This is a genomic window from Polynucleobacter tropicus (assembly GCF_013307225.1).
Lineage (GTDB): Bacteria > Pseudomonadota > Gammaproteobacteria > Burkholderiales > Burkholderiaceae > Polynucleobacter > Polynucleobacter tropicus.
In genome coordinates this window covers 1,640,965-1,698,635 of the sequence record NZ_CP028942.1, presented here as the reverse complement: position 1 = coordinate 1,698,635, position 57,671 = coordinate 1,640,965, and the positions used below count along the sequence as shown (strand labels likewise).

Here is a 57,671-nt window from a genome sequence, read left to right as displayed (position 1 = left end):
ACCATTTTGGAAAATTTACAAATGGGCGCATTCTTAAAGAGTGATGCCAAAGCAATTGATCGTAAGCTTGAAGAAGTCTTTTATTACTTCTCAAGATTAAAGGAAAGACTTTCTCAATTGGCCGGAACGCTTTCTGGTGGTGAGCAACAAATGGTTGCAATGGGTAGGGCAATGATGGCTGAGCCCAAATTACTTTTGCTGGATGAGCCTTCAATGGGCTTGTCTCCCATCATGGTTGAAACTATCTTTGATGTGGTGCGCAACCTCTCCAAAAATGGGATGACCATTCTGTTGGTAGAGCAAAATGCGCGTCTAGCCTTGCAAATGGCAGATCGTGCTTATGTGATGGAAAGCGGGCTTATTACCCTTACTGGACCTGGGTCTGAATTGCTTCAAGACCCAAGAGTGCGTACCGCCTATTTGGGTGAATGAGCTTATTAAGCAGTTGCCTTAAGTAATTCGCGCAAGATATTGCACATTTGCAATATCTCATCATTGCTGACATTTAGTGCTGGCATAAAGCGTAATAAGTTTGGTCTTGGTGAATTAATCAACAAACCTTCAGGACTGCGATCGCGAGCTAACTCTACTAATTTTCCGCCGATATCTTTGCCAAGCATGAGGGCGCGCAATAATCCTTCGCCACGCTCGCCTTCTAGGCTGAACTCTGCTGATAGTTTTAGTAGCTCAGATTTCAAGAGTTCGCCTTTTGCTTTGACGTTATCCAAAAATCCTGGAGCCAGTAGTTGTTCGATCACGCTGATGCCAACCGCAGTCATGAGTGGGTTGCCGTTGTAGGTGCCCCCTTGATCGCCCGGAACAAAGCAGGCTACTGCATCAGTTGCCATCAGTGCCGCAAGAGGAACGCCACCACCAATGCCTTTACCTAAGGTCATGATATCTGGCTCGATACCAAACTGTTGGTAAGCAAATAATGTGCCTGTACGGCCACAGCCAGCTTGTACTTCATCCACTATTAAAAGAATATTGTTGTCTTTGGTGAACTTGCGCAAAGCTTGCATAAATTCTTTAGTGGCAGGAATCACGCCACCTTCGCCTTGCACGGGCTCGAGCATGATTGCGACTGTTTTATCAGTTACTAATTTTTTAACAGAATCCAGATCATTGAGGTCCGCTTTTGGAAAGCCTGGTACTTGAGGGGAAAACATCGTATCCCAGCCTGGTTTTCCTGAAGCGCTCATAGTCGCTAGGGTGCGACCATGAAAGCTGTGATCAAAAGTGATAATCTCAAAGGCGCCATTTTTATTGAGCTGACCCCATTTGCGAGCCAACTTGATTGCGCCTTCATTTGCTTCTGCACCGCTGTTTGCAAAAAATACTTTATTGAAACAGCTGTTAGCTGTGAGCAAATTAGATAAACCAATCATCGGCTCGTTGTAAAACGCGGGGCTTGGATTAATCAGTTTTTTTGCTTGAGTATTTAACGCAGCAATCATTCCTGGGTTGCCGTGTCCTAGACAGTTCACTGCCCAGCCTTGCAAGAAATCCAAATAGCGCTTGCCGTTGTTATCGGTTAACCATGAACCATCACCTTCAACCATGATCACGTCTGGACGTTGGGTGATAAACATCACTGAATGGGTGTCGATAGGAGCGGGTGTGTTCATGCTAATTTGGTAATGAAATGGGATTGCAGGGGCTAATAGGTTTCTATTATCTAACTTTATTAAGGCTACTCAGTGACTAAATCAGCAGCGCTCGTGAAGGAGTCGGCAAAAAACTCCTCCTCGGGTAGCTGACATTTTGAGGAGAAGTCAGTTCTGGCAGCATTCACCATCACCGGGGCTCCGCAGGCGTAAACCTGAAAGTCCTTAAGGCTTGGGTGGTCTTGCATCACGGCTTGATGGACGAACCCAGTGCGGCCCTGCCAAGCATCCTCAGGGAGGCCATCCGAAATCACGGGGATATATTGGAAATTGGGGATCTCTTTTTCCCAAGTTTTGCAAAGGTTGCTTAGATAGAGATCGTTTGGACGACGTCCACCCCAATAGAGGTAAGAAGGCCTTTCGATCTTCTTGGCTTGCATCTGCTCGATGATGGATTTGATGGGTGCAAAACCAGTTCCTGCTGCCAAAAATATAATGGGTTTTTTGGAATCTTCTCTCAAGAAGAAGCTGCCCAAAGGCCCCTCAAAGCGCAGAATATCTTTTTCTTTTAAGGCTGGGTTAGTCACTCCAAATACAAAGTCGGTGAATACGCCACCCGGTAAGTGGCGAATATGAAGCTCTAGTGGACCTTCTTGGTCTGGAGATGTGGCGATTGAATACGCACGACGCTGACCATCTTTTAATAAAAATTCAATGTATTGCCCCGCCAAGAACTGGAAGCGCTCTGCTGCGGGTAATTGCAACTTAAGAATAGCGACATCACTGCTAGGCTTGCTTATGGTATTGACCCTGCAAGGTACTTTACGAATGGCGATGTCCCCAGCGCCTTGCACTTCGCGAGCCTCGATTAGTAAATCCGATTGGGGGTGTGAGCAACAAAATAAGATGCCACCAGCGGTTTCATCAGCCTTACTTAAGGCACTCTCGCTGTGCTGGCCATGAGTTACCTTACCCTCTATAACCTTTCCTTTGCAGGAACCGCAGGCCCCATTTTTGCAACCATAGGGTAAGTTGATGCCTTGACGCAATGCGGCCTCCAAGAGAGTCTCATCTTGGGTAACAGTAAATTGTTTGCCGCTCGTTTTGAGCGTGACTTGGTAAGACACTCTCATTCCTTTCAATAAATCGTTACGATGTTACTTATGCGTACTTTTGGTAAACCTTCAATCCTGATTATTGGCTGTGGCGATATTGGCCTCCGAGTGGCAAAACAGCTATCGCCTAGTCATCGGGTTTTTGCGCTTACTTCTTCACAACATCGTTTTCAGGAGTTGCGGGAGGCTGGCGCGACACCAATTTTGGGAAATCTGGATCATCCAGACTCTTTATGGCGGCTTGCGGGTTTAGCGCAAACTGTCATTCATTTAGCTCCACCCCAAAATCAAGGAAATCGTGATTACCGAACCCGTAACCTGCTTAGAATTTTAGCCCAAGGGTCTTCCGTCGTCAGGCGGCTGATCTATATCAGCACTACCGGTGTCTACGGCGATCATCGGGGTGCCAGAGTGAGCGAAGTGACTCCAGTCAATCCGCAAAGTGAGCGAGCCCAACGCAGGGTGGATGCGGAGGGGATGCTACGTCTATGGGGACCCGCACATGGAATTGCCGTGACGATTTTGCGTGTGCCAGGGATCTATGCTGCCAATCGTTTGCCGCTAGAGCGCTTGCAATCTCAAACCCCTGCTTTATTGCCAGAAGAGGATGCGTACTCCAATCACATTCATAGCGATGATTTAGCGCGTCTGGTTTGCGCAGCCGTCTTTCATGGCAAACCTCAAAGAGTCATTAATGCATGCGATGGTAATGAAACCAAGATGGGTGATTATTTTGATGAAGTAGCGGATGCTTTTGGTTTAGCAAGAGCACCAAGAATGCCAGCGGCCCAATTGCGGGAAATAGTGAGTCCGATGCTGTGGTCTTTTATGCGGGAGTCTAGACGTGTGACAAACACGCGCTTATCAGAACTAAAAACACCGCTACGTTATCCAAGCGTAGCGGATTTCCTGAAGACTATTTCCAAGAATCCTTGAGGCCAACCGTACGGTTGAATACCAGCTCGCCTGGTTTGGAGTCTGCTTTATCGGCAATAAAGTAACCATGACGTTCGAACTGGAAGCGATCTTCAGCTTGAGCATCTTGCATGCAAGGCTCTAAGTAAGCCGAAATAGTTTCTTTAGATTTTGGATTAATCGCATCTAAGAAGTTCTTATCGCCGCTATCTGGATGTGGATCTGTAAAGAGGTGATCATAGAGGCGAACCTCAGCGGGAATGGCTTCCGCAGTGCTGATCCAGTGAATATTGCCCTTCACCTTGTAGTTATTGGATCCCGGGGTGCCACTCTTACTATCGGGAAAATGCGTCACGTTGACTTGCGCAACGTTTCCTTGCGCATCAGTTTCAAATCCAGTGCACTCCACTACAAAGCCATGACGTAAACGGACGCGACTACCTGGCTGATCGCCAATAGGTGGATACAGCCTGAAGAATCCTTTAATGGGTTCCTTCATAAAGTCATCAGCCTCAATCCATAGCTCGCGTGTGAAATGGAATTCGCGATTACCCCATTCTGGATATTGAGGGTGGCGTGGAGCAGAGCAACGCTCTTTTGCATTCGCATCGAAATTTTCTACAACCAGCTTCAAGGGCTTAAGTACTGCCGTGGCTCTTGGAGCTCTTACTTCAAGATCATCACGCAAGGCTTGATCAAGAGTGCTCATATCAATCCAGCTATCTGCCTTGGATACGCCAATGCGTTCGCAGAACAGACGAATACTCTCAGGGGTATAGCCACGTCGACGAATACCAACGATCGTAGGCATACGAGGATCGTCCCAGCCATCAACATGCTTTTCTTCAACAAGTTGCAATAACTTGCGCTTACTTGTAATGGTGTAAGTGAGATTAAGGCGAGCAAATTCGTACTGATGTGGAACGGGATCTTTAAATACACCCAATTCTTTTAGGGAATTTACAATCCAGTCATACAGTGGGCGATTGTTCTCAAACTCCAAGGTGCAAATGGAGTGGGAAACATTTTCTAATGCGTCTGAGATGCAATGCGTAAAGTCATATAAGGGGTAGATGCACCACTTACTGCCAGTGCGGTGGTGATCCGTATGGCGGATACGGTAAACCACAGGGTCACGCATCACAATATTGGGATGCGCCATATCAATCTTCAGGCGCAGAACATGTTCACCATCTTTAAATTTGCCGTCGCGCATTTCGCGAAAGAGGGTAAGATTTTCTTCTGGGCTACGATCACGATAAGGACTGTTTTTACCTGCTTGACCAAAGTTCCCGCGATTCGTATGAATGTCATCAGCGCTTTGACTATCAACATAGGCTTTGCCGTGCTGAATCAAAATTTCCGCAAACTCATAGAGGCGATCAAAGTAATCGCTTGCGTGATAAAGGTGAGTTCCCCAATCAAAACCCAGCCACTTCACCGCATCCAAAATGCTGTCGGCGTATTCAACATCTTCTTTAACAGGATTAGTGTCGTCCAAACGCATGTTGCAACGTGCGCCACCTGCTTGTTGGTTGTAATCCGCCGCTAAACCAAAATTGAGGCAAATACTTTTTGCATGGCCAATATGTAAGTAGCCATTTGGTTCTGGTGGAAAGCGGGTAATGATGGAGGGAATGGGCTCGCCGGCTAAATTGGTGCGCTGTGAGAATGCGCCACTTGCCAAATCTTGATCGATGATTTGGCGTAAGAAGTTAGATGGCTCGGTAACTGCGCCAGTACCTGCCGTGCTTACCGCGCCTACTTTAGGGGATTTGCTATCTTGGGACATAGCCACATTGTAGAGAAAACCCTGGACCCATAAAGAAAAAGCCCGCAAACTGCAGCGGGCTCGTTTCCGTGAGGTCTAAGACAATCAGTCTTCGACGAATGCCTCTTCGCGAGTCTTTTTCACTGCTGGCAAGGCTACGATTACAACCAGCAAAGCTGCCGCAATCAATAATCCGAGTGACAGTGGACGGGTAACGAAGGTTGTGAAGTCGCCGCGAGAGAGTAACAATGCGCGACGGAAGTTCTCTTCCATCATAGGTCCAAGAACGAATCCCAAGAGTAGCGGAGGAGGTTCGCAACCCAATTTGAAGAATAGGTAACCAATTAAGCCGAAGCCAGCGGTTACATAAACGTCAAACACGGTGTTGTTCACGGTGTACACACCAATACAGCAGAACACCAAAATTGCTGGGTAGAGGAAGCGATATGGGATCTTCAAGAGCTTCACCCAAATACCGATGAGTGGCAAATTCAAGAGAATCAACATCACGTTACCGATCCACATAGAGGCGATCAGACCCCAGAACAACGCAGGGTTACTGGTCATCACTTGTGGGCCAGGTTGAATGTTGTGAATGGTCATCGCGCCAACCATCAATGCCATTACCGCATTAGGTGGGATACCTAAAGTAAGCAATGGAATAAATGAAGTTTGAGCAGCAGCATTGTTTGCTGATTCAGGACCTGCAACACCTTCAATCGCACCCTTACCAAATTCATGGGTGTACTTGGAGGACTTTTTCTCGACAGAGTAAGCGCCGAACGCTGCTAAAGCTGCGCCGCCGCCAGGGAGGATGCCCAAGATGGAGCCGATTGTTGTGCCACGCAAAATTGAAGGAATCATGCGCTTCACATCGCTCTTAGTTGGGATCATGCTGGTGAGCTTATTGAGGAAGCCCTCATCTTCACCTTGCTTTTCAAGGTTACCCATGATTTCAGCAAAACCGAATACACCCATCGCAACAGCTACGAAGCCAATACCGTCACTCAACTCAGGAATGTCAAACGCATAGCGAGATACACCAGAGTTCACGTCGGTACCAATCAAGCCCATGAGCAAGCCGAGGATGATCATGCCAATCGCTTTAATTAAAGAGCCGGACGCCAACACTACCGCGCCGATCAAGCCAAGCACCATCAATGAGAAATACTCTGCAGGACCAAACTTAAATGCGAGTTGTGAGAGTGGTGCAGCGAAAGCAGCCAATACTAAGGTTGCAACGCAGCCAGCGAAGAATGAACCCATGCCGGCAGTAAACAAAGCAACACCTGCTCGACCATTGCGGGCCATTTGGTAGCCGTCAATCGCCGTCACCACCGAGGACGTTTCTCCTGGGATATTGAGCAAAATCGCTGTTGTAGATCCGCCGTATTGTGAGCCGTAATAAATACCAGCCAACATGATCAATGCGGCAATAGGAGGCAGGGCATAGGTTGCTGGCAAGAGCATCGCGATAGTGGCGATGGGGCCAAGACCAGGCAAAACGCCAATGAGGGTTCCCAAGATACAACCGATGAGGCAGTACAGGAGGTTTTGTAGAGTGAACGCGGTATCGAAACCGAGAGCTAAGTTAGCAAATAAATCCATTTTTCAGAGTCCTGGTTCGTTATTGTTGTAGGAATACAGGCAGCAATGGGAACTGAAGCTTCAAGCCCACCACAAATACTGAGTATGTGAATATCACGAGGAAAGCCGCATTAATTAGCGAACCCTTCCATGTGAACTCTTTGCTGGCACTTGCAGATACGAGAACTAATACGACCACTGCGATCAAGAAACCCATTCTTGGCAATAGCAATCCGTACAGCACTACTGAGCCAGTAATTTGTGCAATCACTCTCCAGTTGAATTTAGGAATCGATTCGATTGCTGCTGTGGCTCCCAGAGCCTTGACTGCAACGATCAGACCCAAAAGGGTCATCAAAATGCCTAAGAAGAATGGGAAGTAGCCTGGACCCATTTTGGCCGCAGTACCCATTGGGTATTGAGTAGCCACGATGGTGAAGAAGAGGCCGATCACGATGTACATGACACCAGCCCCAAAATCCCGTTGATTGCGAATTTTCAAGTTGCGCTCCTTTTTATATCGGACTTAGAAGCCGATTATTTATTGATATTGAGCGATTGTAAGCCACGAGGGGGGGATCTTGTCTAGGGTTTGCCCTAGACGGGTGCGAATGCCATAATTACGGCTATGAAAGTCTCCCAAATTCGCCAGGCTTACCTGGATTTCTTTGCTCAAAAAGGTCACCAAATCGTCCCTTCAAGCCCAGTAGTTCCTGGCGATGACCCAACCCTGCTCTTTACCAATGCGGGGATGAACCAATTTAAGGACGTATTTTTAGGCTTTGACAAGCGCCCCTATAGCCGTGCGACGACAGCCCAAAAATGTATACGAGCTGGCGGTAAGCACAACGACTTGGATAACGTGGGCTACACCGCACGTCACCATACCTTTTTTGAGATGTTAGGCAATTTTTCCTTCGGAGACTATTTCAAGAAAGATGCGATTCAATTTGCCTGGGATTTATTGACCCAAGTATTTAAGCTACCAAAAGATAAGTTATTGGTCACGGTGTATGCCGAAGATGATGAGGCTTATGCCATTTGGAAAGATCAAATTGGCGTGCCTGCAGATCGCATTATTCGAATTGGCGATAACAAGGGTGCGCGTTACGCTTCTGATAATTTCTGGATGATGGGTGACACAGGTCCATGCGGACCATGCACGGAAATTTTCTACGATCATGGTGAACATATTCCTGGTGGCCCTCCAGGTAGTCCTGAAGAAGATGGTGATCGTTTCATTGAAATTTGGAATAACGTCTTCATGCAGTTCAATCGCGATGAAGCGGGTGTGATGCATCCGCTGCCTAAGCCTAGCGTTGATACTGGTATGGGTTTAGAGCGTATCGCAGCAGTGTTGCAGCACGTTCATTCCAATTATGAAATCGACCTCTTCGTCAATTTACTTAAGGCCTCCAAGGATGCTGTTGATGCGGCGGGTGGCGGTAATTGCGATGCGGCCAGCCCATCTTTGAAGGTGATTGCAGATCATATTCGCGCATGTAGTTTTATTGTGGTTGACGGCGTTATTCCAGGCAACGCAGGGCGCGGTTATGTATTGCGTCGTATTGCGCGTCGCGCGATTCGCCATGGTTACAAGCTAGGTGCACGTAAACCATTTTTCTATCAACTTGTACCTGCGCTGGTTCAAGAAATGGGTGATGCCTATCCTGAATTGCGCGCGGCGCAAGATAAAGTGAGCGAAGTATTAAAGCAAGAGGAAGAGCGTTTCTTCCAAACGATTGCCAACGGTATGGAAATCTTGGATGGTGCGTTAGCAGGCGGCGCCAAAGTGGTTGATGGTGAAACCGCATTCCGCTTGCATGACACTTTTGGCTTCCCATTGGATTTAACAGCAGACGTTTGTCGTGAGCGTGGCGTCACAGTTGATGCTGAAGGTTTTGAGTTCGCGATGCAAAAGCAACGTGATCAAGCTAGAGCGGCAGGTAAGTTTAAGGTCGCTCAGGGTTTGGAATACAAGGGCCAGCCAACGCAATTCCATGGATACGACACACTCAAGCATGAAGGCGCCAAGGTAACCGCTTTGTATGTTGATGGATCTGAGGTTGCTTCAGTTAAAGCGGGAGATGCCGCGGTAGTGGTTCTGGACAACACACCGTTCTATGCAGAGTCTGGCGGTCAGGTTGGTGATCGCGGTGAATTGCGCAATGAGTCAATTCGTTTTGCCGTCGAAGATACCTTCAAGATCCAGGCTGATGTATTTGGCCATCAAGGCGTATTGCTGGAAGGTGAGATTAAGGTAGGCGACACATTAAATGCTTTGGTGGATGTTCAGCAAAGAACAGACACCATGCGTAACCACAGCGCTACTCATATCTTGCACAAAGCTTTGCGAGAAGTTTTGGGTGATCACGTTCAACAAAAAGGCTCTTTAGTTGATGCTACCAAGACCCGATTTGACTTTACGCATAATGCTCCAATTACAGCAGAACAAATTCGCCGCGTTGAAGATATTGTGAATGCCGAGATTTTGGCCAATACCGCCACCTCTGGAAAAGTGATGTCTTTGGAGGATGCGCAAAAGACTGGTGCCATGATGCTCTTTGGCGAGAAGTATGGCGATGAAGTGCGTGTTCTTGAGATCGGTAGCTCAAAAGAATTATGTGGGGGTACTCACGTATCTCGCACGGGTGATATTGGAAGCCTCAAGATTGTTTCTGAGGGTGGTGTTGCCGCAGGTATACGCCGTGTTGAAGCGGTTACTGGTAATCACGCTCTGCAGTTCTTGCAAGGCCTAGAAGATAAGGTTAATGAAGTAGCGGCTATCTTGAAGACGCATCCTGGCGATTTGATAAATCGTGTAGCGCAACTACAAGAGAGTTTGCGTCAAGCTGAGCGTGAACTAGAAAAGGTTAATTCGAAGTTGGCTGCAAGCCAAGGTGACGAGTTGGCCGGGCAAGCGATTGATATTAATGGCATCAAAGTTCTCGCTGCACGTTTAGATGGTGCAGATGCTGGGGTATTGCGTGAGACTATGGATGCCTTGAAAGCAAAACTCAAATCAGCAGCAATCGTTTTGGCTTCAGTTCAGGGTGATAAAGTGAGTTTGGTTGCTGGAGTAACAGCAGATTCAATTGCCAAAGTGAAAGCTGGCGATCTCGTGAATTTTGTTGCTCAGCAAGTGGGTGGTAAAGGCGGCGGCAAACCAGAAATGGCGATGGCGGGCGGTAATGATCCTAGCAAGCTCAATGCAGCTCTTGCTGGCGTCAAAGATTGGGTAGCAAGCAAATGAGTGACCTGAGCAATATTGCTTTTAATGCTGAAGTAGATGCCATTGGTATGAATTGCCCATTGCCCATTTTGCGCACCAAGAAAGCTTTAGCCACTATGCAGTCTGGTGAAGTGCTCAAGATTAAAGCAACAGATTCTGGGGCGTCTAGAGATTTCCCTGCGTTTGCCAAGCAAACTGGCAATGAACTAATCGGCAGCACTACCGAAGGCGATGTATTGGTTTTCTTTCTGAAAAGAAGATAAACAAACCAAAGAAAAAGGCAGGTAATACCTGCCTTTTTTATTTCATCGCTTCATCAATCGTAGTAATTAAATTAGCGAGCGACTCTTTAGATAAGCCTCAAAATCTTTTGACACTTCTGGGTGGCGCAAAGCAAATTCCACGGAAGCTTTGAGATATCCTAATTTGCTGCCGCAGTCATAACGAACGCCATCGTATTCGTAAGCGAATACAGGATCTTCTTTTAAGAGTGAAGCAATCGCATCAGTTAGTTGAATTTCTCCGCCAGCACCAGGCTTGAGATTGCGAATATGCTGAAAAATATCGGAAGACAGAACATATCGGCCTACAACCGCTAAGTTCGATGGAGCATCTTTAGGTTGAGGCTTCTCCACAATGCCATTTAAGCGATGGATGCCTTTGGCTACTTCAGTGCCAGCAACGATGCCATAGGAACTGCTCTTGGCTGGATCAATCTTTTCAACTGCTAAGACTGAACCATTTTGCTCTTCATAAACTTTGAGCATTTGCTTGAGAACGGGTGGATTGCCGTCTAATAAATCATCTGCCAGGATTACCGCAAACGGTTCGTCACGAACCAGCTTCTCTGCGCACAGCACTGCATGACCGAGACCAAGCGCCTCTGGTTGACGGACATATACGCAATCAACATGACTGGGTTTAACGCTACGCACGATCTCTAGTAAGGCTTGCTTATTTTTTGCCTCAAGCTCAGCTTCAAGCTCATAAGCTTTATCAAAGTGATCTTCAATTGCGCGCTTGCTACGGCCAGTCACAAAAATCATTTCAGTGATGCCTGCTGCAATAGCTTCTTCAACCGCATACTGAATAAGTGGCTTATCAACCACATTGAGCATTTCTTTTGGGCTGGCTTTAGTCGCTGGTAAAAAACGAGTGCCAAGACCCGCAACTGGGAAAACTGCTTTAGTGACCGCTTTGGTAGACAAGGGCATTGCTAATCCGATCTTTATTGAAGACGTTCTAATTGTGCAACAAGCTTCTCATGATTTTGCTCAAAGCCAGCAAGACGTTGTTTTTCCTGGGCAACTACTTCAGCTGGGGCACGAGCAACGAAGCTTTCGTTGCCTAGCTTGCTGCGGGCTTTAGTGATTTCATTGGCAAGGCGTTCAATTTCTTTACCAAGACGGGCGCGCTCAGCCGCCACATCCACTTCAATCTTGAGGAGTAACTTGATATCGCCCACGAGAGCAATTGGCGCCCCTGGGGCATCTTTTTCCAGGGCGGATTCATCGCTGTAGATTTTGACTTCTGTCAGCTTGGCTAAAGCGAGCAAATAAGGAGTCGCTTTTTGCAAGAAAGCTTCTGGACCGTAAATCCACAGAGGCACTTTTTGACCTGGGGGTACTTGCATTTCACCGCGCAGGTTTCTGCAGGCATCCACAATCGCTTTAACTTGCGCCACCCAATCTTCGCTTTGCTCATCAATTTTTTCTGGTTGAGAAACAGGGTAGGGTTGTAATGCAATTGTTTGCTTAGCCTGCTTAGCTAATTCTTTTCCAGACTTTGGTCCAACGGTTTGCCAAAGTGTTTCGGTAATGAATGGAATAAGTGGGTGCGCCATACGCAAGATAGTCTCAAGTACGCGCAATAGGGTACGACGTGTTGCGCGTTGTTGTGCTGGCGTGCCGGTCTGTAGTTGAACTTTTGCAAGCTCTAAATACCAATCGCAGTATTCATCCCAAACGAATTGGTAGATGCTATTAGCAATATTGTCAAAGCGATAGTTTTGGAATCCTTTGGCAACCTCGGACTCGGTTCTTTGTAGTTGCGACACAATCCAGCGATCCGCAGGCGAGAAGTCCAGGTAACCATCAGGGCCACATTGGTTATCGCATGGAGCGAGGCCATTATCTTCATCGCCGCCTGGGCAATTCATCAATACAAAGCGAGTTGCATTCCAGAGCTTGTTGCAGAAATTACGATAACCCTCGCAACGCTTCTGATCGAAATTAATATTGCGCCCAAGTGATGCCAAAGAAGCGAAGGTAAAGCGCAAGGCATCTGTACCAAATGCGGGAATACCATCCGGAAATTCTTTTTTGGTTTTCTTGCTAATGCTCTCGGCTTGCTTTGGATTCATGAGTCCGGTAGTGCGCTTGCCTACAAGCTCATCCAGTTTGATGCCATCAATTAAGTCGATTGGATCCAAAGTATTACCTTTGGACTTGCTCATCTTTTGACCCTCAGCATCGCGCACCAAGCCATGCACATAAACCGTATGGAATGGCACTTTTCCTGTGAAGTGGCAGGTCATCATGACCATGCGCGCTACCCAGAAGAAAATGATGTCAAAGCCCGTAACCAATACTGAAGAAGGTAGGAAATGATTTAGTGCTGGCGTTTCTTCTGGCCAGCCTAATGAGCTAAATGGAACCAGCGCAGAGCTAAACCAGGTATCAAGTACATCGGGGTCGCGATTGAGTTTGCCGGTGTAGCCAGCTGCCACAGCCTTAGCCTTAGCCTCTTCTTCGGAGCGTGCCACAAAAATTTGACCATCATCGCCATACCAAGCAGGAATCTGATGACCCCACCAAAGTTGTCGAGAGATGCACCAGTCTTGGATGTTTTCCAGCCATTGGGTGTAGGTATTAATCCAATTCTCAGGAACCAATTTGATGTCACCTTTGGTGACGGCATCTAGAGCTGCGCCTGCAATCGATGATCCTGGTTGATATTGGTTATCAGGACTTGGTTTTGACATTGCCACAAACCATTGATCAGTGAGCATAGGCTCAATGATGGTCTGTGTGCGATCACCGCGCGGCACCATTAATTTGTGTGGCTGAACTTTTTCAAGCAAGCCCGCTGCCTCTAAATCAGCAACTACTTGTTTGCGAGCAGCAAAACGTTCCATGCCTTGATAAGTTGCAGGAGCATTTTCATTAATCTTTGCGTCTAGCGTGAGAATGTTAATGAGCGGCAACTGATGACGCTGCCCAACTGCATAGTCATTGAAGTCATGCGCTGGAGTCACTTTCACAACGCCAGTGCCAAAATTTAAATCAACATATTCATCAGCGATGATGGGGATTTGACGGTCACACAAAGGAAGATTGACCGACTTGCCAATTAGATGTTTATAGCGCTCATCTTCAGGATTGACCATAACAGCAACGTCACCCAGCAAGGTTTCTGGACGGGTTGTTGCGACTGTGAGGTGACCTGAGCCATCGGTCAATGGATAGCGAATGTGCCACATTGAGCCATCTTCTTCTTCGCTCATCACTTCAAGATCGGAGACTGCCGTGCCTAAAACAGGATCCCAGTTCACCAAACGTTTGCCACGATAAATTAAGCCTTGTTCATGTAGACGGACAAATACTTCCACCACGGCCTTGGACATTTTGCTATCCATCGTGAAATATTCTTTACCCCAATCAATTGAGGCGCCCAAGCGACGAATTTGGCGTGTAATGGTGTTGCCTGAAGTTTCTTTCCACTCCCAGACTTTTTCTAGGAACTTTTCACGGCCGAGATCGTGGCGAGAAACTTTCTGCGCATCAAGTTGGCGTTCAACTACGATTTGGGTGGCAATACCAGCGTGATCTGTGCCAGGTACCCACAAGGTATTTTTGCCGGACATACGTGCATGGCGCACTAAACCATCCATGATGGTTTGATTGAAAGCGTGCCCCATATGAAGGGTGCCGGTCACATTAGGTGGTGGCAACTGAATCGAAAAGTCACCCTTGCTTTCATCCATGCTGGCATCAGCAATTCCTCTGCGCTCCCATTCTGGGCCCCAATAGGCTTCAATCGGTGCGGGTTCGTAGGATTTGGCAAGCTCTTCAGCTGAGCTGGCTACTGATGAATTGGGGGTATTTGAGGCGTTTGGCATAAGAGGCAAATTATAATTGGGCTGATGTATTCAGACATGCTCGCGAACCTTAATCCAGAACAGCGCGAGGCCGTAACCCTCCCGCCCGTAAACCCAAATGGCCAAGCCCAATCTGCCTTGATTTTGGCAGGCGCTGGTAGCGGCAAGACGCGTGTATTGACCACCAGGATTGCTTGGTTGATCCAAACAGGTCAAGTTTCGCCAATTGGGGTCCTAGCGGTGACATTTACCAATAAGGCGGCAAAAGAGATGATGGTGCGCTTGAGTGCCATGTTGCCAATTAATACCCGCGGAATGTGGATTGGCACTTTCCATGGTTTATGCAACCGCTTATTGAGGGCCCACCATAAAGAGGCTGGTTTGCCATCGACCTTCCAGATCTTGGATACCCAAGATCAGCTATCGGCAATTAAGCGTCTCTTAAAAGGCTTAAAGGTGGATGACGAAAAGTATCCACCTAAACAATTGCAGTATTTCATTGCGCATGCAAAAGAGCGTGGACAGCGTGCTAAAGACTTAGCTCTTGGAGATGATTTTCAGGCGAAGATGGCGCAACTGTATGCCGCCTATGATGAGCAATGCCAGCGTGAGGGAGTTGTAGACTTCGCTGAATTATTGTTACGCAGCTATGAGCTACTAAAACATAGCGAGCCTATTCGCACGCATTACCAAGAACGCTTCCGTCATATTTTGATTGACGAGTTTCAGGATACTAATGCCTTGCAATATGCGTGGCTCAAATTACTCTCTGGTCATGATCCAAGCCGCGTGAATGTCAGTAGCATGGGAAGTAGTTCGGTATTCGCAGTTGGCGACGATGACCAAAGTATTTATGCTTTTCGTGGTGCTGACGTAGAAAACATGCGTCTTTATGAAAAACAGTTTCATCCCTTGCTGGTGAAGCTTGAGCAGAACTATCGCTCACATGGACATATTCTCGATACCGCCAATCATTTGATAGCAAACAACTCTGAGCGTCTTGGTAAAAACTTGCGAACCGATGCGGGGCATGGAGAACCAGTCCGCATCTATGAAGCGCCAAGTGATCATGCTGAGGCGGCTTGGCTAGTAGATGAAATTAAAGCCTTGGTGAATAGCGGCATCAAACGAACTGAAATTGCTTTGCTCTATAGAAGCAATGCGCAGTCACGCATTATTGAGCACGCACTTTTTTCTGCGGGCATTCCATATCGTGTGTATGGTGGCTTGCGATTCTTCGAGCGCGCTGAAATTAAGCACGCACTTGCTTACTTGCGTTTACTTGAAAATCCCAATGACGACACATCTTTTTCGCGGGTTGTGAATTTCCCAACGCGTGGCATTGGTGCAAGATCGATTGAGGCCTTGCAAGATGCGGCAAGAGCCCAGCAATGCTCTTTGTATACGGCGGCTTCATCTCTTGAGGGCAAAGCGGGTGCCGCATTGGGTGGCTTCATTCGCTTAGTGGATCACATGCGTGAAGCTACACGTCACAATACCTTGCCTGAAACTGTTGAGTTTGTAATTCAACACAGCGGCTTGATTCAGCACTACTTATCTGAGCGAGAAGGGCAAGACCGAGTAGAAAACTTACAGGAATTGATTAACGCCGCCACTGCATTCATTGCGGAAGAGGGTTATGGGCAAGATGCGATTGCCGCACTTTTACCTGGTGAGAATGATCCTGCCGCTGTTGAAATGTCACCGCTTGCGGCCTTCTTGGCGCATGCTTCCTTGGAGGCTGGCGATAACCAGGCTCAAGCAGGTCAAGATGCCGTGCAATTGATGACAGTGCACTCTGCAAAGGGCCTAGAGTTCACCTCAGTATTTATTACCGGTCTTGAAGAGGGCTTATTCCCGCATGAGAACAGTGTGAATGAGCAAAATGGCTTGGAAGAAGAACGTCGCTTAATGTACGTTGCTATTACTCGCGCTAAAGAGCGCTTGTATTTATCTCACACCCAGTCACGCATGTTACATGGTCAAGTTCGCTACAACATGCCTTCCCGTTTCTTGGAAGAGTTGCCAAGTGAATCATTAAAGTGGTTGACGCCAAAAGCAAAAGATGCGCGTTGGGGTGGCAGCTCAAGATCAGGTTCTACCTGGCAAGATGGTTACACCCGCCAGCGTGAATACGAATCCAATGACTTTTTTGATTCTGGTAGCGAACGACCAAGACCGGCAAAGCGAGTTGGCTCTGCGTCTATGGAAGTAAAGCGTTTGGCGTCGCCGCCCCGTGGCAATTATCCGTTCACCATTGGTCAGAATGTGTTCCATACCAAGTTTGGTGAAGGGCGTGTTACAGGCTTAGAAGGTGTTGATGCCGATGCTAGAGCCCAAGTGAACTTTAAGCGTCACGGTGTTAAATGGTTGCAGCTTAGTATTGCCAAACTTGCTGCGATTGATTAAGCAAATAAAGCTTGCTTAATCTTCGGTAAAGCAAGCCTTCCAAGTGGCATAGAAAGAGCAGTGCATGATGGTTAAGCCGGCCATCGAAATAGGTGCCACGATGAATGATGCGGCTTGACCGAAATTGAGAGCGTCAAAGATCATGCCGATCGTCAGAGGAATGGCGATTAAGATCGCGCTCCATATTGCTAGATAAAAAAAGAACGCGGCCTTGTTTGTCCAGCATGCGAGCCAGCTAGAAAACAAAGCTTGCGGAACGGACATATCAGCCCATGCAATCAGGATGGGTGAGAACCACATCAGCATTGCAATCGGAATATACAAAACAGCGCCAAACACTAATACTAGATAAACCTGTCTGAGTGCCTCGGGGGTAATTGGTTTATCAGTTGTCATGAGGGGTAATAGCATTTCAAAATCTACCAAGAGACTCAAGACAAAACTCATTAGCAAAATTAGTGCCGCATACACCAAGCCTAATTGCAGAATTCGGTTACAAATGAACTGACCAGATTGCAGTCCAATTAAATAGACGCTTGGTCGAATACGTTCTTTTTGAATTGCTTGTCGGCAAGCAGTCATAAATCCAACGGAAAGGGTTGGCGTTAATAGTAGAACTGCAAAGACGCCAATCACTGGAACGATGACCGCAAGTTGCGCCACAAAAACATACATAAAGACCAACATTAAAAATCCCAAAGGATTTTGTTTGAATAACCAAATGCCCTGTCTTATCCAGGTGTAGCCTTCTTTGGGTGCAGCGGAATTGAGTCTCATAGGGTACGGCGACTTAGGAGGATGCGTTCGAAGTGCGTTGGGTCATGAGGAGTGAGCATTTGAGCATCACGGGGTAAATAAAAGTCCCACAAGCGTGATACCCAGAAACGCAGAGCCGCGGCCCTCACCATTAGCGGCCAGCTGGCCTGCTCTTCCTTGGTCAGTGGTCGTACGGTTTGATAAGCCTGCATCAAAGCATCAAAACGAGCTGGATCCAAATCCTGTTTGTTCTCAGCCAAGCACCAATCATTCACGGTGACCGCAAGATCGAATAACCATTTGTCAGTGCCTGCGAAGTAGAAATCAAAAAAACCACCTAATTGATCATTGCTGGTATCGGAAGATCCTTTTGGATCAAATAAGACGTTGTCTCTGAAGAGATCGCAATGGCTAGCACCTTGCGGAAGCATGTCGTAATCTCTAGATGAGAAAAAAGCTTCTTGTGCACTCAGTTCGTGAGTAAGTAAATCTTTTTGTGCGGTATTTAAATGCGGCAAAACAAGCGGAATTGTTTGTTGCCACCAACCAAGACTGCGAAGATTTTCTTGTGACTTGGGAAAGTCTTTTCCAGCAAGATGCATTTTGGCTAGCATCTCGCCAACCAAAGCGCAATGCTTCACTTCGGGTTGCATTCGGGAGAGACCAGGTAACTTACTAACGATCGCCGCTGGTTTGCCTTTAATAGAGAAAAGGATCTCTCCATGCTTGTTCTCAATTGGCTTAGGCACTGGTATGCCTTTATTCGCCAAGTGGCGCATCAGCTCTAGGTAGTAGGGTAGTTGCTCTGCGGATAAGCGTTCAAAGATGGTCAGAACATATTCTTGCTTCTTGCCATCTTTGATGGTGTCTAAGAAGAAATTAGAGTTCTCGATTCCACCATGAATACCGCGGATGTCCGCAGCTTCACCGATAGTAAATTCTTGGGAGATCCATGGGGCGATCTCGCCAAGTTCAATCGGAGTAAATACAGCCATTGATAAATGCGCAGTTCTTTATTGAATCGGAATGCTAATACTAGGCACGCTAATAAGTGCGCCCTCACCTGAAGGTGGTCCTGGCATTACAGAGTCTGGTGGTGACATCTCGTAAGTGGTGTACTTTGTTTTAACTTGTACTTGTGTAGGGCTATTTGCATCCTTGTACTCAGTAATTTCGGTGCCGGTAGCTTCTTTGTGCTGAAAGCTTGGTTTGCGGGTTTCTGGGTTGCTGACAACACCCGCTGGGCTCATGGTTGGAGAAAGCGGTTGGTTGTTAATTCGGTTGAGCTCGGATTGGCTAAGAGCTTGGCTGGTATTCTGAGCCTGTGCAGATCCTGCTCCGAAGACAGCAAAAATCACCAAAAAACTCGTCAGAGCGAGACTTTGGCTAAAAATATGGTTGATTACGTTTGTTAGAGCATGCATCATTTTTCACCTTTTTTGGCCTACTTTTGGGCGGTTCATTAATCCGTCCTGTAGGTAATTGTTAACTAGATTGTACGATTGCGGTATGACGAAACATAGACTCTTGTTGGTAGACGGTTCTAGCTACCTCTATCGCGCCTTCCACGCCATGCCTGACCTGAGAAATGGGGCTGGGGAGCCCACGGGAGCTATCTATGGGATGGTCAATATGATGCGCCGTGCCCGGTCAGAGCTAAAAGCCGACCATATTGCTTGTGTATTTGATGCCAAGGGAAAAACCTTCCGGGACGAGATGTACTCCGAATACAAGGCTCATCGCTCACCTATGCCTGAAGATTTGGTTAAACAGATTGAGCCGATTCATTTGATGGTTAAGGCATTGGGTTGGCCAGTTTTGATGGTTTCTGGAGTGGAGGCTGATGATGTGATCGGAACTCTAGCTTGTCAGGCGACACAAGCGGGTTGGGAAACCATCATTTCAACAGGCGATAAAGATTTAGCGCAATTAGTAAATCCATCAGTCACACTCATTAATACGATGACTAACGAGAAATTAGATATTGATGGCGTGATTGAAAAGTTTGGTGTGCCACCAGAATTGATTGTGGATTATTTATCGATTATTGGCGATGCGGTTGACAATGTTCCTGGTGTTCCTAAGGCGGGACCTAAAACGGCAAATAAATGGTTGGCAGAGTTTGGCAATTTAGATAATTTGATTGCAAATGCAGATCAAGTAAAAGGTGTCGTTGGAGAAAATTTACGTGCGACATTAGATTGGTTGCCACAAGCGCGACAACTCATTACCGTTAAAACGGATTGCGATTTATCACCACATCTACCAGGTTTAGATGACTTACACGCCAAGCCAGAAGATGCTGCGCTTTTGCGTGAGCTATTTGAACGTTACGCATTTAAAACCTGGTTGCGTGATGTAGAAAAGCAGCTAGAAAGCCCATCCAACCAGGCTTCAGAGGGAGCTGTAGATTTGGCTGGCACGCCCATAAGCAATAAAACAGAAGAAGTTGAATCTAAAAAATCTAATGTAGCTGCTAGCGCATTACCAAAAACAGTAGCACCAGATTTGCTCGAACGTCATTATGAGTGCGTTACAGATGAGGCTGCTCTAGATAAGTGGTTGAAAAAAATTGAAGCAGCCGAGTTAACGGCTGTTGATACAGAAACAACCAGTCTTGATGCATTGGCTGCGGAATTAGTTGGCATCTCACTTTCCGTGAAACCAGGTGAAGCTTGCTATATTCCTGTGGCACATCGGAACGGTGATTCACAACTCGGTCGTGATTATGTGTTGTCACGTATGAAGTCTTGGTTGGAAAGTAAAACGCATTTAAAGGTTGGACAAAACTTAAAGTACGACATTCATATATTTGCAAACTATGGAATTGTATTAGGCGGTGTTGCATTTGATACCTTGCTAGAGTCTTATGTATTGGAATCTCATCTTCCGCACAATATGGACAGCATGGCTGAGCGTCATCTGGGTGTGAAAACGATTCGTTATGAAGAGGTTTGTGGCAAAGGCGCACATCAAATTGGATTTGATCAAGTAGACCTGCAAGTCGCTACTGACTATGCTGCTGAGGATGCCGATATCACCTTGCGGCTTCACCACGAGCTTTGGCCCCAAATTCAGGCAAACCCTGGTCTCTTGTATGTTTATCAACAGATTGAAATGCCTGCAATGCATGTGCTTGGGGTTATGGAGCGCAACGGGATTCGCATTGACTCAGCTCTTTTGGGTAAGCAAGGACAGCAAGTTGGCAAACGCCTTTTGGAGCTAGAGGGAGAGATTCATCAACTGGCTGGTCAGCCATTTAACATTCAGTCGCCTAAGCAAATTGCTGAAATCCTATTCGGGCAATTGGAGTTGCCCGTCATTAAAAAGACGCCATCGGGCGCGCCATCTACGGATGAAGAAGTCTTGCAAAAGCTAGCTGAAGACTATCCTTTGCCGGCGCGTATTCTTGACTATCGTAGTTTGGCGAAATTGATGTCAACCTATATTGAGAAATTGCCACGCATGGCTGATCCTAAGACGGGTCGAGTGCATACCAATTTTTCTCAAGCCACTGCGGTGACAGGTCGTCTTGCTTCAAGTGACCCCAATTTGCAAAACATTCCTGTGCGCACTGAAGAGGGGCGTCGTATTCGTGAGGCCTTTGTGCCTGCAGACGGCTGCAAACTATTGTCTGCTGACTACTCCCAAATTGAACTGCGCATCATGGCGCATATCGCTGAAGATGAAAACTTATTAGCAGCCTTCAGAGAAGGTAAGGACGTGCACCAAGCCACAGCAGCAGAAATCTTTGGCATTCCATTGGAAGAAGTAAATTCTGAGCAGCGACGTTATGCCAAGGTAATTAACTTTGGCCTTATATATGGCATGAGTGCATTTGGCTTGGCTGGTAATTTGGGTATTGAGCGCGCAGCTGCGCAAAACTATATTGCGAAATACTTTGATCGTTACCCTGGTGTGGCGCAGTACATGGAGCGTACTCGTCTTGAGGCTAGGGAAAATGGTTACGTTGAAACGGTCTTTGGTAGGCGCTTATGGCTTCCTGAAATCAAAGGTTCCAATGGACCCCGTCGCCAAGGTGCTGAACGCGCTGCAATTAATGCACCAATGCAAGGTACGGCCGCTGACCTCATTAAGCTTGCCATGATTGCAGTGGAAGATTGGCTAGAAAAAGAGCAGCTTAAAACGAAGCTCTTGCTGCAGGTGCACGATGAGTTGGTATTGGATGTGCCTTTTGATGAAATCGACCGCTTGCAAGCAAAGTTGCCGGATTTGATGTGCAATGTAGCTAAGTTAAAGGTGCCTTTAGTAGTTAGCATCGGTATTGGCGATAATTGGGAAGAAGCGCATTAGGCAAGCACTCGGAGATAAATATCATGAGCGAAAAAACACAAGATCACAGCCGAAGAAAATTTATGAAGACCTCAGTGGCAGGTGCTGCGGCAACCACGCTAGGAGTAGGTTTTGTGGCGGCGGCTGATCCAGTTATGGCGACTGCTATTGAGACTGATTTCAAAGGCCTGACTGCAGGCGAGCAAATGATTCCAGTGGGCAGCTTTCAGATGCCAGCCTACGTATCTCGTCCCGAGAAAGCCAAGGGAAATTTACCTATCGTGATTGTGGTGAGTGAAATTTTTGGTGTGCATGAATACATTGCCGATGTCACAAGACGATTTGCCAAATTAGGATATTTAGCAATAGCCCCAGAATTTTTTGTCCGCGCTGGTGATCCCAACGCTTACGGAACTGTTGCTGACATCTTGACAAACATTGTGGCCAAAACGCCTGATGCGCAGGTGTTAAATGACCTGCAAGCGGCTTTGGTGTGGGCAGGTAAAAATGGCGGTGATCTAAAGCGCGTGGGCGTTACTGGTTTTTGTTGGGGTGGCCGCATCACTTGGCTCTCTGCAACTTTGCCGCAAGTGAAGGCTGGCGTAGCTTGGTATGGTCGTTTGATTGGTGAAAAGACTGAAGGTAACCCTCGTCATCCTGTTGAATTGGCTACAGAACTAAAAGCCCCTGTGCTCGGCCTTTACGGTGGCGCTGATGCTGGCATTTCGTTAGAGAGTGTTGAGCAAATGCGTGCCGCATTGGCGCAAGCCGCTCCTACAAATCCTGCTGCTAAAGCTTCTGTAATTGAGGTCTATCCTGATGCGCCTCATGCATTCCATGCAGACTATCGCGCCACCTATCGTGAAGGACCGGCAAAAGATGGTTGGGAAAAGTGTATCGCCTGGTTTAAGAAAACGGGTGTTGCTTAATAACTCATGACTGTCTTACAAAGCATTCTTCTGGTAACGGCTATCGCGGGTACTGCGAGTGCGCTAGTTGCGGCTAGTTGTTCCTTAGCTTTGCTTGCGAAGATGGTCAACAATATGGTGAGTCTATCGGTTGGTATCTTGTTGGCTACCGCATTGCTTCACTCATTGCCTGAGGCATTCAGCATGCCAGGTGCAAAACCACAACTTTTGTTTGCGACTTTGTTGGCGGGATTGCTAGGATTTTTCTTGTTAGAAAAGATTGCACTACTTCGTCATGATCATCACCACGAAGGCGATGGTCACCATCACCATCACGGACATGATGCGGAAAACGCAGGCCGTAGCGGCTGGATGATTTTGGTTGGCGATGGATTGCACAATTTTGTGGACGGTATTTTGATTGCCGCTGCATTTATGGCTGACTACCAGGTCGGCATCTTTACTGCGATTGCCATCATTGCGCATGAGATTCCACAAGAGATCGGTGATTTCATTGTGTTGCTAAATGCGGGCTTCTCACGCACTCGCGCTTTGCTCTACAACTGTATTTGCGGCTTATCAGCAGTGGTTGGTGGTGTGCTGGCGTATTTCTTCTTAGAAAAAGCCCATGCAGCAATGCCGTACCTACTTGTGATTGCTTCGAGTAGTTTTATTTATATCGCCGTCAGTGATCTTATTCCGCAGATGCACCGTCGCCCACACTGGGCTGAGTCATTGCGTCAAACGGTTTTGATAGCCTGCGGCGTTGGATTTGTAGTGCTGTTATCGCTTGCACACTAAGCAAGCCAAGCGCCAGCAATCTCAATTACGTTTCAATCGGTCTGCTGCTATCAGTGCACCACTCGCTCCAGCTGCCAGCATAAAGACGTGAACCTTTGAGGCCAGCAACCTCCATCGCCAAAAGATTGTGACAAGCTGTTACGCCTGATCCACATTGATGAATGACTTGCGCTGGTTTGTACGATCCTAGAAGTTCTACAAAGTCTTTAAAGAGATGTTCGGCTGACTTAAAGGCAGTAGCTGATAAATTGTTTTTAAAGAAATGATTGAGAGCACCAGGAATGTGGCCGCCCACTGGATCTAAAGTTTCGTTTTGTCCATGAAAGCGATCGTTTGCACGAGCGTCGATCACAATATATTTTTTGGATTGCAAATTGCCAACTACTTCGTCTACTAATACGAGTCCTTCGTATGGTCTTGCTGCAATTGGAGCGCTCGATGGTGTGGGCTTGCGTGCTACGGTTCCCATGGGACCATTCCAGGTATCTAAGCCGCCATCCAATACCTGGACATTAGCGTGACCAGTGGCTTTGAGCATCCACCAAAGGCGACTGGCGTAAACCGAGCCTTGCTTGTCGTAAGCAACTACCAAGGTGTTTGGGCTAATGCCTAAGCGAGTCTTGGTTTGCGCCCATGCTTCGGGAGTGGGCAATGGATGTCTACCATTTTTGCCAGTCTTGGTGCCCGATAAGTCTTGATCGAGGTCGACATAAATCGCGCCAGGAATGTGACTCTCTTCGTAAGCTTTTCTGCCTGCTTGGGTGTCTACTAAATCAAAGCGGCAATCACAGAGCAATACGTTTTCACCACTATTAATGATTTCTTCTAACTGGTTTGCGGTAATTAGAGGAGTCATGATGCTTCCTTGTTTGTGGTGGCAAAAGTACTTACTTAGATTATGCGCCCTGAAAGTTCATGACGCGTCGATACCATTCATGGAAATGTTGCATGCCATCTTCCATTGGGCTTTGATAAGGACCAACTTCATTTACCTCGCGTGCAAGTAGTGCCGCTCTACCTTGATCCATGCGTTCAGCGATCTCATCATCTTCTATGCAGGTTTCCATATAGGCAGCGCGTTCTGCTTCCACAAATTCACGTTCGAACAGAGCGATTTCTTCTGGATAGTAGAACTCGACAATATTGCGTGTTTTGTTGATACCCATCGGATGTAAGGTGGAAACGCAGAGCACGCCTGGATACCACTCGACCATCACATTAGGATAGTAAGTGAGCCAAATTGCCCCATGGCGCGGTGCTTTGCCATTGAATTGGCGCAATACAGCTTCATGCCAGTTGCGATAGGTTTGTGAGCCTGGCTTCTGTAGGTCTTTATGAATGCCAACGGTTTGCACGCTATGCCATTCACCGAATTCCCATTGCAAATCTTCACAGGAAACAAATTTACCTAAACCCGGATGAAAAGGAACAACATGGTAGTCCTCGAGATAAACCTCGATAAATGTTTTCCAGTTGTAGTTACAGTCGTGAACTTCAACATGGTCAAGCATGTAGCCATCAAATTTGAGATCATCAGCAACACCAAGTTTCGCAAGATCAGCGCGCACATCGCGTGGACCTTCAAATAAGAGGCCTTGCCAATTTTGCAATGGCGATTTGCCAAGATTTAAACAGGGCTTATCTTCAAAGTGGGGTGCGCCCAATAGATTGCCGCCTAAGTCATAGGTCCAGCGATGCAGTGGGCAAACGATATTTTCAGTTTTACCTTTGCCGTTCAGCATCAACGCTTGGCGATGGCGACAAACGTTAGAGAGAAGTTCAATACCCTCTTGATTGCGGACGAGAATGCGACCCTCGTTTTCAGCGCCCAAAGTTTGATAGGAGCCAACTTCAGGCACCATGAGTTCGTGGCCTACATAGCCAGGACCCTGCTTAAAAAGCAGTTCAATTTCCCGCTGATACAAATCAGCGTCAAAATATGCCGAAACCGGCAGTTGTAGATTGGACGGCGCAAGCTGCTGCGCGGTAGCCAGATTAGTCATTCTCCCCACCCCCGAAAACGTCAGCCGAAGCTAAGCGGAATAACCAATCCAACCATCGACGGATCGATATTGGAAAGGAAGGGGGGAATTATACCCATCTGGGGGCCTTCTCGCTTTAATATGTAGGGCTATCCGCATCGGGAATATGAAGGAAACCGCTTATGGCAAGCAAAAAGTCAGAGAGTTCAAAACCAGGCCTTGAAGTCCAAATCGACCCAGATCTGCGTTACGAGCAGGCAGTCAAGGAGCTGGAGAAGCTCATTTCCGACATGGAGTCCGGCAAATTTTCCCTTGAAGAGACCTTATTAGCCTATCAACGCGGCGCAGCCCTGCTTAAACATTGCCAAGGCGTTCTTGCTCAAGTAGAGCAACAAGTGCGCGTGTTCGAGGCTTAATTGACGGCAATTGCATCTCAAGGGTGGCTCAAGCTTCACTCTGAACGAGTGGAGTCTGCTTTAGATCGTTTACTCGATTCACCGCAAACTATTCCACATCGTTTGCATGAAGCAATGCGTTATGCCGCACGGGGTGGCGGCAAACGAATTCGTCCTTTGTTAGTTTATGCGGCCGGTCAATTAGGAAAGTCATCTTCTGCTGATCAAGAGCAAATGCTCGATGCAGCAGCGGTAGCGGTGGAGTGTATTCATGCCTATTCATTAGTGCATGACGATATGCCCTGTATGGACGATGATGATTTACGTCGAGGTAGGCCTACTGTTCATAAAGCATTTGATGAGGCGACTGCATTATTGGTGGGCGATGCATTGCAGACTCGTGCTTTTGAGGTTCTGGCCACTGCGCCGGGAGATGCAAATCAACGTTTAAAAATGATTGCTTGTTTGGCCGCAGCATCAGGCTCCCGTGGCATGGCTGGTGGTCAAGCCATTGACCTTGAGAGCGTTGGCAAGAAATTGGATTTACCAGGCTTAAAGCAAATGCATGCCATGAAGACTGGCGCATTACTATCTTGTGCCGTTGAATTAGGTGGCATCGCTGCTAATCTCAATGCAGAGCAATTGGCCAAATTAGATCAGTACTCAAAGGCGCTTGGTTTGGCGTTTCAAATTGTTGATGATGTTCTGGATGCGACAGCAGACAGTCAAACACTTGGAAAGACCGCCGGGAAAGACGCTGCCGCAAACAAGCCGACCTATGTGACCTTGATGGGTTTAGACTATGCACAGCAGCAGGCTAAAGAATTGCAAGAAATCGCCATGAGTAGTTTGGATGGTTTTGGCATTCAAGCCCAAGCTCTAAAAGATTTAGCTCTATTGGTAGTCAATAGAGGTAAATAAAGGATTAATGCAATAACGCAATGACTTTACTTTCGATTAACTCTCCTGATGATCTAAAAAAACTGTCGCGCGAAGAGCTGCCCGCTCTTGCTGATGAGTTGCGTCAATTTGTTTTGGATTCTGTTTCGAAAACGGGCGGTCACTTATCTTCCAATTTGGGAACTGTAGAGTTATCCATTGCTTTGCACTATGTGTTTGACACACCACGCGATCGAATTGTTTGGGATGTGGGTCACCAAAGTTACCCGCACAAAATACTGACGGGTCGTCGTGATCGCATGAATACCTTGCGTCAGTACAAAGGTCTTTCGGGTTTTCCGCATCGCGCAGAGAGTGAGTTTGATGCCTTTGGTACAGGGCATTCTTCAACCAGCATTTCCGCGGCGATGGGAATGGCGCGCGCTTTTCAAACAAAGGGCGAACGACAAGTAGCTGTTGCGGTGATTGGCGATAGCGCCATGACGGGTGGCATGGCTTTTGAAGCGATGAACAATGCTGGCGTCTATGACGATTTGCCTTTAGTGGTGATATTGAATGACAACGATATGTCGATTTCGCCAGCAGTGGGCGCGCTCAATCGTCACCTTGCTCGATTGCTGAGCGGCAGTATTTATTCCACCACCAAAAAAGGAATCGATAGCGTTCTCTCGATTGCGCCTCCGTTGCGTGAGTTTGCGAAACGCTTAGAGGACCATGCTAAAGGCATGGTGTCACCAGCAACGATCTTCCAAGAATTTGGCTTCAACTATTTCGGCCCAATTGATGGCCATGATTTGGATGCGCTCGTTCCGATGTTACAAAACGTTCGACGCTTAGCATTGGAAGGGCGCGGACCACAGTTCCTCCATGTCGTGACTAAAAAAGGCCAAGGATATGAGTTGGCTGAAGCGGATCCAGTTTTGTATCACGGCCCTAGTAAATTCAATCCGCAAGAGGGTGTTAAAAAAGTAGCTGCTAGCAAGAAAACCTTTACTCAAGTTTTTGGTGAATGGCTTTGCGATATGGCCCATGCTGATCCGATGTTGATTGGCATTACTCCAGCGATGCGTGAGGGTTCGGGCTTGGTAGAGTTTGAGAAGAATTTTCCGAAGCGTTATTACGACGTAGGTATCGCCGAGCAACATGCAGTTACTTTTGCTGCTGGCATGGCTTGTGAAGGCATGAAGCCAGTGGTGGCAATCTATTCCACTTTCTTGCAACGTGCCTACGATCAATTGATTCATGATGTAGCTTTGCAAGATTTACCAGTACTGTTTGCGCTCGATCGCGCGGGATTGGTTGGTGCGGATGGCGCAACTCATGCCGGCGCATATGACATTCCTTTCTTGCGCTGTATTCCGAATATGTTGGTGATGACGCCAGCAGATGAAGCGGAGTGTCGTGATCTATTAACAACAGCATTTCATCAATCGCATCCAAGCGCAGTGCGTTATCCACGTGGTTCTGGTGTGGGCACGATTCCTTCAAGTGAGTTACGCACTTTGCCATTAGGCAAGGGTGAGATTCGTCGTAAGTCATCTGCACCTGCGGGTAGGAGAGTAGTGATTTTGGCATTTGGTACTTTGCTCTTTAGCGCATTAGAAGCCGCTGAAAGTTTGGATGCCACCGTTGCTAATATGCGTTTTGTAAAACCATTAGATGTGGATTTGATTCAATCGCTTGCAGCAGACCATGATTACTTTGTCACGATAGAAGATGGTGCGATTGCTGGTGGCGCTGGTAGTGCTTGCCTTGAGGCGCTCACAAAATTAGGAATTCAAAAGCCCTTGCTTCAATTAGGTCTTCCTGACGAATTCATTGAGCATGGCGACTATCAGTTGCTCATGACTAAGTGCGGCCTTGATGTTGAAGGCATTACAAACTCGATAAAGCAGCGTTTTCCAGTGGTATCCGTGGCAAATTCGGTGATTTCAGGCAAATAAGATCGTTTTGCTTGAAAATAGAGTTATGAATGACATGAACCCCGCCTTTCTGAAAGCTAGCGCAATGCCTGATGTGCAGTCCACTTTGGACAAGCGCGCATTGCCGATTGAGCAAGTCGGTATTCGTGGCGTGCGTCACCCATTAACGATTCGCAGCAAAGCTGGAAACTTTCCATCTGTAGGTACATTTGAAATGGATGTAGCTTTACCTGCACATGTGAAGGGTACACACATGTCACGCTTCATGGCGCTGTTACAAAAGCAAGAGCAGGCGGTTGATAGCACAACAGTAGTTGCTCTCGTGCGCGACATGTTGCCTTTACTTGATGCCAAAGAAGGTCATGTGCAATTTACCTATACCCACTTTGTAAAAAAAGCGGCACCAGTTTCTGGTGTTGAGAGTTTGATGGATTACGAAGTGACTTGGATGGCAACGGCCAAACAAAATGCCACCGGTGAAACTAACGTTGACTTGGGCTTGCGTGCGCAAGTGCCGGTAATGAGTTTATGCCCTTGCTCAAAAGAGATTTCAGAATTTGGTGCGCATAATCAACGCTCACATGTCACGATGACAGTGGCGTTAGACTCAGCAACTCAAATGACAGTAGAAGATTTGGTTGCGGCTGCCGAGAGCGAAGCATCAAGCGAACTTTGGGGTTTACTTAAGCGCCCAGATGAAAAGTGGGTGACCGAACATTCCTACAGCAATCCTAAATTTGTTGAAGATTTAGTGCGCGATGTCGCCGGTCGTTTAAAGGCAGAACAGCGTATTCAGTCTTTTGTGGTTGAGGCTGAGAACTTTGAATCGATTCATAACCACAGCGCATTTGCCAGAATCTCGCACAAGAAATAAAGCGCGCTAAATCAAATTATTGCTTTGCAAATCCCAGCGGGGTTTGATATCAAAGGCTCCAGAAGTTGTGGAGCCATTATTTTTGCTCAGCATACGTAGTGCACCTGCAAATGCAATCATGACACCGTTATCGGTGCATAACTCTAGCGGTGGATAATGTACTTCAAAGCCATTCTTCATAGCTTTTTCGTTCAGCGCATTACGCAGTTGCAAATTGGCGCCCACACCACCAGCAAGAACTAAATGTTTGCAGCCAGTTTGCTTGAGTGCTTTCTCTGATTTGCTAACTAGTACTGTAACGATAGCATCGACAAAGCTTCTTGCAAGGTCAGCATGAAATTGCACCACTTCTGTAGGTTCTGTCACGGACCGCGCTTCAAACTTTTTCACTTGATTGAGAACGGCAGTCTTCAGACCCGAGAAAGAAAAATCCAAATCGCCAGAGTGCAGCATCGGTTTTGGTAAATCAAAAATGCCGACACGACCTTTTTCTGCCAACTTCGAGATCGCTGCGCCACCTGGGTAATCTAATCCCAGTAATTTGGCGGTTTTATCAAAAGCTTCACCAGCAGCGTCATCCAAAGTTTCGCCCAGAAGTTCGTATTGACCAATTCCGGAAACTTTCATGAGCTGGGTATGCCCCCCAGAAACCAATAAGGCAATAAATGGAAATTGCGGGGCAGTTTGACCAAGGAGCGGGGAAAGGAGATGGCCCTCGAGGTGATGAACCCCGATTGTGGGTAAATTGAGACCTTGGGCCAAAGATTTAGCAAAAGCACTCCCAACCAGCAGGGCGCCGGCTAAGCCGGGCCCCTGGGTATAGGCAATTGCATCAATATTGCCCAATTTAAGGCCAGATTGGACTAAAGATTGGTCTAAAAGGGGTAAAACTCGGCGAATATGGTCTCGAGAAGCTAGTTCAGGAACAACGCCCCCATAATCCCGGTGCATGGCGATCTGAGAGTGTAAACCCTGGCCTAGAATGCCTAAAAATGCAGGTTTTCCCGCTTCCCAGGGGGTTGTGTCATAAATTGCCACCCCGGTTTCGTCACAGGAAGTTTCTATGCCTAAAACAATCATTTTTCGCTTGGTCGTGCTAGAATCGCAATTCAGTTAATTTTTCGATATCTATCGAGCATATACGAGTTAAATAAGTATGACTACAGTCCGCCTTCGCGAAAACGAACCATTTGAAGTGGCATTGCGCCGTTTCAAGCGCACCATTGAGAAAAATGGTCTTTTGACAGACTTGCGTGCACGCGAGTTTTACGAGAAGCCAACGGCTGAGCGTAAGCGTAAAAAGGCTGCAGCTGCTAAGCGCCATTACAAGCGTATTCGCAGCCAAATGTTGCCTAAGAAGCTTTACTAATAGAATTTAAAGCTCTCTTCACCGAGAAGCTTTGAAACCCGCTGACGGTGAAACGCAGCGGGTTTTTGCTTTTTAATCACACATCAGAAAACTAGGATTACCCCATGAGTTTGAAAGATCAAATCACTGAAGATATGAAATCCGCAATGCGCGCCAAAGAAACCGCGCGCTTGGGAACCATTCGTCTGTTGTTAGCTGCCATTAAACAACGTGAGGTAGATGATCGCATCGTGCTCGATGATGCAGCGGTCATTGCTACTGTTGAAAAAATGATTAAGCAACGCAAAGATTCTATTTCTCAGTTTGAGAAAGCGGGGCGCGATGATCTCGTTGCAGTGGAGTCTGCAGAGATGACAATTTTGCAAGCCTATTTGCCAGCACAAATGTCAGATGCGGAAGTTGAAGCAGCAGTTGCAGCAGCAGTTGCGTCTACTGGTGCTGCAGGCCCACAGGATATGGGTAAAGTGATTGGTGTTTTAAAGGGCCAATTAGCTGGTAAAGCCGATATGGGCAAAGTATCTGGCTTGGTAAAAGCTGCACTGGCGAAGTAACTTACTAGTAAAACTCAAAAAACCGTTTCATACTGATCGTATGGCGCTCATTCCGCAATCCTTCATTGCTGACTTGTTAAATCGAGTTGATATTGTCGATGTGGTTGGGCAACATGTGAAGTTAAAAAAAGCTGGTGCAAACTTTCAAGGTTTGTGCCCTTTTCATTCGGAAAAGTCACCATCATTTTCCGTTTCACCAAATAAGCAGTTCTATCACTGCTTTGGATGTGGTGCTCATGGCTCTGCAATTAGTTTCTTGATGGAGTATTCGGGTCTTGGCTATGTAGATGCAATTGAAGAGCTTGCGCGCTCTGCTGGTCTAGATGTTCCGCGTGAAGAGCGCAGTGCAAATGATGTTGCGCGCCAACAGCAGGCAATGGCTCTGAGTGAAGTCATGAGTTCGGCTGCCGATTGGTATCGTCAACAACTCAAGGGCAGCACGCGCGCAGTTGAATATCTCAAAGGTCGCGGTCTGACTGGTGAGATCGCCAAACGCTATGCCCTTGGCTATGCGCCTGATGGGTGGCAAGGTCTCGAGTCGGTCTTTGGGCCGTACTCAAATGATGAAATTGCAAAGACCCTGGTCGAAGGCGGTCTAATTATTCAAGGTGAGCAGGCAGAGGGTGCCCCTGTAAAACGATATGACCGTTTTCGGGATCGCATCATGTTTCCGATTCGCAATCCAAAAGGACAAACGATTGGATTTGGCGGTCGCATTCTCGATCAAGGTGAGCCAAAGTATTTAAATTCTCCAGAAACGCCACTGTTCTCAAAAGGCAATACGCTCTACGGATTGTTTGAAGCAAGACAAGCGATCCGCGCTAAAGAGTATGTCTTGGTGTGCGAAGGCTACATGGATGTGGTGGCTCTTGCGCAATTAGGTTTTCCTAATGCAGTAGCAACATTAGGCACCGCATGTACGGCAAACCATGTACGCATGCTATTGCGTCAAACCGATAAAGTGGTTTTCTCATTTGATGGTGATGCAGCAGGGCAACGTGCTGCGCAACGTGCCCTTGAAGCTTGCTTACCTTTAATGTCAGACGATAAAGAAATTCGTTTCTTGTTTTTACCAACGGAGCATGATCCTGACAGTTATGTCAGAGCATATGGCGAAGCTGCATTTGAGAAAGTCATTAAAGAAGCGATGTCCTTATCGAGTTTCTTCTTTAAGGTGGCGAGCGAAGGTCACGAGTTGACTACGCCTGAGGGCAGGGCCCAAACGCACCATGCGGCTAAGCCCTTGTTGTTATCGATGCCGCCGATTGCGCTGCGCACACAAATGCTGCGTGAGTTGGCGATTCGTACCAATACCACTCCCGCAGAATTGGAATCATTCTGCGGACTCAGTGTCGTACCAGCACCAGTGCAGACATCTCCGTATCAATCTGCGCAAGTGAGATCAAATTACGGGCAGAGCAACTCTAATAATTCTGGCAATACAAATGCAATGTCTGGCGGTAATCGACAAGGTGCACCATGGCAAGCATCAAAGGGCTCTGCAAAACGGGTTGCCACCCAAGTGATTGAGCCGCCTAAAGCGCCAATGGATTTGGCGGAACAAATTTTGCGTGTGCTTATTCAGTTTCCGCATTTAGGAAAAGCATTGAATGAGACTAAGCGCGCATTAGCATTAAAAGCGGCAGAGCAGCGCTCGGCCAATGCTTTGACATTAATGACAGATTTGCTTTCTCAATGTGATCAAGTCGAACTCATTGCGGATGAAAGTGGCAAGATGACCGTTGGTGCTGGATCGTTTGCCATGTTCCAAGATCAACTCTCCCGTAGCGAACTTGCCTCTATGTATGAGGTATTAAGAAAGCGCATCATGGGTAGCGATGTTGAGCTTGAGGGTGCTTCCGCAGATTTGGAAGGGGCTTTTAGCAAGTTGGAGAAGGCGGGTTTAAAGCAAGAAATGACGGAAATTGCCCAAAAAATTGCTGGGGGTAGTGCCAGCGAGCAAGACAAGGCTCGGTATCGGGAACTGGGCGAAAAGCTGAAATTTGCCTAAAAATTTACTGAAACACCCCTAGGAATCACCCAAAAATACCCCATATTTTTAGCTATGCAGGGGTCAAAAAAGTCGTAATCGACTATAATCCTCTGTTCCCAAGAAAAAAACGAATTAATTCAGCCACTTGCGCTTAGTTTTTAGGAAATTCTGGGTAAGTGGACTACGAGGCTGTGCTTAATCAGTCGCGATCAATAACAGTAATGTGAGTAAGTGCTAACAAATGCCTAATACCAAGACAAAAAAACCCGCTAAACCAGCCCCCAAAGCTAAGGCACCTGCTAAGCCAGCGCCAAAGGCAAAGGCCGTAGTGAAAGCTAAGGCACCTGCTAAGCCAGTTGCCAAGGCAAAAGCACCCGCTAAACCAGTAACTAAGCCAGCGCCGAAATCTAAGGTTTTGGCAAAGGCGCCAGCTAAGCCAGCGTCTAAGGCAAAAGCTGCGGTAAAAGCCAAGACTCCTGCCAAGCCAGCACCAAAAGCTAAAGTTCCGGCTAAGGCAGCAACTAAGGCAGCAACTAAGGCACCAGCTAAGCCAGCACCAAAATCGAAGGTTGTTGCAAAAGCTCCTGCAAAGCCAGCGCCAAAAGCGAAAGCTCCGGTCAAGGCGCCTGCAAAAGTTGAAAAGTCAGTGAAGGCCGTAAAGGGCGCTAAGGCTGAGGCAAAAGTAGACCCAGCAAAAAAAGGCAAAGCGGCTGTAAAAGTTGAAGATGCAAAAGAATTAAAAGGCAAAAAAGCGAAAGCGGTTGAAGCGGAAGTTGTTGCACCTCAAGAAGAGAAGAAACGTGGACGTAAAGCTAAAGAAGTAGCTGCGGATGGAGCAGAGCCAGTATTGACCGACCGCCAAAAAGCGCGTGAGCGTAAGGCAAAAGAAAAAGCTCTCCTAAAAGAGTTTGCTGCGCAACAGTTAGGCACTGAAGAGCAGCAAGAGTTACGTCGTGCTCGCTTGAAGACGTTGATCAAGATGGGTATGTCCAAGGGCTACTTGACCCATGGCGAGATGAATGACGTGATGTCTGATGAGTTGTCTGATGCAGATGCATTAGAAACTTTGATCAGCTTGTTAAATGACATTGGTATTACTGTTTACGAACAAGCGCCAGATGCAGAAACATTAATTCTGTCTGACGCCACAGCAGCCGCCGCTTCTGAAGAAGAGGCTGAAGAAGAGGCTGAAGCAGCGCTCTCAACTGTGGATTCAGAGTTTGGACGCACAACTGATCCAGTACGTATGTATATGCGTGAAATGGGTACGGTAGATTTATTGACTCGCGAAGGCGAGATCGTTATTGCGAAAAAGATTGAAGCTGGTCTCAAAGACATGGTTATGGCTTTGTCCGCATGTCCTGTAACGATTGCTGAGATTCTGAGTAACGTTGACAAAATTGCTGCTGGCGAATTGGAGATTGATCAATTTGTTGATGGCTTGGTAGATCCAAATGCGGAAGACATCAAGCTTGGCCCTGATGAGCCTGAGGTTGATGCCGATGGCGAAGAGGGTGATGAAGATGGCGAAGACGAAGGCGGCGGTGGCGGCGGTGCTGCAACTGCAAATGCCAAGCAGCTCGAAGAATTAAAGCAAATCTCTTTAGAGAAGTTTGCAATTGTTCGTACGCAAGCAGAAAAAATGCGTCGTGCTTTTGATAAAGATGGTTACAACTGTCCTGCATACGTAAAGGCGCAAGAAGCGATTCGTGCTGAGTTGCTCGGCTTCCGTTTAACTGCCAAGAGTGTTGAGAAGTTATGTGACACCATGCGTGCCCAGGTTGACCAAGTTTGGAAACTTGAGCGAGGCATCGTTAGCCTCTTGGTTGATAAAGTTGGCGTGAATCGTGGCGATGTTCTGAAAGACTTCCCAAAGATGTCGATGAACTTAGGTTGGACAGACAAGTTGCTCAAAGAAGGCAAGCCATACAGCGCTCTCTTGCAACGTAACGTTCCAGCTATTCAAGAATTGCAACAGAAGTTGATCGACATTCAGAAGAATGTAGTGATTCCATTGCCTGAATTGAAAGAAGTAAACAAGCAAATGATCGCTGGCGAGAAGCGTGCCCGCGAAGCGAAGCGTGAGATGACGGTAGCTAACTTACGTTTGGTAATCTCAATCGCTAAGAAATACACCAACCGTGGTTTGCAATTCTTGGACTTGATTCAGGAAGGCAATATTGGTTTGATGAAGGCAGTAGATAAGTTCGAATACCGTCGTGGTTATAAGTTCTCTACTTATGCAACTTGGTGGATTCGTCAGGCAATTACTCGTTCGATTGCTGACCAAGCGCGTACGATCCGTATCCCTGTTCACATGATTGAGACCATCAACAAGATGAACCGTATTAGTCGTCAGATTTTGCAAGAAACTGGTCATGAGCCAGATGCGGCAACTCTAGCGCTGAAGATGGAGATTCCAGAGGACAAGATTCGTAAGATCATGAAGATTGCTAAAGAGCCAATCTCTATGGAAACACCAATTGGTGACGACGAAGATTCTCATTTGGGCGATTTCATTGAAGATGGTAATACCTTGGCCCCATCCGAAGCAGCATTGCATGACTCTATGCGCGATGTTGTGAAAGATGTCCTGGATTCATTGACACCACGTGAAGCAAAAGTATTGCGTATGCGCTTTGGTGTTGAGATGAGCACTGACCATACTCTCGAAGAAGTGGGCAAACAGTTTGATGTGACTCGTGAGCGTATTCGTCAGATCGAGGCGAAGGCATTGCGCAAGATGCGTCATCCAAGCCGTAGCGACAAACTCAAGACTTTCCTCGAGGAAGATTGATCCAAAGACTAACGGGCCTATAGCTCAGTTGGTTAGAGCAGAGGACTCATAAGAAAGAAGCCCAAGGGGTCTAGTGGTAAAGACCTCAATGTATTCAAGAGGTTAGTGGTGAAAAAGGTGGTTTAAATTCACTACACACCGACTACACACCAGGGCATTTTTCATGGTGTGTAGTGTTTAGCGGTTTTATGTGGTTTTGAAGTAAAAAACACCAGCAGTAAGGTGTGTAGTAAACGAGTTGTAAAAAGCAAGTTTTAGGGCCTATAGCTCAGTTGGTTAGAGCAGAGGACTCATAGCGAAAGTTGTGCACCAGATGATGAAAGTCGCTGCGTGAATGGTGTCAAATTCGGAGAAAGCTAAAGGTAGAAATACCCAAGCTAACGCCGAGCCAAGCTTCAGTATGAAAGTGCTGTTGAAGGTGTAGAGACTAGACGGCACCCACCTAAGTTCAGAAATGAATATGGTGAAGGCATAGTCCAGGGAGTTGTGAAAGCAACACAAACCGGAATCCTTTGGTCCCAGGTTCAAGTCCTGGTGGGCCCACCAGAAAAGCAAACCCTCATCAGAAATGGTGGGGGTTTTGTCTTTTGAGCTCCAAAAAGTTCGATTAGTTTTTCGTAAAAAAGAATTAACAATTGGAATAAAAATATGACTAATTTTTTTTGCTTATAAACGCTGAGTAATACTTTAGTTCTAGTATCTTTTGTTAGTTAATACTTTGGTTCTATAGCAGTCAAATTTCATTAATTTGTAATACATTTCAAATTAGAATTCGAGTGCTAAAAAAATTTAGCTTTAATTTTTTAATCATCTTTTTATAGGAAATTTAAGTGAGCAAGTTCACCGTAAAACTAATCGTAGCCTTGTCAATGGTTTTGATCGGGCTAGCAAGTGCCTTGGCCTTGAGTAGTGCTGATAGTAGCAAACATCTTGAATCTGCCCAAGCCTACCTAGTAGATGCTTTGGGTAATGTATCTGCAAACCAAGACTAATACTTTAGTTCTATTTAACAAGACTTATTGACTCAAGCAATGAGTTTTTTAATTAAGAGATGCTATAAAGAAATTACCGTAGCTATTCAAAATTATTTACATGATTATTTTGAATATTGATAACCACCCTTTGGGGTGGTTTTTTTTGCAGCATATTTACGCATGTTTTAGAAACGATATCCAATGCCTAGGATGAAGTCATATCCGGTTGCATCAGCCGTTGAGGTTACAGTTGATCCACTGTCGGTTAAAACCGTAACAGGTTTTGACCTATTCACTGCATAATTTCCTTCGCCAAATGCGTAGATTGACTCTGTAATAGACTGCTTGTACCCCAAGCCATAGACCGTCCCATTAACTCGATTTGATTGTTGGGGGTAATTTCCAGGGGAGTTGGCATTTATAGTCGATCCTGCATATCCCACTTTTGCATAGATAAGGCGATCTTTATCAATTGCATAGCCTGGAATGATGCTAAAGCTAAAGATGTTAGATACATCATAAGTACCAGTTTTAATAATTGAGCCATTGGTGATGAGGGTAGAGCTGGCAGATCTGGAGTGTCCTGGATACAGCGCCGCCCCTACACCAAGTAGATATTGGCTACCAATGTCGAAGTTATAACCAATCGAAATATTCGCAGCCGGTCCATTTGCATGATTTGCTGTTGCTGTATTTGGGTATGTGGTGCCTCCAGCCGTTGTGGTTGTTCCATTTGAGCTTTTTGGGATATAGCTTTCATATCCAATAAAGCCAATTTGCCCATAGGCGCCTTCCCAAGCGTTTGATTTGGTTTGAGCATTTGCATGTGCAGATAGCAAGACGGCAATAGCAGTTGTAATCAGTTTATATTTCATAATATTTTCAATTTTTTTAGTAATATATTCATTTGTTTAAAAGTAACTTGATTGCTTCCACGATCTCACTATAGCCAATGGGCTTATAAAGCACCTCAATGTTTAGCTCCTTAAACAATTGGATATGTTGGGGGGAGGTATCGGCTGTGATAATGATTGCGGGAATATCGATTCCAAAACTCTCTCGTAACTGTTGAATAACAAGATCTCCAGTTGTTGTCTCGAGTCGATAGTCACTTAAAATACAGTCAATATGATTAATGCTTGCGAGTTGATTTGTTAGCTCTTTGCTTTTTTCTGAAAGTGATAAAACTGCAAAACCATTTTGAGTCAGAGCTTGCTTATAGGCATCAAAAATGGTGTGATCATCTTCAAAAACGGCAATCGATTTAGCCTCAATCAAGGAGTCTTGTTGTTGTGTATTTTTGTATGAGGCTCCCTTTAGAAAAGGCTCGGCTCCATCCGCTAAGTTAAAAACAGGATATCTTGTTTGAAGACTAAAAGTGGTTCCAGATCCTGGCGTAGATTTGACGGAGATTTCGGTGTCTGATAATTTGCAGAGCCTTTTGACAATGGAAAGCCCTAGCCCAAGTCCATCGTGCATATTTCTAGTGCCATCGACTCTAAAGAATTCATCAAAAATTTTGTCTAAAAGATCGGAATTAATTCCGCAGCCAGTATCCTCAATCATCACCTGTAGACAATTGTTATGTGAGGTGAACCTTACTAGGGCTGATCCTGTAGCCGTATATTGAATGGCATTTGAGATAAGGTTGCCAAGAAGTTGTTGTAATAAAAGCTTATCGCCATTAATTCCTATATTCAAAAAGTCAAAATGGAGTACCAAGTTTTTACTTTTTGCAATCGGCGTATAGGTATTTGATAAAAAGCTTACCAGCTCTAGGAGCTCAAAAGGCTTTTCAAGTTGATCTGCAGATCCCGCATCTAATTTGCTCAAGTCTAGTAGTGACTTAAACATAGAGTTTAAAGTTTGTATGCTCTTTCTAATTTGAAGAAAGTTAACTCTTTCTTTAGATGGCAGCTTGTTAAGATCAAATAAATCTAAGTAAATATTGACTGCATGTAAAGGTTGCCGTAAATCATGGCTGGCAGTCGCAATAAATTTTGATTTTGCAACGTTTGCCTCTATTGCTGTATTGCGTTCATTCTCAAGCGCCTTATTTAAAGACTGATTTTGTATTTGAAGGCTAACTGTTTTAATCCATGAGTTTGAGAAATACGAAGCCATCTTAATGGCATATATAGAGAATGCAAATTCACCCAATAAAATTGGCCAAGGAAACATCAATGGTGGTATGAGTGAGGCGATAAACTGACATATAAAGATTGGCAAAGCAAAGCAAAGAAATGTGGGTCTATGGATTGAGTAGCCATATAAACCTACAAATATTGCAGTCGAGCTCATGAGCAAATAAAGACATTGCAGATTGAAGGGGAGTATTGGAGCAACGATTAGCCATCCCAGTCCCCAGCACGCAGTAACAGAAAATACACCTACGGTTAAGTTAAAAATTTTCTTTTTGGTTGACAAGTTTTGCCCCTGGTTTTTGGAAAAAACCATGTAGGCTCTAAATCCAACACAAATGGCCATGATAAGTAGCCAAATCACCAAGCGGTCTAAGGGGGCATCCTGAAACACTAAGGCGCCGGTCAGTAATGGGCCGATGATAGTTCCTGCGGTATTTGTTTTTGAGGCGGTTTCTAGAAACTGATACTTTTCTTCAAGCAATAAAGCTTCGTTGTTTTGTATAGAGAATGTATTCACGCCCTATACCCATCCATTTTCTTTGGCTTTAATTACAGCCTGAGTTCGATTGAATACTTTGATCTTTTTGAATATTTCGCCCAAATGGACTTTGACTGTTTGTTCACTGATATTAAGTGAGTAAGCAATCATCTTGTTAGAATCGCCATTAGAGATGTGACTCAGAATTTGCTTTTGTCTATCAGTCAGTTGGGTTAGCTCGCTCTCAGCAGGACTTAACCCCATTAATTCACACAAGCTATGGTAGATAAATGAAGTGTCGCTGCTTTTGGGTATAAAAATACTGCATCCAGCCTCGATACATTCAGCTTCAAGGCTCTCTTTTTCAAGGCCTGATATTGCTGCAATAGCCACTACATCTTCTAATTTCTTAAACTCCTTAATGCCATATAGCTGATCCTCAGAATCTGGAATTAAGAGGTCTAAGAGGATGATCCAATTTGATTTTTTAGAGCGAACAATTCCTAAGCCCTCTTTAATGGAATTTGCTGAGAAGACTTGACTGCCAGACGAAAAGAATTTTCGAGTTAAAAATTGGTGCAACGCATCCCGGTATACAGGATGGTCATCAACGATCAGCAGGGATGCGGAATGCATGGCTACCGGTTTTCTCTTTATTTTTGGCCATTTTTGGGATGGATCAATTATGTCATTCGTGACAATTGCAAATCTAATACTTTAGTTCTACATAAATGGCTGATTAAGCTCAATTTTAGTTAATGAGCATAAGTGAATAGTGTTTTCTTAAGGGTTTTTGCTTAGATTTTTACCTTTGAGGCTGAGGGCCATTTCTGAGGATGCTTTGGCTACCACTAAAGTTCTATATCTATAAAGGGTTGATGTTTTTAGGATGACTAAAGTCAACTTTTGGGAGCCCTATCATGAGCAGCACTTTATTTCTTGGTGGTCACCGCATTGCTAAATGGTGGGCGCTATCTCTTTTAATAGTTGGCTCGGCTGCAGTTGGTGCAACAAATGTTTACTTTGGCATTGACGAACAAGACAAGCCCAGCCCAAGCAATCCACATCGTATTCCAGATCATATGGATCCAAAATCACAGGCTTTATCACGTGAAATTCAGTCAATCAAATACGAAGTAAATGAGGGGTTGGTTGAAGTTGAGGAAACTATACATAGCATTGCATTCAGAGATAGTCATAGTCTGTCTCAACCAATTTTGGATTACACCACCGGTACATCTAATTAAGTCGGTAGTAAATTTGTACCCCTGGGGATATTTGCATGAGCTTATCATCATTTATTCCAATTTTTGAGGCTCTAGGCAATGAAACAAGACTAAGAGTCTTTGAATATATCTATCGATCAGGCAGTGCTGGTGCTAGACCAAAAGAATTAATTGATAAATTTGGCTTTGATTCTGGAACCTTGGACTTTCATTTAAAAAAACTTATAGCTGTAAGGTTAATTGCACAGAAAATCGGATGTAGAAGAGGAATATATTGCGCTGGCGAAAACATTCCACTTGAGTTAATTTTCTTATTTAACTCAGTTCTCTCTGGTGATAACTTACCAGATCTATTGCCTAGATTGTTGAGTGGCAAGGAAATGCAGCATTTTCACTAACGGAAGCATCCATCATTGAATCCGTAGCGAATAACTCAAACAGCAACGAGGTGTTTTGGTCATTGCTCCTAGAAGTGTGTAACTTCAAAACCAATGGTTGACAAATTACATTCTTAAATCAAAGCAATCTAGTCGCACGAATAGTCACACACCGATAAACAGGAGACGTAAGCTCTTGAAAACCTTATAGGTGCTTAAGAGTGTCTGCTCTCATAATTTAGTTAACCATGAGGTCTAGCAGTAAAGACCTCAATTGAATCAAGAGGTTAGTGGTGAAAAAGGTGGTTTAAATTCACTACACACCGACTACACACCAGGGCATTTTTCATGGTGTGTAGTGTTTAGCGGTTTTATGTGGTTTTGCAGTAAAAAACACCAGCAGTATGGTGTGTAGTAAAACAAGTTTTAGGGCCTATAGCTCAGTTGGTTAGAGCAGAGGACTCATAGCGAAAGTTGTGCCTTATGTGTGGAAACTGCATAAGGGATGGTGTCAAATTCGGAGAAAGCTAAAGGTAGAAATATCCAAGCTAACGCCGAGCCAAGCTTCAGTATGAAAGTGCTGTTGAAGGTGTAGAGACTAGACGGCACCCACCTAAGTCGAAAGATATGGTGAAGGCATAGTCCAGGGAGTTAGGAAACTAACACAAACCGGAATCCTTTGGTCCCAGGTTCAAGTCCTGGTGGGCCCACCATAAAAGCAAACCCTCATCAGAAATGGTGGGGGTTTTGTTTTTAGGCCTTGATTAAGGTAAGGGCCATGAGCAATTGTTTCTGATCTATATCCTAAGTTTTTGTGTGGCTGCATGTAATATTCAGTTGATAAATATTCGATATCATCTCTAAGGATGAAATTCTGCATATCAAAATCTCTTGTTCGTATTCTGCTTTTGGCTGGATTGGCGTCTTCTGGTGTGGCAAATGCCTATCTTCAGGATGAAATTCAGGTTTACGATGATGAGATTAATGCAAAAGGTGAGTACAGCCTAGAATTGCACCTGAACGCTACGCCAAGGGGCAATCAACAACAAGGCTACCCAGGTGAGGTGGTAAATAACAACAACACTAGGGTGACGCCAGAGTTGGCGTATGGACTTGGCCATGATTTAGAGGCGGGTTTTTATATTAGCTACTCCAATAACAACAACTCATTTAATTATGCGGGTGTAAAAGCTCGTTTAAAGTGGCTCCCATATCAAGAGGAAAAGGGGGATCCATTCTTTGCGGGGGTGAACTTAGAAATCTCTGATACCCCATACCCATACGAGCCATCAAGGTATAACGGCGAAGTTCGATTTATTGTAGGTAAACATATTGATGAATGGCTTGTAGCGTTCAATCCAATTTTTGACCAAGCAATTTCTCAACCGTTAGTACATCAAGGGCCGGTATTTGCTACTGCCACTAGAGTCTCCCGCAACGTTAGTCAGGATTGGGCACTGGGCGGGGAGTTGTATACCAATGTAAATCAGGTTACCCAGCCAATTATTTATCCCAATATGAACAATGTGGTTTATGCCATGGTGTATTACGATGGCAAGCCAATAGCCTTTCAGGCGGGAGTCGGTAAAGGAATTAGCCATAACGCAGACCAGACTACATTAAAGGCAATTCTTTCTATTCCATTACCTTGACTTTATTTGCCTCTGAGAATTGATGCTTTACTAATAAAATTACAGTTTTTAAACATGAGAATTTGTCGAGCCTCGCTCACAAAGCTATATAAGCCGGCGTGCAATAAAGTCGTGTTTAAAACGAAGAATGTATATACGATTGATACATCAGTGAATGTATATTGATCGCATGACAAATAGAAACTCTTCGAAAAATCCAATCTTGCTTGAGGCAATGAGCATTTTTCTTGGAATTATTGCGATAACAGCCCTGTCACATGTGGTTGATGACTATCTTGGCTTGGCAGGAGTTTCATTTTTATATCTCATTCTCGTAATCTGGGTCTCCTATAAAAGCCAATTAGTAACCTCGATTTTTGTTGCAATAGGATCATTTCTTCTAATTAACTTCTTTTATGTAGAGCCTAGATATACATTTGTTATTGGAAGTATTGAGTCCTGGAGTGCATTACTCGGTTTTCTATTGGTGTCTATTGCAATTACTTCTTTAGTGCATCAGTTACGAAGGCAGAAAGATATTGCAGAGAAGGAAACCTTTAAAGCGAATTTATTAAGAGCCATTATTGAGATCTTTTCTGTAGAGACTGATTCTACGGATGCCTTGCAGAAATTTTGCCTATTACTGAAGAGCGAGTTAGGCTGTGATGTGGCGATTTTGAAGTTAGATCCCATCACAAAAGATAGCATTGAATTAGCTAGCTCTAGGCCAGGTGAATTAAAGCTCGACTCATGGTACCTGTCTCACGCAATTGAGTATGGAACGATGTTAGGCCCACACACAGGAACTTTAGAGGCCATTGATTATTGGTGTGTTCCGTTTGGAAGGTTCTACAAAAGTCATGATCTTCCAGCCTTGGTAATTGAGCGGACGCACGAGGAAAATATTGAGGTGAGCCTAATACGGGCGATAGCCGACCAGTTGTCTGTTCATTATCAAAAGCGAATAGCAGAAATTAAGGCAAAAGACGCTGGAGAGTTGGCGCATCGCGAGTCCATGCAAAAGACGTTTTTATCATCTGTCTCGCATGATATGAGAACCCCGTTGACCACCATTATTGGTGCAAGCTCATCACTTTTGCAGCAGGGTAAACAGCTGGGAGAAGCGCAATCAATAAAGTTGTTAGAGCTAATTCATTCTGAAGCGGTATACCTCAATGATTCCACTGAAAATATACTTTCATTAGTCAAGCTTGGTATGGCTGATGGTAACCAGCTTCGCATGGATTGGCAGTCACCCGAGGAGATCGTAGGAGCGGTCATGGCAAGATACAGCAGCAGGGAAATAAAGCCCTCGTTAACGCTGGTCATTAATGCAAAGGATGAACTTATATACGGCGATCAAGCCCTAATCGTTTTAGCTTTAACGAATTTAATAGAGAACGCAGCTAAAGCGACGGTATCGTCTAAGCCAATACAGATCTTGGTAGATAGGGTAGAGGATGAAATTCGGATTGGCGTAATTGATGAGGGCACTGGATTTCCTAAAGATTTTGATAAAAATTTAGTCGGATACCAGCAGTCATATCAACGCAATAAAAAAGGATTTGGGCTCGGTTTATCAATAGTCAGGGCGGTAATGGATAAACACGAAGGGCGATTACTTTTTGAATCTGAATTTGGGGGTGAGAAGCGTACTTATGTGGGTATGGCCTTCCCTTTTAGGGCAAGCGCATGATTTCAGATTACATATTAGCGGTAGAGGATGATGAGCAAATCGCCCATTTTTTGCTCGCTAGTTTAAGTGCGGCTAAACATCTTCCTAAGTTAGCTAAATCTTTAAGGGAGGCAAATAGTTGTTTGGCTGAAAGTACGCCAAAGCTGATGATTCTTGATTTAGGGCTGCCCGATGGGGATGGAAAGGATTTAATTCGACAAATCAGAGAGAAGTACGATTTTCCAATTATTGTCCTGTCAGCAAGACAAGAAGAGCAAGAAAAGATCGTTGCCTTGAATGAAGGTGCTGATGATTATTTATCCAAACCTTTTAATGTTGAAGAGTTATTAGCAAGAATAAATGTTTGTCTCAGGCGCACTCAAAAGATGTCAATGCGCGACCAGTGCTATCAAAATAAAGATTTGCTTGTTGATCTCTCCACTGGGCTTGTAAAGCTAGCCGGCAATCAAATTCATCTAAGCCCAATTGAGCATAAGTTGCTGATGCTATTAGCAACAAGGCCAGGAAAAATATTTACTCAGCGCCAATTGCTTTCAGAGGTTTGGGGCTCTGAGTATGTGGATGACACGCACTATCTTAGAATTCATATGGGTAGATTAAGGGCTAAGATTGAAAAGGTATCAGCTGAGCCAGAGTACCTTTTAACTGAGCTTGGGATTGGCTACCGCCTAGCAGTCTCATAGTTGTTTATGCGATTGATACGTCGCACATGATCTGATGGGGCATTCAAAACAACGAGTAAGCCCATGTCTATTAGCAATCCAGAGTATTCCCAGTCAAATATTCTTCGCCCAATTGAAATTAAGGGCAATAACCATTCCAAGGGTAGCCTTCCCGCTTTAACGCTTGCGGCTATTGGCGTTGTTTTCGGGGATATTGGAACTAGCCCTTTATACGCGCTGAAAGAATGTTTCAGCCCAGAGCATGGCATCCCCTTTTCCTCGGAGTCGGTCTTTGGGGTGATATCTATGGTCTTTTGGGCTTTTTTGGTTGTTGTATCTCTAAAGTATGTTTTGTTTGTGATGAGGGCTAATAACCATGGTGAAGGTGGAATATTGGCGTTAATGGCCTTGGCACTCAGAACTGCGCCAGCAAACTCCAGAAGAGCCTTAACGATCATGATGCTAGGAGTATTTGGCGCATGTATGTTTTATGGAGATGCTGTAATTACGCCCGCCATATCGGTGCTATCAGCAGTTGAGGGTCTTGAAATTGTCTCTCCTCAATTCACGAAATATGTGATTCCAATTACTCTCACCATTCTTGTGGCCTTATTTTTAATTCAGAAAAAAGGAACTGCTTTAGTTGGTTTTCTATTTGGGCCAATTATGGTGGCATGGTTCTTGGTTCTGGGAATAATGGGAGCCTACAACATTATCGACAACCCAACTATTTTGCTTGCAGCCAATCCAATATTTGCCATCAATTTTTTACTTGAGCATTCATTGCAAGCATTCATTGTGTTGGGGGCTGTATTTTTAGTGTTAACGGGTGCAGAAGCTCTCTATGCTGACATGGGTCACTTTGGTATTAGGCCGATTCAATATGCATGGTTTTTATTAACAATGCCCTGTTTGCTGCTGAACTATTTTGGACAAGGAGCAATGCTTCTATCTAATCCGGAGGCGATATCAAACCCATTTTTCTTAATGGTTCCTGAAGCTTATACGCTTACCCTAGTGATTCTCGCAACAATGGCCACTGTCATTGCATCCCAAGCGGTTATATCTGGCGCTTATTCAATGACAAGCCAGGCTATATTGCTGGGCTTTGTTCCGAGAATGAAAATCTCTTACACATCAGAAAAAGAGGTTGGGCAAATTTATATGCCAACAATTAACTGGATGTTGTTAGCTTTGGTGATTGCTGTTGTGTTGGCCTTTAAGCAATCTAGCAATCTAGCGGCTGCCTATGGAATTGCCGTAACAACCACCATGGTAATTACTACTTTATTGGCGGCAGTAGTCATGAAGGTTGTTTGGAAATGGAATTCAGTATTAGTAGCGATTGTTATTGGCGCCTTCCTTCTAGTGGATATTGCTTTTTTTGCTGCGAATGCGCTCAAAATAGCTGAGGGTGGTTGGTTCCCCTTGCTACTTGGCGCATTGTGCTTCCTTTTATTGATTACTTGGTACAAAGGCAGAATGCTATTGAGGCAAAAGGCTATAGATGGCGGCATTCCACTGGAAGCATTCATTAAGTCTTTATTGGTAAGTGAGCCGATTCGAGTAAATGGCACCGCAGTATTTTTAACTGCGCACGTTGACTATGTTCCAGTTGCAATGCTTCATAACCTTAAACATAACCAAGTTCTCCACAAGAGAGTGATCTTTCTCAAAATGAGTATTTGGGATGTGCCTTATGTTGAGGATAAAGACAGAATTCAATTAAAAGAGATGGGCGGTGGCGTATATCTAGTTAGAGCTATGTATGGATTTAAAGAAACACCAGACATAAATCAAATTATGGAGTTGCTGGGAACTCAATACGACATTAAGTGCGAACCGATGGAGACCTCATTCTTTTTGGCTCGCGATACTGTGGTGCCTTCCGCAATACCTGGAATGGCTCTTTGGAGAGAAAAGCTTTTTGCATGGATGTATCAAAATGCTGCAAAGCCGTCAGATTTTTTTTCTATTCCAACCAATAGAGTGGTTGAGCTTGGAGCAAAGGTAGAGATTTAGGCCAATCAAAAAACACCAAAACCATTTTGGGTGGTTTTTCATTAATCGATATGATGTTATAAATAAACCCCAATCGATTAAGCACTATCTATGACAGAGTTTTCTGGCTTCAGCCCAAAATCTTTTAAGTTTTTTGAAGAGTTAACCAATAACCAAAATCGAGTTTGGTTTGCCGAGCATCGCTCTGAATATGAGCGCTATGTTCGTGAGCCAATGAGGCTTTTCACGGAGACCTTATCTGAAAAGCTTGCCAGTAGTGATGTCCCTTTATGGGGTGACCCGAAAAGATCTCTATTCAGAATTAATCGGGACGCACGTTTTTCAAAGGCAAAACACCCTTACAACATGCATGCTAGCGGCTTATTTACAAGAACCGGCGATAAGCATTCGCCCGGGGTTTTATATTTTCGGCTGGACCCCTTGGGCAGTCGTTGTGCCGCAGGATATTTACAACCAGAGAGCCATATTCTAAAAAGACTTCGGCAAGGAATTTTGGATAATCCAAAGGCCTGGCTTTCTATTGAGCGATCCCTAAAGCGAAAAGGTTTTGTACTTGATTATTCGCATACGCTAGCAAGGATCCCGCGGGGCTTTAATGACGTTCCACAAGAGGTCGAGCAGGCAATTAAATTGAAGGGCTGGATTATTAGAAAGCAGTTATCCAGAAAAATAATATGCTCAAAAGAGCTAATCAATGAGGTTACCAATTTCGCCAAAGACATGCTTCCATTGCTAAGTTTTGGTTGGCATGCTCTGAACAAGTATTCTAATTAATGCCTAGTAATTTTTTGGAGATCTAAATGCTAATAGTTACATCAATTATTGCTTCTATTCTCACCCTCATTTTTGTGAGACTCTCGTTTGCTGTGATTGGTCTTAGAAGGAAAAATAAGGTTGGCCTTGGAAGTGGTGGCCATGAAGATCTGGAGCGAGCAATTCGTGCCCAGGGCAATTTTGCTGAGTATGTTCCTTTCGGAATTATTTTGATTGCCTGTTTAGAGCTAAATGGCGCCCCTTGGTGGTTGGTCGCGCTCCCTGGCATGACTCTCATCATCGGTCGTTTGATTCACGCCAAGGGCATTAATGTGCCGCCACCAGATTTCAGTAAGCGAATTCTTGGAATGAAATTTACTTTCAATACGCTAATTACACTGGTTGTATTGAACTTGGGGTGGGTGTTCTATAAATTTTTTGGATAAGAGTAGACATCCTGGATCCCGGTCGATCTCCCTGGTTACTAAGAAATATTAAAACCACCTTCGAGTGGTTTTGTTGAGCATTGCTTTACGAGTTGTCCAATTTATATGGTCAATCGTTGGGTTAAGCTAAAACTAGCTGGTTAAGCATGGGAAGAATATAAAGCGCATAAATTCGCATTCAAGATAGCCTCACGTGCTTTCTTGTGATTTTGCTCTATTGCCACTTTTTGAATGGTTTTTCAAAATATTGCCTTAAACTGACGATATCTTCGGTTCTAAATCAACGAAAAAATGTCCGGATTAAATCCATTAAATGAAGTAGTGCCTTTCCAAACTAAATTCTATTGGGCATCATTAGGTGATCTATCTCACCTTATACCGATAGTCAGAAAGTTACGCGATTCTGATCAATCCGATGTAGTGATAAGTAATCGGGGTGGTTGGCAAAGTCCGCCATATAACAGGGGTAAAGTAGCAGAGCTCGATCCTTTATATGACATAGTCTACGACTATGTTTGCAAGGCTTATGCTGAGTTTGGCATAAATAAACAACCTAAAGATGGCGGCTACTGGGTCAATATCAACAAGAAATACGATTACAACATAAGCCACAACCATCCAACTGCCTTTTTTGCTGCTGTAGTTTATTTAAAGTCGCCGGTTAACTCTGGAACCTTTGTTATGGAGCGACCAGATCCTTTGGATGACTTTATGCGAATAGACCAAAGAAATCCAAATAATTTCTGTACTTGGAGCGTTCCAACCGATGAAAACAAGCTCATCATTTTTCCCGCTTGGATTCGTCACTATGTCGAGCAAAATCTGACGGAAGAGGAAGACGATGAGCGCATTTCAATCGCCTTCAACTTTGGCTGAAGTGGCCTATCTATTTTCTGATTTATAGGACGAAAACTTTTTTACTGCAAGCTTCTAGAGCTCACCGTGGCTGGAGGGAATAGATGGTGCATTTGGGCAGTCATCGCCATAAACCGCTCCTCATCCCAAATCATTCCTGATTTAGAGTCTTGCTCCATTAAATTTTTAGCAACCTGATTAAGTGCTTCGGGGTTGGAATTAAATAGTTCTTGCAGGCCAGCGATACTAATTTCGCAAATTAAACTAGGGGTGCGTGTTTTTACAGTGGTCGTATGCACGTTGCCAAGTAGGGTTGCAAAAGCATCAAACAAATCACCCGGCCTAAGAATGCTTGGTAATGAGGGTCTGTGAGCAACAGCTCGTCCACCACTGGTATAGAGAAGACCTTCTAGCACCAAGTACATCTCGCTTCCAACCTCTCCGGTTTGGACTACCACCTTATCAGCTTGAATATTTCTTAATCTGACATGCTGAACTAATAATGCCAAATCTTCAGCCGAAACATTTCTAAAGATTGGCGCTGCACTTATGAGTGCGCTAAGTCGAGCATTATCAGGCGCTGCAAAGCTTGCGTCAGCAATTGGGTCTTCACCAGTTTTATGACCCGCAGGTTTTAGGCCGGCCTTTGCAAGGTGCAAAATGACCGCTTGTTGAATCTTCCATGTGGCTTCAGCAATATGTTGGTACTCGGATTCAAAATTAATTAAGTACTCAACACCATCATTTTTAATTGCCTTGATACCAATTTTGGGAAGTGAGCCGTATTGACCCATCACCTCTGTTAGGGCATCGATAGTGGCTGACTGCAAAATTCTCATGGCCCTAGCTGTAGGGACGCGACCATCAATGGTGATGGATACGGAGCGGCCACTGGCTTTGGAGGCGCTAAAGTTCGTGATGGTAAAAGAGCTAAATTTGCTGTTGGGGAAAGAAATGACTTCGCCGTTTGTGTCTTCAATCTGGGTTGATCTCCAACTAATTTCAAGCAATTGACCAACAATTTTGTCATCCCCGGCCTTATGGATTTGTACAAAATCACCAATAGCAACGCTACGGTCAATATTAAGTGCGATGCCCGCAAATACGTCCTGCAATAGCTCTTTGAGCGCCATACCAAGCACCAAACCCGCAACACCAGATGCCGCCCATAAAACAGTGAGGTCTTGATCAAAAACAATGTTGGCACATGCCGCAACGGTAATGATAAAAATCAGCAGGCTGGTAATTTGAGACAGCAGCTTTGGAACTACAAAGCCAGTGGCGCTAAGAATGATGCCTTCAAATACTATAAGTCGAACAATTCGATTTAACAGCAAACCCACTGCTACGAAGGCAACAATACCCAATACATACTTTAAGAACTTCTTTGTACTGTCAACAGCGGCAATGCCAAACGCCTGATATGCATCTCCACCAAAATAAAAAACGGAGAGTACGGCAACAGAGACAATTAGCGGTAAAGCTAATTGTTGGGCCGTGCTTTTTAATTTTGGGTTAGTAGACAAAATATTTCCTAGCTTGTTTTAATGCGATCAGTTTCTTTTTTCAGAGACTGAGCAGTGCCAACCAACGATTGCATAGTTACAGAGATTTCTTCTGCTGCCGCTGCGGTAGACTGGCCAATAAGTTTGAGCTCTAACACTTTATCTTTGAGTGTTTTCATCATGGAGTTTTGTTGTTCCACTGATGTTGCGATGCTTTGAACGGTGGTGCCATTCTGGCGAGATAAATCTACGATTTCATGAATAGCGGTTTTAGCTGATCCAGCGCCGTGCACGCCTTCTTCAACAGTATCAGTCGCTTCGCTAATTAAAGATTTGATAGAGCGGGTAGCTTCGGCTACCTCTTCGGCAAGAGCAGTAATCTTGTTGGCAATCAGTCCGAATCCAGCACCTTCATTGCCGGCTCTTAGCGCCTCCAATCCGGCATTTAAGGCAAGAACGTATGTTTTTTCTGCAATATCGCCAATGAGTTCGCTAATCTGGTTAATCTGCTTATTCTTTTCAGAAATTCCATTGACTGTCTCGGAGAGGGCACTTAGTGTTTCTTCGCCATTCTCGGCTGCATCGGCAGCCTTTTGCGCGAGAGCGGCGCCCTTTTCAGTGGAGCGAACAATTTCTGAAATTGCAGATACTGTTTGTTCAATTGCAGCAGAAATTTCTACTAAATTCACTGTTTGATTGTGGGCGTGCTCAGAAACATCTTTAGAGGCAGCGCTAGTTTGGGTAGCCGATACAGTTACTTTTTCTGTAGTTTCAATGACATTATTTAAGACACCACTTAACTGATTAACTGCAGCATTTAAGTTTTGTTTGATAGCCGCAAACTCGCCTTGGAAGTTGCCTTCAATTTGGTAGGTTAGGTCACCTTTTGCAATTGTGGTTGCAAAATTGCTAATTGAGTCCAGTAATGAAACAAGAGCATCAAGGCTGCGGTTGACGTTTGCCTTTAGCGCCTTAAGTTCACCCGCATAGTCACCTGTGATACGCCCACGAATATCGCCCGACGCAAGTTTTGCCATGACATTGGCGATTTCATTCATTGGCGCTGTGAGATTTTCCATAAGCTCGTTTACGCCATTCACGAGATTGCCAAACGCTCCAGGATGTTGTCTTGCATCAGCACGGGCAGATAACGATCCTTCTTTGGCAGCATTAATTTGCTCGCGTAAATCGCGCTCAACCTTTTGTAGGGTTTTAGTAATTGCGGCCGTGGATCGAATAATTTGCCCAATTTCGTCATGTGATCCATCATCCGAAATTTCAATGTCCAGGTTACCTGCGGCCATTTTTTCAATTGCGTTATTGGCGATCTCAAGTGGCTTGGTGATCATTAAAATAATTTTGTAGGACAGATACGCACTGATTGCAATTGCCAACACAATCATTGCAATAAGGAATTTTTTGCTAAGAGAGCTTGTGACTAGATGCTCGTCATACACCTCTTTGGCTACACGGACTTGTAGCGCAGAAAGACCAGAGAGTTGAAATACGATTGGGTCAATCGCTTCAGCTAGACCTCTATCGGCAAAACGCGCAATAGCATTGCCATCTTTATCTTTGATGTTCTGGCGTAATGTTCTTAGGCTTGCCTCGGCAGCGCGCATTTTTTCTTTCACCATATCCGCTTTTGCAGCTTCTTCTGGAACAAGATAGGTTGAAAGATAGGTTTTCCACTCTCTTTCGATCAAAGCCTGACCTTCATCAAAAGATTTGAGAGCCTCGTCATATCCAATAGATCTAGCCACCAATTTACGCGTTGCACCCATGATGTAAATAGAATAGCCATCACGGACATTAAGTAGTTGGCCCAAGCACTCGACACGGTCTACATACATCGTAGTCAACGCTTTTTCACCTTCATTGGTCGTTTTCATGCCATCCCAACCGATGAGACATATGAAAAACAAAAGCGGCGACACCAATAAAATCAATTTATTTTTAATGGAGAGATTTTTAATCATGGTTGCTTTCCTGGGAGGTGACCTATTTGGATGTATTAATTAGTTAGTGCGGTGCCAGCCGCAAAATGTATTCTTGGTAATTTTGTTTAGTGGTGCTGGGGGAGGGTCGGACAGCATCGAAGGGCTAAGTAGCATCTCACAGTGCCCATTGTTAACTCTAATAGCACTAAATATTTTGGCGGCAGATTTTGGCATGATGGGAAGAGGCTCCCATGGCGCTGATTTATCTGGCTCATAAATATTTGGCGCTAAAAATATCAAATTCTTATTTTCAGAGGTTCGTACTGTAATGGCGCGGCGTTCATTTATTTGTGACGCCTCGCTGGATGTTGGATTTGTGATTTGACTTAGGTCGAAAGTTGGCAGGGCCCGTTTAAAGGGCTTTTGCTTGATGCTGGTTGCAAATGTCTTATTGTCGACATGAGCAATCACTTCTGTTGGTAGCACCAGACCAAACAACCCAAGGTTAATGCCGATTCCAGCTTTGTTTTGATCGATCTTGATTTCATTTGGGCTGATCTTTTTGAGTGGATTGGAGTCAATCTGTTTGAAAATGCCCTCATGAATAGGACCGTTCCCATCTTTTGTAAAGTCATTAATATTTAATAATCTAATTGCCCCGTGCTTGGGGTGATTGATCCAAATATTTCTTTTCTGCCCGTCTCTAATAATGTGAAATAGGGGCACAGGAATGGATTCAATTCCTAGGATGTTCTCAACCGTTATGGTAGCTGGTGAGTTTTCATCAGAATATCCAATCGACCAGAGCTCTTTCTGTTCTTGAGCATCATCTTGTTTTAGCCACTTGCTTAAAGAGGTGCCTTTTACTAAGTCATCGTTTCGAAGGGTGACGATTTGCTTGCAAGCATCAAGCTGGTTAATTTTTTTGTGATGCTCGATAAAGTCCACGCATTCAATATCAAATGCATAAAGACGCTGATTGGCTTGCAAGATGAGCGCCGATCTTGCTGGCGTTATTAGCACTTGCTCATGTTCAATCGCATTAATCGTTTTTTTATTGTTGAGACCATAGTCTTCGAGCAACGTGTCAATATCGCTGCTAATTGTGGGGATCTCATCGTGCCCAAGATACTTATTGGCATTTAATGTAACCACCGAATCCATTAATAGGCGAATGAGTCCTTTTTTGGTTTGAAGGATTAGGCAATATTTACCAGTTGACTCCTTTTCACCCAAATGCGTACTGAGATTGAATACAGGTGTCGTCCCATAGTTTCCGGACATCAAGCCTTCAAAGGGAGGCTTGCCAAATGGTATGCGTGCGATTAAACCTGCTGGCTCAATGGACACAACGGATGAAATAGGAAATTTGCGAAGGGATTTGCCAAACGAGCAAATCATCGTAGGCTCTTCCAAGTCCTTCGAGAGTGAATTTGACGGTTTGACACTTTTATTCATAACAGGGACTCAATTCTATCGTGCTTCAGAGGGGGCGCCGAGGACTTTTCTTGCTCATAAATAAAGGTGATTTATTTTTAATTTTTATCAATTTATGGAGAAATTTTCGGTAAAATCGCCCGAATTTATCAATATTTATCAGTAACTTATATATCTCGGCATTTGCTGTTCTTAAAATTAATGAAAAACCTCTCTCCTTTGATGCCGGGCCTGCTTCGCTTAGCGCTATTTCTTTCGATAACTACAGTTGGGCAGGCGGCGATCGCAGCACCCCAGATTGACTCGGGTAACGTATTCCGTGAATTAATTGATAACAATCAAACCATTCGAAATTCGGTGGAGCCCGCCAATGTATTGGAAGTTAAGGAGGTTAGGCCAAAGCGCGTAATAGTCCCTCTGGGCACCGATGAAGACTTGCCAGTTGAGGTAACGCAAATCCAGCTCGTTGGAGATATTCCTGAGGATGTGCCTGTAGACGAAATCAGCGCGATTCTCATGGCACCAAAGAAAATTAATCGCATGAGCCAGCTCAAGGAGTTGGCCCAAAAGATTGAGGATTTAGTCCACGCTAAGGGTTATCCCGTATTTCGAGTAATCGTGCCTGACCAAGAAATTTTCAACGGCCGAGTGCGAATGCTGGCTTATAACGGCAAGATCGATAAAGTAGTCAATATCAAAGGCGATCCAAAAAGAATAGATCCGGAGGTATTGCAGCGTTATTTCGAGGATCTGATTAAAACTGGCGGATTTAAGAGGCTCGATTTTGAACGAACCATGCTCTTAATTAATGATTTGCCAGGTGTAAAGGCCAAGTTGGTTTTAAATCCAGGTCGTGAGCCAGGATTGATTGACGCGGATCTGGAAGTAACCGAAGGTGCGCCGGTACGTTGGAACGTAGTGGCTGATAACTATGGCTCGAGCTCAACCGGTAAGGGTCGATTGACTGCGGTATCTAAGCTGGATGATCTGACGGGTGTTGGCGATCGATTAACGGTCCTGGGAACTGTAACCACCCAAAGCTTAGTTGCGGGAATGCTCGATTACAAAAGGCCGATTGGGGTTAGCGGCTTAGTTGGTGGCCTGAACGTTTTAGCATCCAATTATCAAACTTCAGCGAATGCTACCTCCTTAGCCAGTACTGGCCATAACCAAAGTTATGAAGCAAATCTCTCGTACCCATTAATTTTGCAATTTGGAAGAAATTTGTATGCGGATGCAAGTTATGCATCTCGTGACTTTTATACAGCGGTAGCCGGAACCCAGGCTCAAATAGAAAATATTGAAGTGGGTAAAGTGGGTTTGCGTGGTGCCCTTACTGATAATTTTTTAAATGGCGGCTCAACCTTTGGTAATTATTACTACTACAGTGGTACTGTTTTTCCTCAGCAGGGCTACAGCACAACAAATCCTGCGGCATATCAAAAAACCACTTTTGGTCTTGTAAGGGCTCAGTCCCTACCTTCTGGGTTTAATTTGTTATTAAGTTGGTCCGGTCAGCGCACCGACAACTTATTGGATAGCTCTGAGCAGTTTGCGCTTGGTGGCGTGAATGCGGTAAGAGCTTATGGACCAACTGCTGTTTTTGCCAATAAAGCCAATTTATTTACTGCAGAGTTGGGTAAGGACTTAGCATCTGCTGGGGATTATGGGGTTGTGAAATCCTCAATCTTCTATGATCAAGGCAATGACATTTCTGACCCCATTTACGGGAGTGGAATGCTCCGTGGCGCAGGCGTAAGTTTGTCTCTACAAAAGTGGGGATATTACGAATTAAAAGCCATTTATGCACATCGCATAGGTACTTTCAATGGCGGTGTCTTACTGGATGATGGTACGCAAAGCGGTAGGGTCTGGGTAAGTTTGTCTACGTTCTTCTAAATCAAGAATCAAAAATATTATGAAAAAAATTAAAGCTCCATTTTTTAAAGTTTCCGCTATTACATTCTTGATGGCGAGCTCAGGTCTGGTTATGTCTGCTCCGCCAGCATCTCAGACCGTTCCAGTTCTATCTTCTGCACCTGCTGGCGTGACCGTTACCCCTACTGTTGCTAGCGGCATCAAAACGTTGACGGTTGACACCACTGGTGCAAGTGCGTCTAAAAATATTGTTACTTGGTCAAGCTTCTCGCTAGCTTCTGACTCTATTTTTAAAGCAGTTCAGTCAAGTTCTTCCTCGATTCTTCTGAATAATGTCACTAGTGGAGCTCCATTAAGTCAAATTTATGGAAGGATTGAATCTAACGGCGGTGTTTGGTTGGTTAATCCCCAGGGTATTTATTTTGGAGCTGGATCAACTGTGTCTACTGCTGGATCAGTTTTCTCAACTTTAGGAATTTCTGACTCAAGCTTTAACAGCACAAACTACACCTTCACAAATGGTGGAAGTGCGGGATCCATTAACCTAAATGGATCTATCACAACAAACAATGGCTCTTTGGCTGTCATTGCGCCCAATGTCTCTCAAGCGGCTGGGGGCTCAATTAATGCTGCCAAAGAAGTGCATTTACTCGCAACGGATAATGCTCAATTAGCAATTGATAACTCCGGTTTAATAACAACCAACTTAAATCAGTCTGCTGTCCAAGCCATTTTAGATACTAAAGGCTCAATTACAACAACCAATGGCCATATTGAATTAACTTCGATGGGCCAGGGGCTCGCAAGTACAGCGCTAGTTACCGCTGGCGGAAACATTAGTGCTGGTGGTAGCGGTAATGTTTATATCAACGCCCCATATGGCGCTTACAAATTAAATGGAGATATTTCTGCTGGTGGCGGAAATGTCATCGTTACTGCTAAATATCTTTCTGAAGATGATTCAGAAATTGAAGCAAGACAGGCGGCTCAAGCCGCAGCCTCTCAAGGTGCAAATCCGCAGGGAAATTCCTCCGGCTCAGGAATGATTGAAGACAACTCTTCTAACCAGAAAAAAGTTGGTGATGCTAAATCTGTAAAAGTTAAAAAAGTAGAAGCTGGTAAGAGTCAGGCTGGCGGTCAAGGTGGTCAAGGTGGCCAAGGCGGTAACCAAGGTGGCCAGGGTGGTCAAGGTGGCCAAGGTGGCCAGGGCGGTAACCAAGGCGGTGGTCAAGGTGGAGCTCAAGGCGGTCAGGGCGGTAACCAAGGCGGTGGCCAAGGTGGCCAGGGCGGTAACCAAGGTGGCGGTCAGGGCGGTAACCAAGGCGGTGGTCAAGGTGGCCAGGGTGGTCAAGGTGGCCAAGGCGGTCAGGG

General features: G+C 45.2%; 46 protein-coding genes and 1 pseudogene (1 of these 47 running past the window's edge). 28 read left to right on the top strand and 19 right to left on the bottom strand.

What is annotated here, in order from left to right:
- Positions 1-432, top strand: the 3' portion of a protein-coding gene (locus DCO17_RS08695; protein WP_173956332.1) for an ABC transporter ATP-binding protein. It extends 282 nt beyond the left edge of the window; 432 of the gene's 714 nt are visible here — the last part of the coding sequence; the start codon falls outside the window, past its left edge; its stop codon occupies positions 430-432.
- Between the two features lie 5 nt (positions 433-437).
- Here DCO17_RS08695 and DCO17_RS08690 read toward each other — a convergent pair whose 3' ends face one another.
- Together DCO17_RS08690 and DCO17_RS08685 are read right to left on the bottom strand one after the other, a co-directional pair.
- Positions 438-1,628: an acetylornithine transaminase gene (locus DCO17_RS08690; RefSeq protein ID WP_173956331.1), complete on the bottom strand. Its 1,191-nt coding sequence runs from the start codon at positions 1,626-1,628 to the stop codon at positions 438-440.
- A 65-nt stretch (positions 1,629-1,693) separates the two neighbouring features.
- On the bottom strand, positions 1,694-2,734 hold the full coding sequence (locus DCO17_RS08685) for a CDP-6-deoxy-delta-3,4-glucoseen reductase (protein WP_173956330.1): 1,041 nt from the start codon (positions 2,732-2,734) through the stop codon (positions 1,694-1,696).
- A gap of 27 nt (positions 2,735-2,761) precedes the next feature.
- Between DCO17_RS08685 and DCO17_RS08680 the strand changes: the two genes are divergently transcribed.
- On the top strand, positions 2,762-3,658 hold the full coding sequence (locus DCO17_RS08680; RefSeq protein ID WP_254598754.1) for an SDR family oxidoreductase: 897 nt from the start codon (positions 2,762-2,764) through the stop codon (positions 3,656-3,658).
- On the opposite strand, the gene DCO17_RS08675 is transcribed toward DCO17_RS08680, so the two are convergent.
- From DCO17_RS08675 to DCO17_RS08665, 3 genes are all read right to left on the bottom strand, one after another.
- Positions 3,639-5,429: a glutamine--tRNA ligase/YqeY domain fusion protein gene (locus tag DCO17_RS08675; RefSeq protein ID WP_173956329.1), complete on the bottom strand. Its 1,791-nt coding sequence runs from the start codon at positions 5,427-5,429 to the stop codon at positions 3,639-3,641. The two genes, DCO17_RS08680 and DCO17_RS08675, sit on opposite strands and share 20 nt — an antisense overlap.
- Positions 5,430-5,513: 84 nt before the next feature.
- The gene (locus DCO17_RS08670; RefSeq protein ID WP_173956328.1) at positions 5,514-7,016 is read right to left on the bottom strand and encodes a tripartite tricarboxylate transporter permease; all 1,503 of its coding nucleotides are present in this window, start codon (positions 7,014-7,016) and stop codon (positions 5,514-5,516) included.
- A gap of 19 nt (positions 7,017-7,035) precedes the next feature.
- Positions 7,036-7,497: a tripartite tricarboxylate transporter TctB family protein gene (locus tag DCO17_RS08665; RefSeq protein ID WP_173956327.1), complete on the bottom strand. Its 462-nt coding sequence runs from the start codon at positions 7,495-7,497 to the stop codon at positions 7,036-7,038.
- A gap of 126 nt (positions 7,498-7,623) precedes the next feature.
- Here DCO17_RS08665 and alaS point away from each other — a divergent pair, with 126 nt between their 5' ends.
- Together alaS and DCO17_RS08655 are read left to right on the top strand one after the other, a co-directional pair.
- On the top strand, positions 7,624-10,248 hold the full coding sequence (alaS, locus tag DCO17_RS08660) for an alanine--tRNA ligase (protein WP_173956326.1): 2,625 nt from the start codon (positions 7,624-7,626) through the stop codon (positions 10,246-10,248).
- A 14-nt stretch (positions 10,249-10,262) separates the two neighbouring features.
- Positions 10,263-10,490, top strand: a complete 228-nt coding sequence (locus tag DCO17_RS08655; RefSeq protein WP_173956773.1) for a sulfurtransferase TusA family protein — start codon at positions 10,263-10,265, stop codon at positions 10,488-10,490.
- Positions 10,491-10,556: 66 nt separating this feature from the next.
- Here DCO17_RS08655 and galU read toward each other — a convergent pair whose 3' ends face one another.
- On the bottom strand, positions 10,557-11,441 hold the full coding sequence (galU, locus tag DCO17_RS08650; RefSeq protein WP_173956325.1) for a UTP--glucose-1-phosphate uridylyltransferase GalU: 885 nt from the start codon (positions 11,439-11,441) through the stop codon (positions 10,557-10,559).
- A 14-nt stretch (positions 11,442-11,455) separates the two neighbouring features.
- Positions 11,456-14,347 (bottom strand): valine--tRNA ligase, encoded by a 2,892-nt coding sequence (locus tag DCO17_RS08645; RefSeq protein ID WP_173956324.1) that lies wholly within the window; start codon positions 14,345-14,347, stop codon positions 11,456-11,458.
- A gap of 24 nt (positions 14,348-14,371) precedes the next feature.
- Here DCO17_RS08645 and DCO17_RS08640 point away from each other — a divergent pair, with 24 nt between their 5' ends.
- Positions 14,372-16,735, top strand: coding sequence for a UvrD-helicase domain-containing protein (locus tag DCO17_RS08640; protein ID WP_173956323.1), 2,364 nt, complete (start codon positions 14,372-14,374; stop codon positions 16,733-16,735).
- Between the two features lie 15 nt (positions 16,736-16,750).
- Here DCO17_RS08640 and DCO17_RS08635 read toward each other — a convergent pair whose 3' ends face one another.
- Genes DCO17_RS08635 through DCO17_RS08625 form a run of 3 tightly spaced genes read right to left on the bottom strand, consistent with a single transcriptional unit; the run spans position 16,751 to position 18,918 of the window.
- Positions 16,751-17,512 (bottom strand): BPSS1780 family membrane protein, encoded by a 762-nt coding sequence (locus DCO17_RS08635; protein WP_173956322.1) that lies wholly within the window; start codon positions 17,510-17,512, stop codon positions 16,751-16,753.
- Entirely contained in the window at positions 17,509-18,486 is a 978-nt protein-coding gene (locus tag DCO17_RS08630) for a homoserine kinase (RefSeq protein ID WP_173956321.1), read from the bottom strand. Before DCO17_RS08630 ends, DCO17_RS08635 begins: the two co-directional genes overlap by 4 nt.
- Before the next feature lie 18 nt (positions 18,487-18,504).
- Positions 18,505-18,918 (bottom strand): hypothetical protein, encoded by a 414-nt coding sequence (locus tag DCO17_RS08625; protein WP_217425419.1) that lies wholly within the window; start codon positions 18,916-18,918, stop codon positions 18,505-18,507.
- A gap of 82 nt (positions 18,919-19,000) precedes the next feature.
- On the opposite strand from DCO17_RS08625, the gene polA reads away from it, so the two are divergent.
- Genes polA through DCO17_RS08610 form a run of 3 tightly spaced genes read left to right on the top strand, consistent with a single transcriptional unit; the run spans position 19,001 to position 23,493 of the window.
- Positions 19,001-21,805: a DNA polymerase I gene (polA, locus tag DCO17_RS08620; RefSeq protein WP_173956320.1), complete on the top strand. Its 2,805-nt coding sequence runs from the start codon at positions 19,001-19,003 to the stop codon at positions 21,803-21,805.
- A gap of 23 nt (positions 21,806-21,828) precedes the next feature.
- Positions 21,829-22,713 (top strand): dienelactone hydrolase family protein, encoded by an 885-nt coding sequence (locus tag DCO17_RS08615; protein WP_173956319.1) that lies wholly within the window; start codon positions 21,829-21,831, stop codon positions 22,711-22,713.
- A 6-nt stretch (positions 22,714-22,719) separates the two neighbouring features.
- Complete coding sequence (locus DCO17_RS08610; RefSeq protein ID WP_173956318.1) at positions 22,720-23,493, top strand: ZIP family metal transporter; 774 nt, start codon at positions 22,720-22,722, stop codon at positions 23,491-23,493.
- 25 nt (positions 23,494-23,518) lie between these two features.
- Here DCO17_RS08610 and DCO17_RS08605 read toward each other — a convergent pair whose 3' ends face one another.
- Positions 23,519-24,349, bottom strand: coding sequence for a sulfurtransferase (locus DCO17_RS08605; protein ID WP_173956317.1), 831 nt, complete (start codon positions 24,347-24,349; stop codon positions 23,519-23,521).
- A gap of 40 nt (positions 24,350-24,389) precedes the next feature.
- A complete protein-coding gene (locus tag DCO17_RS08600; RefSeq protein ID WP_173956316.1) occupies positions 24,390-25,496 on the bottom strand; it encodes an aromatic ring-hydroxylating oxygenase subunit alpha in 1,107 nt (368 codons plus the stop codon).
- A 161-nt stretch (positions 25,497-25,657) separates the two neighbouring features.
- On the opposite strand from DCO17_RS08600, the gene xseB reads away from it, so the two are divergent.
- Genes xseB through folE2 form a run of 4 tightly spaced genes read left to right on the top strand, consistent with a single transcriptional unit; the run spans position 25,658 to position 29,566 of the window.
- On the top strand, positions 25,658-25,891 hold the full coding sequence (gene xseB / locus DCO17_RS08595; protein WP_173956315.1) for an exodeoxyribonuclease VII small subunit: 234 nt from the start codon (positions 25,658-25,660) through the stop codon (positions 25,889-25,891).
- Entirely contained in the window at positions 25,892-26,791 is a 900-nt protein-coding gene (locus DCO17_RS08590; protein ID WP_437342801.1) for a polyprenyl synthetase family protein, read from the top strand. It begins immediately after the preceding gene.
- 20 nt (positions 26,792-26,811) lie between these two features.
- Positions 26,812-28,713, top strand: coding sequence for a 1-deoxy-D-xylulose-5-phosphate synthase (gene dxs, locus DCO17_RS08585; RefSeq protein WP_173956314.1), 1,902 nt, complete (start codon positions 26,812-26,814; stop codon positions 28,711-28,713).
- A 25-nt stretch (positions 28,714-28,738) separates the two neighbouring features.
- The gene (gene folE2, locus DCO17_RS08580) at positions 28,739-29,566 is read left to right on the top strand and encodes a GTP cyclohydrolase FolE2 (protein WP_173956313.1); all 828 of its coding nucleotides are present in this window, start codon (positions 28,739-28,741) and stop codon (positions 29,564-29,566) included.
- 6 nt (positions 29,567-29,572) lie between these two features.
- On the opposite strand, the gene tsaD is transcribed toward folE2, so the two are convergent.
- Positions 29,573-30,646 (bottom strand): tRNA (adenosine(37)-N6)-threonylcarbamoyltransferase complex transferase subunit TsaD, encoded by a 1,074-nt coding sequence (tsaD, locus tag DCO17_RS08575; protein WP_173956312.1) that lies wholly within the window; start codon positions 30,644-30,646, stop codon positions 29,573-29,575.
- Between the two features lie 76 nt (positions 30,647-30,722).
- Here tsaD and rpsU point away from each other — a divergent pair, with 76 nt between their 5' ends.
- From rpsU to DCO17_RS08550, 5 genes are all read left to right on the top strand, one after another.
- Positions 30,723-30,935, top strand: a complete 213-nt coding sequence (gene rpsU, locus DCO17_RS08570; RefSeq protein WP_011903537.1) for a 30S ribosomal protein S21 — start codon at positions 30,723-30,725, stop codon at positions 30,933-30,935.
- 104 nt (positions 30,936-31,039) lie between these two features.
- Complete coding sequence (locus DCO17_RS08565) at positions 31,040-31,486, top strand: GatB/YqeY domain-containing protein (protein WP_173956311.1); 447 nt, start codon at positions 31,040-31,042, stop codon at positions 31,484-31,486.
- 40 nt (positions 31,487-31,526) lie between these two features.
- A complete protein-coding gene (gene dnaG, locus DCO17_RS08560) occupies positions 31,527-33,497 on the top strand; it encodes a DNA primase (protein ID WP_173956310.1) in 1,971 nt (656 codons plus the stop codon).
- 223 nt (positions 33,498-33,720) lie between these two features.
- Complete coding sequence (gene rpoD / locus DCO17_RS08555; protein WP_173956309.1) at positions 33,721-36,276, top strand: RNA polymerase sigma factor RpoD; 2,556 nt, start codon at positions 33,721-33,723, stop codon at positions 36,274-36,276.
- Positions 36,277-37,106: 830 nt separating this feature from the next.
- Positions 37,107-37,268, top strand: coding sequence for a hypothetical protein (locus tag DCO17_RS08550; RefSeq protein ID WP_173956308.1), 162 nt, complete (start codon positions 37,107-37,109; stop codon positions 37,266-37,268).
- Positions 37,269-37,435: 167 nt separating this feature from the next.
- Here the strand turns inward: DCO17_RS08550 and DCO17_RS08545 are convergent, their stop codons facing one another.
- Genes DCO17_RS08545 through DCO17_RS08535 form a run of 3 tightly spaced genes read right to left on the bottom strand, consistent with a single transcriptional unit; the run spans position 37,436 to position 40,508 of the window.
- Positions 37,436-38,125 (bottom strand): outer membrane protein, encoded by a 690-nt coding sequence (locus DCO17_RS08545; RefSeq protein WP_173956307.1) that lies wholly within the window; start codon positions 38,123-38,125, stop codon positions 37,436-37,438.
- Between the two features lie 28 nt (positions 38,126-38,153).
- Positions 38,154-39,911 carry an ATP-binding response regulator gene (locus tag DCO17_RS08540; RefSeq protein WP_173956306.1) on the bottom strand — a complete coding sequence of 586 codons (1,758 nt, stop codon included), beginning with the start codon at positions 39,909-39,911 and terminating at the stop codon, positions 38,154-38,156.
- Positions 39,912-39,914: 3 nt separating this feature from the next.
- On the bottom strand, positions 39,915-40,508 hold the full coding sequence (locus DCO17_RS08535; protein WP_173956305.1) for a response regulator transcription factor: 594 nt from the start codon (positions 40,506-40,508) through the stop codon (positions 39,915-39,917).
- 284 nt (positions 40,509-40,792) lie between these two features.
- Between DCO17_RS08535 and DCO17_RS08530 the strand changes: the two genes are divergently transcribed.
- From DCO17_RS08530 to DCO17_RS08490, 9 genes are all read left to right on the top strand, one after another.
- Positions 40,793-41,119 carry a hypothetical protein gene (locus DCO17_RS08530; RefSeq protein WP_173956304.1) on the top strand — a complete coding sequence of 109 codons (327 nt, stop codon included), beginning with the start codon at positions 40,793-40,795 and terminating at the stop codon, positions 41,117-41,119.
- A 35-nt stretch (positions 41,120-41,154) separates the two neighbouring features.
- The gene (locus DCO17_RS08525) at positions 41,155-41,496 is read left to right on the top strand and encodes a winged helix-turn-helix domain-containing protein (protein WP_173956303.1); all 342 of its coding nucleotides are present in this window, start codon (positions 41,155-41,157) and stop codon (positions 41,494-41,496) included.
- 845 nt (positions 41,497-42,341) lie between these two features.
- A complete protein-coding gene (locus DCO17_RS08520; RefSeq protein ID WP_173956302.1) occupies positions 42,342-43,127 on the top strand; it encodes a hypothetical protein in 786 nt (261 codons plus the stop codon).
- Between the two features lie 214 nt (positions 43,128-43,341).
- Positions 43,342-44,802 (top strand): DUF4118 domain-containing protein, encoded by a 1,461-nt coding sequence (locus DCO17_RS08515; RefSeq protein WP_217425418.1) that lies wholly within the window; start codon positions 43,342-43,344, stop codon positions 44,800-44,802.
- The gene (locus DCO17_RS08510) at positions 44,799-45,485 is read left to right on the top strand and encodes a response regulator (protein ID WP_173956300.1); all 687 of its coding nucleotides are present in this window, start codon (positions 44,799-44,801) and stop codon (positions 45,483-45,485) included. Before DCO17_RS08515 ends, DCO17_RS08510 begins: the two co-directional genes overlap by 4 nt.
- A 99-nt stretch (positions 45,486-45,584) precedes the next feature.
- Positions 45,585-47,486, top strand: coding sequence for a potassium transporter Kup (locus tag DCO17_RS08505; protein ID WP_437342823.1), 1,902 nt, complete (start codon positions 45,585-45,587; stop codon positions 47,484-47,486).
- Positions 47,487-47,576: 90 nt separating this feature from the next.
- Positions 47,577-48,260, top strand: coding sequence for a DUF2461 domain-containing protein (locus tag DCO17_RS08500; protein ID WP_173956298.1), 684 nt, complete (start codon positions 47,577-47,579; stop codon positions 48,258-48,260).
- Between the two features lie 26 nt (positions 48,261-48,286).
- Complete coding sequence (locus DCO17_RS08495) at positions 48,287-48,685, top strand: MAPEG family protein (protein WP_173956297.1); 399 nt, start codon at positions 48,287-48,289, stop codon at positions 48,683-48,685.
- A gap of 291 nt (positions 48,686-48,976) precedes the next feature.
- Positions 48,977-49,561 carry a putative 2OG-Fe(II) oxygenase gene (locus tag DCO17_RS08490; RefSeq protein WP_173956296.1) on the top strand — a complete coding sequence of 195 codons (585 nt, stop codon included), beginning with the start codon at positions 48,977-48,979 and terminating at the stop codon, positions 49,559-49,561.
- 41 nt (positions 49,562-49,602) lie between these two features.
- Here DCO17_RS08490 and DCO17_RS08485 read toward each other — a convergent pair whose 3' ends face one another.
- From DCO17_RS08485 to DCO17_RS08475, 3 genes are read right to left on the bottom strand one after another with little or no spacing between them, the layout of a single operon-like run.
- A complete protein-coding gene (locus tag DCO17_RS08485) occupies positions 49,603-51,066 on the bottom strand; it encodes a mechanosensitive ion channel family protein (protein ID WP_173956295.1) in 1,464 nt (487 codons plus the stop codon).
- Positions 51,067-51,074: 8 nt separating this feature from the next.
- Entirely contained in the window at positions 51,075-53,024 is a 1,950-nt protein-coding gene (locus DCO17_RS08480) for a HAMP domain-containing methyl-accepting chemotaxis protein (protein ID WP_173956294.1), read from the bottom strand.
- Positions 53,025-53,063: 39 nt separating this feature from the next.
- Positions 53,064-54,443: a hypothetical protein gene (locus tag DCO17_RS08475; RefSeq protein ID WP_173956293.1), complete on the bottom strand. Its 1,380-nt coding sequence runs from the start codon at positions 54,441-54,443 to the stop codon at positions 53,064-53,066.
- A 180-nt stretch (positions 54,444-54,623) separates the two neighbouring features.
- Between DCO17_RS08475 and DCO17_RS08470 the strand changes: the two genes are divergently transcribed.
- Positions 54,624-56,321, top strand: coding sequence for a ShlB/FhaC/HecB family hemolysin secretion/activation protein (locus tag DCO17_RS08470; protein WP_173956292.1), 1,698 nt, complete (start codon positions 54,624-54,626; stop codon positions 56,319-56,321).
- A gap of 19 nt (positions 56,322-56,340) precedes the next feature.
- Positions 56,341-57,671 (top strand): annotated as a pseudogene (locus tag DCO17_RS08465) (two-partner secretion domain-containing protein); the annotation flags it as partial.

Coding starts and splice junctions, on each gene's coding strand:
- DCO17_RS08600 (WP_173956316.1), bottom strand. CDS start 25,496: ATGACTAATCTGGCTACCGCGCAGCAGCTTGCGCCGTCCAATCTACAA.
- DCO17_RS08535 (WP_173956305.1), bottom strand. CDS start 40,508: ATGCATTCCGCATCCCTGCTGATCGTTGATGACCATCCTGTATACCGG.
- DCO17_RS08615 (WP_173956319.1), top strand. CDS start 21,829: ATGAGCGAAAAAACACAAGATCACAGCCGAAGAAAATTTATGAAGACC.
- DCO17_RS08675 (WP_173956329.1), bottom strand. CDS start 5,429: ATGTCCCAAGATAGCAAATCCCCTAAAGTAGGCGCGGTAAGCACGGCA.
- alaS (WP_173956326.1), top strand. CDS start 7,624: ATGAAAGTCTCCCAAATTCGCCAGGCTTACCTGGATTTCTTTGCTCAA.
- DCO17_RS08480 (WP_173956294.1), bottom strand. CDS start 53,024: ATGATTAAAAATCTCTCCATTAAAAATAAATTGATTTTATTGGTGTCG.
- DCO17_RS08630 (WP_173956321.1), bottom strand. CDS start 18,486: ATGGCTGTATTTACTCCGATTGAACTTGGCGAGATCGCCCCATGGATC.
- DCO17_RS08470 (WP_173956292.1), top strand. CDS start 54,624: ATGAAAAACCTCTCTCCTTTGATGCCGGGCCTGCTTCGCTTAGCGCTA.
- DCO17_RS08635 (WP_173956322.1), bottom strand. CDS start 17,512: ATGAGACTCAATTCCGCTGCACCCAAAGAAGGCTACACCTGGATAAGA.
- DCO17_RS08545 (WP_173956307.1), bottom strand. CDS start 38,125: ATGAAATATAAACTGATTACAACTGCTATTGCCGTCTTGCTATCTGCA.
- DCO17_RS08530 (WP_173956304.1), top strand. CDS start 40,793: ATGAGCAGCACTTTATTTCTTGGTGGTCACCGCATTGCTAAATGGTGG.
- DCO17_RS08645 (WP_173956324.1), bottom strand. CDS start 14,347: ATGCCAAACGCCTCAAATACCCCCAATTCATCAGTAGCCAGCTCAGCT.
- DCO17_RS08605 (WP_173956317.1), bottom strand. CDS start 24,349: ATGACTCCTCTAATTACCGCAAACCAGTTAGAAGAAATCATTAATAGT.
- DCO17_RS08680 (WP_254598754.1), top strand. CDS start 2,762: ATGTTACTTATGCGTACTTTTGGTAAACCTTCAATCCTGATTATTGGC.
- xseB (WP_173956315.1), top strand. CDS start 25,658: ATGGCAAGCAAAAAGTCAGAGAGTTCAAAACCAGGCCTTGAAGTCCAA.
- DCO17_RS08520 (WP_173956302.1), top strand. CDS start 42,342: ATGAAATTCTGCATATCAAAATCTCTTGTTCGTATTCTGCTTTTGGCT.
- DCO17_RS08495 (WP_173956297.1), top strand. CDS start 48,287: ATGCTAATAGTTACATCAATTATTGCTTCTATTCTCACCCTCATTTTT.
- DCO17_RS08565 (WP_173956311.1), top strand. CDS start 31,040: ATGAGTTTGAAAGATCAAATCACTGAAGATATGAAATCCGCAATGCGC.
- DCO17_RS08475 (WP_173956293.1), bottom strand. CDS start 54,443: ATGAATAAAAGTGTCAAACCGTCAAATTCACTCTCGAAGGACTTGGAA.
- dnaG (WP_173956310.1), top strand. CDS start 31,527: ATGGCGCTCATTCCGCAATCCTTCATTGCTGACTTGTTAAATCGAGTT.
- DCO17_RS08490 (WP_173956296.1), top strand. CDS start 48,977: ATGTCCGGATTAAATCCATTAAATGAAGTAGTGCCTTTCCAAACTAAA.
- DCO17_RS08610 (WP_173956318.1), top strand. CDS start 22,720: ATGACTGTCTTACAAAGCATTCTTCTGGTAACGGCTATCGCGGGTACT.
- dxs (WP_173956314.1), top strand. CDS start 26,812: ATGACTTTACTTTCGATTAACTCTCCTGATGATCTAAAAAAACTGTCG.
- DCO17_RS08500 (WP_173956298.1), top strand. CDS start 47,577: ATGACAGAGTTTTCTGGCTTCAGCCCAAAATCTTTTAAGTTTTTTGAA.
- DCO17_RS08640 (WP_173956323.1), top strand. CDS start 14,372: ATGTATTCAGACATGCTCGCGAACCTTAATCCAGAACAGCGCGAGGCC.
- DCO17_RS08515 (WP_217425418.1), top strand. CDS start 43,342: ATGAGCATTTTTCTTGGAATTATTGCGATAACAGCCCTGTCACATGTG.
- tsaD (WP_173956312.1), bottom strand. CDS start 30,646: ATGATTGTTTTAGGCATAGAAACTTCCTGTGACGAAACCGGGGTGGCA.
- galU (WP_173956325.1), bottom strand. CDS start 11,441: ATGCCCTTGTCTACCAAAGCGGTCACTAAAGCAGTTTTCCCAGTTGCG.
- folE2 (WP_173956313.1), top strand. CDS start 28,739: ATGAATGACATGAACCCCGCCTTTCTGAAAGCTAGCGCAATGCCTGAT.
- DCO17_RS08670 (WP_173956328.1), bottom strand. CDS start 7,016: ATGGATTTATTTGCTAACTTAGCTCTCGGTTTCGATACCGCGTTCACT.
- rpsU (WP_011903537.1), top strand. CDS start 30,723: ATGACTACAGTCCGCCTTCGCGAAAACGAACCATTTGAAGTGGCATTG.
- polA (WP_173956320.1), top strand. CDS start 19,001: ATGACGAAACATAGACTCTTGTTGGTAGACGGTTCTAGCTACCTCTAT.
- DCO17_RS08510 (WP_173956300.1), top strand. CDS start 44,799: ATGATTTCAGATTACATATTAGCGGTAGAGGATGATGAGCAAATCGCC.
- DCO17_RS08525 (WP_173956303.1), top strand. CDS start 41,155: ATGAGCTTATCATCATTTATTCCAATTTTTGAGGCTCTAGGCAATGAA.
- DCO17_RS08690 (WP_173956331.1), bottom strand. CDS start 1,628: ATGAACACACCCGCTCCTATCGACACCCATTCAGTGATGTTTATCACC.
- DCO17_RS08625 (WP_217425419.1), bottom strand. CDS start 18,918: ATGATGCATGCTCTAACAAACGTAATCAACCATATTTTTAGCCAAAGT.
- rpoD (WP_173956309.1), top strand. CDS start 33,721: ATGCCTAATACCAAGACAAAAAAACCCGCTAAACCAGCCCCCAAAGCT.